The sequence below is a fragment of the Streptomyces sp. NPDC026500 genome (assembly GCF_055567635.1).
The window spans coordinates 440,756-497,925 of record NZ_JBVHQB010000002.1 but is presented as its reverse complement, the minus strand read 5'-3'; the positions used below and the strand labels follow the sequence as shown (position 1 = coordinate 497,925).

At 71.7% G+C, this 57,170-nt stretch carries 44 protein-coding genes and 2 pseudogenes (1 of these 46 cut by a window edge); 21 read left to right on the top strand and 25 right to left on the bottom strand.

Annotation, left to right across the window (positions count from 1 at the left end; translation table 11 throughout):
• Nucleotides 1-559: 559 nt before the first annotated feature.
• Nucleotides 560-1,675, bottom strand: a complete 1,116-nt coding sequence (gene ku, locus ACZ4N5_RS05300; protein WP_467755768.1) for a non-homologous end joining protein Ku — start codon at nt 1,673-1,675, stop codon at nt 560-562.
• Between the two features lie 61 nt (nt 1,676-1,736).
• Here ku and ligD point away from each other — a divergent pair, with 61 nt between their 5' ends.
• Nucleotides 1,737-2,618 (top strand): non-homologous end-joining DNA ligase, encoded by an 882-nt coding sequence (gene ligD / locus ACZ4N5_RS05295; RefSeq protein ID WP_467755767.1) that lies wholly within the window; start codon nt 1,737-1,739, stop codon nt 2,616-2,618.
• A gap of 103 nt (nt 2,619-2,721) precedes the next feature.
• Here ligD and ACZ4N5_RS05290 read toward each other — a convergent pair whose 3' ends face one another.
• Entirely contained in the window at nt 2,722-3,525 is an 804-nt protein-coding gene (locus ACZ4N5_RS05290; protein WP_467755766.1) for a nuclease-related domain-containing protein, read from the bottom strand.
• A 99-nt stretch (nt 3,526-3,624) separates the two neighbouring features.
• Between ACZ4N5_RS05290 and ACZ4N5_RS05285 the strand changes: the two genes are divergently transcribed.
• The 6 genes and pseudogenes from ACZ4N5_RS05285 (at nt 3,625) to ACZ4N5_RS05260 (ending at nt 8,687) form a co-directional block, all read left to right on the top strand.
• Nucleotides 3,625-4,131, top strand: coding sequence for a protein-tyrosine phosphatase family protein (locus tag ACZ4N5_RS05285; protein ID WP_467755765.1), 507 nt, complete (start codon nt 3,625-3,627; stop codon nt 4,129-4,131).
• Between the two features lie 6 nt (nt 4,132-4,137).
• Nucleotides 4,138-4,422: pseudogene (locus ACZ4N5_RS05280) on the top strand (ATP-binding protein); the annotation flags it as partial.
• 71 nt (nt 4,423-4,493) lie between these two features.
• Nucleotides 4,494-5,159, top strand: coding sequence for an SH3 domain-containing protein (locus tag ACZ4N5_RS05275; RefSeq protein WP_467755764.1), 666 nt, complete (start codon nt 4,494-4,496; stop codon nt 5,157-5,159).
• Nucleotides 5,160-5,244: 85 nt separating this feature from the next.
• Entirely contained in the window at nt 5,245-6,621 is a 1,377-nt protein-coding gene (locus ACZ4N5_RS05270; protein WP_467755763.1) for an FtsW/RodA/SpoVE family cell cycle protein, read from the top strand.
• Nucleotides 6,618-8,075 (top strand): penicillin-binding transpeptidase domain-containing protein, encoded by a 1,458-nt coding sequence (locus ACZ4N5_RS05265; protein WP_467755762.1) that lies wholly within the window; start codon nt 6,618-6,620, stop codon nt 8,073-8,075. The genes ACZ4N5_RS05270 and ACZ4N5_RS05265 overlap by 4 nt, the downstream gene beginning before the upstream one ends.
• Nucleotides 8,076-8,213: 138 nt before the next feature.
• Nucleotides 8,214-8,687, top strand: a complete 474-nt coding sequence (locus tag ACZ4N5_RS05260) for a DUF3291 domain-containing protein (protein WP_467755761.1) — start codon at nt 8,214-8,216, stop codon at nt 8,685-8,687.
• A 161-nt stretch (nt 8,688-8,848) separates the two neighbouring features.
• Here the strand turns inward: ACZ4N5_RS05260 and ACZ4N5_RS05255 are convergent, their stop codons facing one another.
• Complete coding sequence (locus ACZ4N5_RS05255; RefSeq protein WP_467755760.1) at nt 8,849-9,760, bottom strand: ADP-ribosylglycohydrolase family protein; 912 nt, start codon at nt 9,758-9,760, stop codon at nt 8,849-8,851.
• Nucleotides 9,761-9,881: 121 nt separating this feature from the next.
• On the bottom strand, nt 9,882-10,988 hold the full coding sequence (locus ACZ4N5_RS05250) for a ferritin-like domain-containing protein (RefSeq protein WP_467755759.1): 1,107 nt from the start codon (nt 10,986-10,988) through the stop codon (nt 9,882-9,884).
• 140 nt (nt 10,989-11,128) lie between these two features.
• On the opposite strand from ACZ4N5_RS05250, the gene ACZ4N5_RS05245 reads away from it, so the two are divergent.
• From ACZ4N5_RS05245 to ACZ4N5_RS05230, 4 genes are all read left to right on the top strand, one after another.
• Nucleotides 11,129-12,058, top strand: a complete 930-nt coding sequence (locus ACZ4N5_RS05245; protein WP_467755758.1) for an AurF N-oxygenase family protein — start codon at nt 11,129-11,131, stop codon at nt 12,056-12,058.
• A gap of 615 nt (nt 12,059-12,673) precedes the next feature.
• Nucleotides 12,674-13,399 carry a TetR/AcrR family transcriptional regulator gene (locus tag ACZ4N5_RS05240; protein WP_467755757.1) on the top strand — a complete coding sequence of 242 codons (726 nt, stop codon included), beginning with the start codon at nt 12,674-12,676 and terminating at the stop codon, nt 13,397-13,399.
• Nucleotides 13,400-13,409: 10 nt separating this feature from the next.
• Nucleotides 13,410-13,730: a hypothetical protein gene (locus tag ACZ4N5_RS05235; RefSeq protein WP_467755756.1), complete on the top strand. Its 321-nt coding sequence runs from the start codon at nt 13,410-13,412 to the stop codon at nt 13,728-13,730.
• 109 nt (nt 13,731-13,839) lie between these two features.
• On the top strand, nt 13,840-14,997 hold the full coding sequence (locus ACZ4N5_RS05230; protein ID WP_467755755.1) for a C40 family peptidase: 1,158 nt from the start codon (nt 13,840-13,842) through the stop codon (nt 14,995-14,997).
• Here the strand turns inward: ACZ4N5_RS05230 and ACZ4N5_RS05225 are convergent.
• The 5 genes and pseudogenes from ACZ4N5_RS05225 to ACZ4N5_RS05205 form a co-directional block, all read right to left on the bottom strand.
• The gene (locus ACZ4N5_RS05225) at nt 14,961-16,223 is read right to left on the bottom strand and encodes a styrene monooxygenase/indole monooxygenase family protein (protein ID WP_467755754.1); all 1,263 of its coding nucleotides are present in this window, start codon (nt 16,221-16,223) and stop codon (nt 14,961-14,963) included. The two genes, ACZ4N5_RS05230 and ACZ4N5_RS05225, sit on opposite strands and share 37 nt — an antisense overlap.
• Before the next feature lie 37 nt (nt 16,224-16,260).
• Nucleotides 16,261-16,899, bottom strand: coding sequence for a GTP-binding protein (locus tag ACZ4N5_RS05220; RefSeq protein ID WP_467755753.1), 639 nt, complete (start codon nt 16,897-16,899; stop codon nt 16,261-16,263).
• Nucleotides 16,880-17,290: a DUF742 domain-containing protein gene (locus ACZ4N5_RS05215; RefSeq protein WP_467755752.1), complete on the bottom strand. Its 411-nt coding sequence runs from the start codon at nt 17,288-17,290 to the stop codon at nt 16,880-16,882. The genes ACZ4N5_RS05220 and ACZ4N5_RS05215 overlap by 20 nt, the downstream gene beginning before the upstream one ends.
• Nucleotides 17,290-17,790: a roadblock/LC7 domain-containing protein gene (locus ACZ4N5_RS05210; protein WP_467755751.1), complete on the bottom strand. Its 501-nt coding sequence runs from the start codon at nt 17,788-17,790 to the stop codon at nt 17,290-17,292. Before ACZ4N5_RS05210 ends, ACZ4N5_RS05215 begins: the two co-directional genes overlap by 1 nt.
• 1,202 nt (nt 17,791-18,992) lie before the next feature.
• A pseudogene (locus ACZ4N5_RS05205) lies at nt 18,993-21,623 on the bottom strand (sensor histidine kinase); the annotation flags it as partial.
• 356 nt (nt 21,624-21,979) lie between these two features.
• Between ACZ4N5_RS05205 and ACZ4N5_RS05200 the strand changes: the two are divergent.
• On the top strand, nt 21,980-22,768 hold the full coding sequence (locus tag ACZ4N5_RS05200; protein ID WP_467755750.1) for a protein phosphatase 2C domain-containing protein: 789 nt from the start codon (nt 21,980-21,982) through the stop codon (nt 22,766-22,768).
• Nucleotides 22,769-22,814: 46 nt separating this feature from the next.
• On the opposite strand, the gene ACZ4N5_RS05195 is transcribed toward ACZ4N5_RS05200, so the two are convergent.
• Nucleotides 22,815-23,333: a MarR family winged helix-turn-helix transcriptional regulator gene (locus tag ACZ4N5_RS05195; RefSeq protein WP_467755749.1), complete on the bottom strand. Its 519-nt coding sequence runs from the start codon at nt 23,331-23,333 to the stop codon at nt 22,815-22,817.
• A 298-nt stretch (nt 23,334-23,631) separates the two neighbouring features.
• Here ACZ4N5_RS05195 and ACZ4N5_RS05190 point away from each other — a divergent pair, with 298 nt between their 5' ends.
• Entirely contained in the window at nt 23,632-24,450 is an 819-nt protein-coding gene (locus ACZ4N5_RS05190) for a lysozyme (protein WP_467755748.1), read from the top strand.
• A 157-nt stretch (nt 24,451-24,607) separates the two neighbouring features.
• On the opposite strand, the gene lon is transcribed toward ACZ4N5_RS05190, so the two are convergent.
• Complete coding sequence (lon, locus tag ACZ4N5_RS05185) at nt 24,608-27,022, bottom strand: endopeptidase La (protein WP_467755747.1); 2,415 nt, start codon at nt 27,020-27,022, stop codon at nt 24,608-24,610.
• A 309-nt stretch (nt 27,023-27,331) separates the two neighbouring features.
• Here lon and ACZ4N5_RS05180 point away from each other — a divergent pair, with 309 nt between their 5' ends.
• Complete coding sequence (locus ACZ4N5_RS05180; RefSeq protein ID WP_467755746.1) at nt 27,332-27,610, top strand: hypothetical protein; 279 nt, start codon at nt 27,332-27,334, stop codon at nt 27,608-27,610.
• A gap of 341 nt (nt 27,611-27,951) precedes the next feature.
• Here the strand turns inward: ACZ4N5_RS05180 and ACZ4N5_RS05175 are convergent, their stop codons facing one another.
• Nucleotides 27,952-28,878: a rhomboid-like protein gene (locus ACZ4N5_RS05175; protein WP_467755745.1), complete on the bottom strand. Its 927-nt coding sequence runs from the start codon at nt 28,876-28,878 to the stop codon at nt 27,952-27,954.
• Nucleotides 28,879-29,327: 449 nt separating this feature from the next.
• Between ACZ4N5_RS05175 and ACZ4N5_RS05170 the strand changes: the two genes are divergently transcribed.
• From ACZ4N5_RS05170 to ACZ4N5_RS05155, 4 genes are all read left to right on the top strand, one after another.
• Nucleotides 29,328-30,005 (top strand): spermine/spermidine synthase domain-containing protein, encoded by a 678-nt coding sequence (locus ACZ4N5_RS05170; protein ID WP_467755883.1) that lies wholly within the window; start codon nt 29,328-29,330, stop codon nt 30,003-30,005.
• Nucleotides 30,006-30,118: 113 nt separating this feature from the next.
• Nucleotides 30,119-30,856 (top strand): response regulator transcription factor, encoded by a 738-nt coding sequence (locus ACZ4N5_RS05165; RefSeq protein ID WP_467755744.1) that lies wholly within the window; start codon nt 30,119-30,121, stop codon nt 30,854-30,856.
• A 62-nt stretch (nt 30,857-30,918) separates the two neighbouring features.
• Nucleotides 30,919-32,079 carry a HAMP domain-containing sensor histidine kinase gene (locus ACZ4N5_RS05160; RefSeq protein WP_467755743.1) on the top strand — a complete coding sequence of 387 codons (1,161 nt, stop codon included), beginning with the start codon at nt 30,919-30,921 and terminating at the stop codon, nt 32,077-32,079.
• Nucleotides 32,080-32,360: 281 nt separating this feature from the next.
• Nucleotides 32,361-36,137 carry a multifunctional oxoglutarate decarboxylase/oxoglutarate dehydrogenase thiamine pyrophosphate-binding subunit/dihydrolipoyllysine-residue succinyltransferase subunit gene (locus tag ACZ4N5_RS05155; RefSeq protein WP_467755742.1) on the top strand — a complete coding sequence of 1,259 codons (3,777 nt, stop codon included), beginning with the start codon at nt 32,361-32,363 and terminating at the stop codon, nt 36,135-36,137.
• A gap of 108 nt (nt 36,138-36,245) precedes the next feature.
• Here the strand turns inward: ACZ4N5_RS05155 and fxsT are convergent, their stop codons facing one another.
• From fxsT to ACZ4N5_RS05115, 8 genes are all read right to left on the bottom strand, one after another.
• Complete coding sequence (fxsT, locus tag ACZ4N5_RS05150) at nt 36,246-39,257, bottom strand: FxSxx-COOH system tetratricopeptide repeat protein (protein ID WP_467755741.1); 3,012 nt, start codon at nt 39,255-39,257, stop codon at nt 36,246-36,248.
• A 273-nt stretch (nt 39,258-39,530) separates the two neighbouring features.
• The gene (locus ACZ4N5_RS05145) at nt 39,531-41,234 is read right to left on the bottom strand and encodes an aKG-HExxH-type peptide beta-hydroxylase (protein ID WP_467755740.1); all 1,704 of its coding nucleotides are present in this window, start codon (nt 41,232-41,234) and stop codon (nt 39,531-39,533) included.
• The gene (locus tag ACZ4N5_RS05140) at nt 41,231-42,355 is read right to left on the bottom strand and encodes an FxsB family cyclophane-forming radical SAM/SPASM peptide maturase (RefSeq protein ID WP_467755882.1); all 1,125 of its coding nucleotides are present in this window, start codon (nt 42,353-42,355) and stop codon (nt 41,231-41,233) included. The genes ACZ4N5_RS05145 and ACZ4N5_RS05140 overlap by 4 nt, the downstream gene beginning before the upstream one ends.
• 354 nt (nt 42,356-42,709) lie before the next feature.
• Entirely contained in the window at nt 42,710-43,099 is a 390-nt protein-coding gene (gene fxsA, locus ACZ4N5_RS05135; protein ID WP_467755739.1) for an FxSxx-COOH cyclophane-containing RiPP peptide, read from the bottom strand.
• A gap of 54 nt (nt 43,100-43,153) precedes the next feature.
• Nucleotides 43,154-46,456 carry an SAV_2336 N-terminal domain-related protein gene (locus tag ACZ4N5_RS05130; protein WP_467755738.1) on the bottom strand — a complete coding sequence of 1,101 codons (3,303 nt, stop codon included), beginning with the start codon at nt 46,454-46,456 and terminating at the stop codon, nt 43,154-43,156.
• Between the two features lie 7 nt (nt 46,457-46,463).
• Entirely contained in the window at nt 46,464-47,492 is a 1,029-nt protein-coding gene (locus ACZ4N5_RS05125) for an AAA family ATPase (protein ID WP_467755737.1), read from the bottom strand.
• A gap of 157 nt (nt 47,493-47,649) precedes the next feature.
• Nucleotides 47,650-49,770: a VMAP-C domain-containing protein gene (locus tag ACZ4N5_RS05120; protein WP_467755736.1), complete on the bottom strand. Its 2,121-nt coding sequence runs from the start codon at nt 49,768-49,770 to the stop codon at nt 47,650-47,652.
• On the bottom strand, nt 49,767-50,213 hold the full coding sequence (locus ACZ4N5_RS05115) for a CU044_2847 family protein (RefSeq protein ID WP_467755735.1): 447 nt from the start codon (nt 50,211-50,213) through the stop codon (nt 49,767-49,769). The genes ACZ4N5_RS05120 and ACZ4N5_RS05115 overlap by 4 nt, the downstream gene beginning before the upstream one ends.
• 153 nt (nt 50,214-50,366) lie before the next feature.
• Between ACZ4N5_RS05115 and ACZ4N5_RS05110 the strand changes: the two genes are divergently transcribed.
• The gene (locus ACZ4N5_RS05110) at nt 50,367-50,558 is read left to right on the top strand and encodes a DUF6104 family protein (protein WP_328309702.1); all 192 of its coding nucleotides are present in this window, start codon (nt 50,367-50,369) and stop codon (nt 50,556-50,558) included.
• 165 nt (nt 50,559-50,723) lie between these two features.
• Here ACZ4N5_RS05110 and ACZ4N5_RS05105 read toward each other — a convergent pair whose 3' ends face one another.
• On the bottom strand, nt 50,724-51,563 hold the full coding sequence (locus ACZ4N5_RS05105) for a hypothetical protein (protein ID WP_467755734.1): 840 nt from the start codon (nt 51,561-51,563) through the stop codon (nt 50,724-50,726).
• A 165-nt stretch (nt 51,564-51,728) separates the two neighbouring features.
• On the opposite strand from ACZ4N5_RS05105, the gene ACZ4N5_RS05100 reads away from it, so the two are divergent.
• Together ACZ4N5_RS05100 and ACZ4N5_RS05095 are read left to right on the top strand one after the other, a co-directional pair.
• Nucleotides 51,729-52,715, top strand: a complete 987-nt coding sequence (locus ACZ4N5_RS05100; protein WP_467755733.1) for a DUF4097 family beta strand repeat-containing protein — start codon at nt 51,729-51,731, stop codon at nt 52,713-52,715.
• A gap of 1 nt (nt 52,716) precedes the next feature.
• The gene (locus tag ACZ4N5_RS05095; RefSeq protein ID WP_467755732.1) at nt 52,717-53,796 is read left to right on the top strand and encodes a PadR family transcriptional regulator; all 1,080 of its coding nucleotides are present in this window, start codon (nt 52,717-52,719) and stop codon (nt 53,794-53,796) included.
• Between the two features lie 344 nt (nt 53,797-54,140).
• Here the strand turns inward: ACZ4N5_RS05095 and ACZ4N5_RS05090 are convergent, their stop codons facing one another.
• From ACZ4N5_RS05090 to ACZ4N5_RS05075, 4 genes are all read right to left on the bottom strand, one after another.
• The gene (locus ACZ4N5_RS05090) at nt 54,141-54,710 is read right to left on the bottom strand and encodes a Clp protease N-terminal domain-containing protein (protein WP_467755731.1); all 570 of its coding nucleotides are present in this window, start codon (nt 54,708-54,710) and stop codon (nt 54,141-54,143) included.
• Nucleotides 54,710-54,919, bottom strand: a complete 210-nt coding sequence (locus ACZ4N5_RS05085; RefSeq protein ID WP_010984411.1) for a helix-turn-helix domain-containing protein — start codon at nt 54,917-54,919, stop codon at nt 54,710-54,712. The genes ACZ4N5_RS05090 and ACZ4N5_RS05085 overlap by 1 nt, the downstream gene beginning before the upstream one ends.
• Nucleotides 54,920-55,046: 127 nt before the next feature.
• Nucleotides 55,047-56,012, bottom strand: a complete 966-nt coding sequence (locus ACZ4N5_RS05080) for a zinc-binding dehydrogenase (protein ID WP_467755730.1) — start codon at nt 56,010-56,012, stop codon at nt 55,047-55,049.
• A 340-nt stretch (nt 56,013-56,352) separates the two neighbouring features.
• Nucleotides 56,353-57,170, bottom strand: partial view of an NAD(P)-dependent malic enzyme gene (locus tag ACZ4N5_RS05075; RefSeq protein WP_467755729.1) — the 3' portion only. The gene runs 406 nt beyond the window's last position; 818 of the gene's 1,224 nt are visible here — the last part of the coding sequence; its start codon lies off the right edge, out of view — the gene reads right to left on this strand; its stop codon occupies nt 56,353-56,355.

The window sequence follows — 57,170 nt, the reverse complement described above, 5'->3', positions numbered from 1 at the left end:
CAACGGCCGGGGCGCTCGGGCAGTTCGGCGCGTCGTCCCGGCCTTCCCGGCCACTCGTATCGTCCTGACATGGGCAACTCCTCCCATCGCTCCGACCTCGGGCACCTCAGATCGCAACTCCTCCCATCGCAACTCCTCCCCTCGCTCCGACCCTCGGGCACCTCACATCGCCCCGGCCGCCCATCGGACTTCACCGGCGAAGTCCGCACACCGCAGTCACCGCCGGCTCCCCCGGCGTCTCCCGCCTCGGTCGCTTCTTGTCCTCCAGTGTGGCGTAGTCCTGCTTGTCCTCCGGTGTGGCGCAGTCCTGCCTCGCGTCCCGTACCGCGATGTGGGCGCCCTCTCCCCCGTCCTACCAACTACATTGCGCCTACGTCGAGTTCGGCTTTCAACCCGCCCGCATTGGGCTGTCCCGCCAGGGATCGGCACAGTGCCCGGACGCCGGGCGTGAGGGGCAGCGGCCGGCCCGTCGCCCGGTCCCCCGCGGGAAGGCCCGGGAGACCGGGGCGCAGCACCCTCCATCTCCCGGGCCGGCCGGCACACAGGTTCAGGACATCGGTCAGGCGGACGCCCGCTTGCGCGAGGCCGTCTTCTTCGCGGTCGTCTTCTTGGCGGCGGTCTTCTTGGCCGCCGCCGGGGAGGCGGCCGTGCCGCCGGCCGACTTCGCGGCGGTCCTGCCGGTCGTCTTCGCGGCCGTCTTCGCGGTCGACTTCCTCGCCGGCGACTTCTTCGCCGCGGTCTTCTTGGCCGCCGGCTTCTTCGCCGCGGACGTCGACTTCTTCCCGCCGACCTCCTTGGGCGCCGTACGGGCCGATCCACGGGTCGCGGTCTTGCCGGACGGCAGCCGGGTGACCTCGGCGTCCTCGCCGGTCCCGGTCTCCTCGTCGGCCTCCTCGCCCCGCGACTCCTTGGCCGCGCGCACGCTCTTCTCCAGGGCCGCCATCAGGTCCAGCACCTTGCCACCGGTCTTCTCCCCGGAGGGCGCGGCGGGTGCCTCGTGACCCTCGGCCTTGGCGGTGACGAGTTCCTCGACGGCCTCACGGTAGTCGTCGTGCAGGTCTTCGAGGTCGACCTCGCCGAGGGTGTCCATCAGGGCGTCGGCCAGGTCGAGCTCCTTGTCGCGGACCGTGACGGCGGCGTCCGGGGCGACCTCGTCGGTGGCGCGGATCTCGTCCGGCCAGAGCAGGCCGTGCATGGCGATGACGTCGTCGACGACGCGCAGCATGCCGAGCCGCTCCCGCCCGCGCAGCGCGAACTTCGCCACGGCGACCTTCTGGCTGCGTTTGAGGGCCTCGCGCAGCAGGACGTACGGCTTGGCGGCCGGGACGCCGTTCGCGGCCAGGTAGTACGCCGTGTCCATCTGGAGCGGGTCGATCCGGTCCGCCGGGACGAAGGCCACGATCTCGATGGTCCGGGCGGTCGGGATGGGCAGCGAGGCCAGATCCTCGTCCGTGATCGGGATCAGTGTGCCGTCCGCGTCCTCGTACGCCTTCCCGATCTCCGCGGTCGAGACCTCGCTGTCCTCCAGCTCGCAGACCTTGCGGTAGCGGATGCGGCCGCCGTCGTCGAGGTGGATCTGGCGGAAGGAGATCGCATGGCTCTCCGTGGCGTTCACGACCTTGATGGGGATGCTCACCAGGCCGAAGGATATGGCGCCGTTCCAGATGGATCGCACGTGCAGCACCCTTCCGATCACTTTTAGCGATTTTGTGCCGTTTTCGTGGGATTGTCATGGTATGACGCCGATCACGGAGGTGGAGGGCAGAAGGCTCGCGCTCACCAATCTCGACAAGGTCCTGCATCCGGCCACCGGCTTCACCAAGGGCGAGGTGCTGCACTACTACGCCACGGTCGCGGACGTGCTGCTCCCCCATCTGCGGGACCGGCCGGTCTCCTTCCTCCGCTATCCCGACGGGCCGGACGGGCAGCTCTTCTTCACCAAGAACGTGCCGCCCGGTACGCCCGCCTGGGTCACCACGGCCGAGGTTCCGCGCACGGAGGGGCCCGCGCGCATGGTCCTCGTCCAGGACCTGGCCTCACTCATGTGGGCGGCGAACCTGGTGACGGAGTTCCATACGCCGCAGTGGACGATCGGCACGCCCGGGATCGCCGACCGGATCGTCTTCGACCTCGATCCGGGGGCGCCGGCGACGGTCGTGGAGTGCTGCGAGGTGGCGTTGTGGCTGCGCGAGCGGCTGGCCGGCGACGGGATCGAGGCATACGCGAAGTCGTCCGGGTCGAAGGGGCTGCATCTGCTGGCCGCCGTCGCGCCGACGCCGTCCGCCGACGTCAGCGCGTACGCGAAGGAGCTGGCCGTGGAGGCGGAGAAGGCGCTGCCCCGGCAGGTCGTGCACCGGATGACGCGAAGCCTGCGGCCCGGAAAGGTGTTCGTCGACTGGAGCCAGAACGCCGGTCGCAAGACGACGGCCACTCCCTACACGCTACGGGCACAGGCGGGGCCGACGGTCTCGGCGCCCGTGACGTGGGAGGAGGTCGAGGGGTGCGGGTCGCCGGACCGGCTGGCCTTTCAGGCACCGGACATCGCGCCCCGCGTGCAGGACTTCGGCGACCTGCTGGCCCCGCTGTTCGACCCGGAGATCGCGAACCCGCTGCCATGAACAGCCCCGCGCGCGAACCCGCCGTCGTGAACAACCCCACGCGCGAACCCGCTGCCATGAACAGCCCCACGAAGGGCGCGGGCGGGCAGCGTCCGGTTCACCTTCACACCCGCAGCCAGGTGTGCCGGTCGCGGGCCATCGCGTGCAGGGCCTCGACGTCCGCCGGCTTGAGCACCCCGCCGAGCCGCGCGAGGCCCGCGAGGTCGGTGTCCTGCAGGACGCGGACCTCGCGCGGGGGCGCCGGTGTGTCGACGCGGGCGGGGCCGACCACGGCGAGGACGGCGTGGACCTCGGCCGTCAGGGCATGGGACGCGCGGCCGGCGTCGGCGCGGACCCGGCAGAGCAGCGGGCGCGGTTCGCGGCGGCCGACGGTGACCATCGGGTCGGCGATCAGGACGCGCTGCTTGCGGGCGTACAGGGCGTGTACGCAGAAGAGGCCGGCCGGGCCGATCACCAGGTGGTGGATGCGGTCGCCGCCAGGGAGCGCGACCGAGTGCAGGGTGTGCCAGCCGCCTCCCTCCAGCTGGTCGAGGGCCGCGCCGACGGCCTGCTCGGCGGCGAGCGCGCGGCGCCGCGGGTCGGGGCGCAGCCGGTGCGCCGGGCCCGGGTCACGGTCGAGGTCGATCACCAAGGCCTCGCCGGGCCGGTTCGGCGCGAGGTCGTCGTCCGGGTGAAGCGTCAGCCGGGCCAGTTCGGCCGGGGTGGGGACGGGCGGCGGCCCGACGGTCACCGGGCCTGTCAGGAACGGGCCCAGCACATCGAGCACGTCCTCGCGCCGGTCCTCGCTGAGCAGATTGACCCTGGCCGTCTCACGGTCGTACCAGGCGACGCTTCTCCCGTCGGTCAGGCACACGTACAGGCGCTCCTGTCCGTGCCGCCAGGCCGGTACGACGCGCAGTCCGTTCATGCACCATCACCCCACGACCATGGGAACAGGCGGGGTGCTCCAGGGGCAAGAACCCGGTTACCTTTGGCAGGAGTTGGGGGAGTTGGGTGGGAGGCCCCGTTGCGGACTCGTAGAAGGTATCCGGATGTTCCGGCCCCGGACAGCCCGTGGAGTGAGATCGTGCCCGGCCTGTGGATGGGCGGCCATGAGTTCGCGGGGCGCTCGGGACAGCCCGAATCCGCCGTCGTGCACGATGAGTTCGACCTGGTCCTGACCCTTCTGCGGCTGCCGGGGCACGGGCCCGACCCGGGGGTCGAGCACTATGTGTGGCCGATACCGGACGGGCCGTTGGACGGTACGCAGCTCACGGGGGTCATGCGGCTCGCGCGGGCCGCCGACGACGCGCTGGAGGACGGGCGCCGGGTGCTCGTCCGCTGCTATCACGGGTACAACCGCTCGGGGCTGGTCGTCGCGCACGCGCTCACGCTGGCGGGGCACACCGCCGAGGACGCGATACGGCTGATCAGGGCCCGGCGCTCGCCCTGGGCGCTGCACAACGAGCTGTTCGTGGAGTACCTGCGGACCGGGCTCACGACGGCGCGCCTTCTCGAAGAACTCGCCGAGTAGGGGAACAACGGCCGAGGGCCGGTGGTGCTGACCCTGGACGGCCCGGTCGTCACCGTCCGGGACCACGGAGACGGGTACCCCGACTACCTCGTGGAGCACGGGCCGCAGCGCTTCCGTACCGAGGGCGGTTCGAAGGGCCACGGACTCGGCCTGACCATCGCGCTCGGCCAGGCGGAGGTCCTGGGCGCGCGTCTGGCGTTCGCCAACGCCCCGGACGGCGGAGCGGTGGCGACGCTGACACTGGCTCAGCGCGGGCGGGAGGAGCCGGGCATCTCCGATGGCGGAGTGTGACCTGCGTTCCCCGGCTCCCGCTCCTAATCTGGCGATAAGTCAGGTTCGCCCCCTTTCCGGAGGAGCCCTCCATGTCCCTGCGGTCCACATACACCCGAATCGGTATGGCCCTCGCCGCCGGCAGCCTTGTCGCCCTCGCCGGTGCCACCCCCGCTCTCGCCGACGGCGAGGGCGGCACCGGAAGCAGCGACAATCACCAGTGGAGCAACGGTGGTGGCGACGACGGCCACCAGTGGAGCAATGGCGGCGGCGGTGGCGGCAGTGACGGCCGTGAGCAGGGCGGCGGCGGGGGCGGCGACGGCCAGACATGGACCAACGGTGGCGGCGGCGGTGACAACGGCCAGACATGGAACAACGGTGGGGGCGGTGGCAACGGCCAGACCTCGAACAGCGGTGGCGACGGCGGTGACAGTCACACGTGGAACAACGGTGGCGGAGGTGACGGCCGTGAGCCGGCGAACGGGAACGGCAGGGGCGACGGCGTCGGCCAGAACAACCCGCGCCTGTATCAGGGCAGGATCACCGCCCGCGGCGGGCTGGCCCTGCGCAGTGCCCCGACCCGCGGCAGCCAGCTGATCCGGGTCGCGCGGCAGGGCGAGATCGTCTCCATCTTCTGCAAGACCCCGGGCCAGACCGTCGAGGGCAACCCGCTCTGGTACCTCCTCACGGACGGCACCTGGGCCTGGGGCGCCGCGCGCTACATCGACAACATCGGCCCGTCCCCCCGCTGGTGCTGACACCCCCGAGGACGAACCGGACCGGACCGGCCTGTTCGTCCTCGCGCAACGGGACATCGGGTCGCCCGCTTGCTACGTTCCGGACATGATCCAGCCCGGAATGTCCGGAACGGCCGTGGCGGCGGACCCGGCCCCTCCCGCCGTACGCCTGCCCAGGCGCAGGGGCATCGAGCTCACCCTCATCGTCGTCGCCGTCCTGCTCTGCGTGTACGGCTACTGCGCTGTCGGTCTGGCCAGGAGCGGCACCGTCCCGCCCGGCGCCGCCGGTTACGGCGCCGGGCTCGGCGTGCTCGCCCTGCTCGCCCATGTCGCCGTACGCCTGAGGGCCCCGTACGCCGATCCCCTGCTGCTGCCCATCGCCGTCCTCCTCAACGGCCTGGGCCTGGTGCTGATCTACCGGCTCGACCTGGAGACCCCGGCCGACCAGGCGGCGCCCATCCAGCTCATCTGGTCGACACTCGGCGTCGCGTTCTTCATCGTCGTCGTGCTCTTCCTGCGCGACCACCGCGTCCTCCAGCGCTACACCTACGTCTCGGTGGTCGGCGCGCTCGCCCTGCTCGTCCTGCCGATCTTCTTCCCGGCGGTGAACGGCGCCCGCATCTGGATCCGGATCGCCGGATTCTCCATCCAGCCGGGCGAGTTCGCGAAGGTGCTGCTCGCGGTCTTCTTCGCCGGCTACCTCGCCGCCAACCGCAACGCGCTCGCCTACAGCGGCCGCCAGGTCTGGCGGTTCCGGTGGCTCCAGCTGCCCACCGGCCGCGTACTCGGCCCGATCGTGGCGATCTGGCTGCTGAGCGTCCTGGTCCTGGTCCTGGAGCGGGACCTCGGAACCTCTCTGCTCTTCTTCGGCCTGTTCGTGATCCTGCTCTACGTCGCGACCGGCCGCACCGGCTGGACCGCGGTCGGGCTGCTCCTGGCCTGCGTCGGCGCGGTCGCCGTCGGCCGTCTCGAACCGCATGTGCACAGCCGGGTACAGGACTGGCTGGCCCCCTTCGCGTCGATCAGCGCGGGCCAGGGCCCCAACCAACTCGCCCAGTCCCTCTTCGCGTTCGCCGCCGGCGGCATGCTCGGCACCGGCCTCGGGCTCGGGCACTCGATCCTGATCGGCTTCGCCGCCAAGTCCGACTTCATCCTGGCGACCGCGGGCGAGGAGCTCGGGCTGATCGGCCTGTCCGCGATCTTCCTGCTCTACGGCCTCCTCGTGGAACGCGGATACCGCGCGGGCCTGGCCCTGCGCGACCCCTTCGGCCGGCTGCTCGCGATCGGCCTCGCCTCGATCGTGGCCCTCCAGGTGTTCGTCATCGCGGGCGGCGTGACCGGCCTGATCCCGCTGACCGGCATGGCGATGCCCTTCCTCGCGCAGGGCGGCTCCTCGGTCGTCACCAACTGGATCATCGTGGCCCTGCTGATCCGGATCAGCGACTGCGCCCGCGGTCAGTACGACGGGACACCGGCGCCATGACCAAGTACATCCGCCGGGCCATCGGACTGTGCGCCGTGCTGCTGGTGGCCCTCCTGGTCAACGCCGCCCGCGTCCAGGTCGTCCAGGCTCCGTCGTACGACCATAACCCCGCCAACCGCCGTCTGGCCATCGCCCGTTACGGCCAGCCGCGCGGCGACATCGTCGTGGACGGCCGGACGGTCACCGGCTCCACGGACACCGGCGAGCAGCTCCGTTACGAACGGACGTACCGGGACGGCCCGTTGTACGCGCCCGTCACCGGCTTCGCCTCGCAGCTGTACGGGACGACGCTGCTGGAGGGCACCGAGGACGGAGTCCTCTCCGGTGTCGACCCGATGCTCGACCCGTTCCCCCTGCTGAACGGCCTCACCCGGGCCCGGAACCCCGGCGGAAAGGTCGTCACCACACTCAACGCGGCGGCGCAGCGCGCGGCTTATGAGGGACTCGGCCCCCGCCGGGGCGCGGTCGCCGCGATCGAGCCGTCCACCGGCCGGATCCTGGCGCTGGTCTCCACGCCGTCGTACGATCCCGCGCGGCTCTCCGGGACGGGACCGGCCGTTTCCGAGGCGTGGTCGCGGCTGAACGAGCAGGCCGACAAGCCGATGCTCAACCGGGCGATCCGGCAGACGTATCCGCCGGGGTCGACGTTCAAGGTGCTGACGGCCGCGGCGGCGCTGGACTCGGGCGTGGTGGACGATGTGGACGCGCCGACCACATCGCCGAACCCCTACCGGCTCCCCGGCACCACGACGAGGCTCACCAACGAGATCGAGGGCTGCGAGGACGCCTCCCTGCGCTACGCCTTCACCTGGTCCTGCAACACGGTCTTCGCGAAGCTGGGCGTGGACGTCGGGCTCGACGACATGACGCGGACGGCGGCGAACTTCGGCTTCAACGACCGCAAGCTGCGCATCCCCTTCTCGGTGGCACCCAGCAACTTCGATCTGCGGCTCGACAAGGCGCAGTTGGCGCTCTCCTCCATCGGTCAGTTCGACACCCGCGCGACTCCGCTGCAGATGGCGATGATCTCGGCGGCCGTCGCGGGCGACGGTTCGGTCAGGACGCCGTACCTGGTGGAGCGGACCACCGCACGAGGTGGCAGGACGCTGGCCACGACCGGCCCGCGGACCCTCCACCAGGCAATGAGCGCGTCGACGGCGGAGCGCATGCGCGAGCTGATGACCGACGTGGTGGAGAAGGGCACGGGAACCGTGGCCGCCATCCCCGGCGCCACCGTCGGCGGAAAAACCGGCACCGCCCAGCACGGCATCGGCAACTCCGGTACCCCGTACGCCTGGTTCATCTCCTGGGCCCGGGCCGACGACTCCATGCTGCCCGCGGTGGCCGTCGCGGTCGTCGTCGAGGACGCGGCGGCGGACCGGGGGGACATCACCGGCGGCGGGTTCGCGGGACCGATCGCGCGGGCGGTGATGGAGGCGGTCCTGGGGTCGTGAGGGGGGTGGGCCAGAAGTGGATGAGGGTGGAGGAGGTGAAGGAGGTGGATGAGGTGGATGAGGGGGCGCGCGAGGGGCGTTCTCTCACTGCGTGAGACGGGGGTGTGACCGTCGCCCCGGCCGACCTAGCGTTCGGCCATGACTGAGTCGACAGCCTCGTACGAGCTCGCACAGGTCAATATCGCCCGCCTCAAAGCACCTTTGGACTCACCCCGGTTGAAGGACTTCGTCGAAGCCCTCGACCCCGTGAACGCCGTCGCGGACGCGGCGGACGGATTCGTCTGGCGTCTGCAGAGCGACTCCGGCAACGCCACGGACGTTCCCGTCCTCGGCGACGACTGGCTGATCGTCAACATGTCCACGTGGCGCGACACCAACGCGCTGACGGCGTTCATGTACCAGGGCCGACACCGTGAGCTGATGGCGCGGCGCCGTGATTTCTTCGAGCGGCTGGAGGAGGCGGTGACCACGCTGTGGTGGGTCCCGGCCGGCCATCGCCCCACCGTCCCGGAGGCCGAGTCCCGACTGCTGCACCTGCGTGAACACGGGCCCACCCAGCAGGCGTTCACCTTGCGGACGTCGTTCCCTCCGGGGACGACGGAAGGGTCCTAGGGCCTGTTAGACCATTCGCGTCGGATCAGGCCGCGGCGTCCGGTGCCGTGCATCGCAAGGCGGAGGGTCGCCCTCGCACGGGGCGTACTCGGGCGTGCCCGACAACGCGGCGAGGTGCGGCCAGGCGCCGCCGGCCCGGCGGGAATCGTCGGACAGGCCCCCTAGGCGCTCCCGGGCACCGCTTCCCTACGGCGCAGCCAGTCGGCGGCGACCGCGTCGACGCCGGTGCGGGCGGCCACGATTCCGCCGGTGATCGCGCAGGTCGTGTCGACGTCGCCGAAGCCCTCGGCGGTGCTCCAGAGCGCCGCGGTCAGATCGTCGGGGTGACGGGCGGCGCACCAGACGGCGAAGGGAACGGTGTCGTCGGCCCGGATGCGCGAGCCATTGCCCAGGATGTCCGAGGCCTTCCACGGAGCGGTCGAGAAGGAGAGGTCGGCCGCCCTTTCGAGCCCGTCCCGGACGGCGCTCCGCGGGGTCGCCGACGCGACGGCCGCGAGGTCCTGCCCGCCCCGCGCGGACAACGCGGCTGCCGTCGCCACCGCGACGGCGCCCGCGATGCCCTCCGGATGCGCGTGCGTCACCTCGGCCGACAACGCGGCCTGCTCGGCGACGGCCGGCAGGCTCGCGTGGAACCACGCCCCGAGCGGAGCGACCCGCATCGCCGCGCCGTTGCCCAGGCTGCCCTCGCCGCCGAACAGTCCGCGCGCCAACTCCTGCCAGCGGTCCGGTTCCTGTAGCAGCCGGGGAAGGAGTTCGTGCATGCCGTAGCCGTATCCGCGAGCCGGGTCCGCGTCGTAGCCGAGCCCGAAGGTCTGGGCCAGCTCGGTCTGCCGGATCTCGCCGTGCTCGTCGAGGACCCGGATGATGCCGAGCGCCATCGCCGTGTCGTCGGTCCAGTGCCAGGTGGGCTCCTGCGGGGTGCACCGGGCGCGGATCTCCTCGTACGCCTGGAGCCGGTCCCTGAAGAGCGGGAACCAGCGCTCCCCGAAGGCGTCGCCGAGGGCCAGGCCTTCGAGGCTGCGCCGGGCGGCCGTGCGGTTCGGGGTGATCTGCGGGGTGATCGGCGGGGTCATGGGGTGATGATGGCGGGCGGGGTGCGGTACGGGCGAGGCGTTTTCGGCCGCGTTTCCGGGGGCCGAAAGGGCGCCCCCGGACCCCGTTGTCACGGGGTCCGGGGCTCACGGACCCCGGCGCCTACGGGATTGTGCCCTCTTCGATCACGTCCTCGATCTCCGCCACGCGTTCCCGCTCCTCGGTCGCGAACCGTTCCGCGTCCAGCTGTTCGGCGATCTCCTCGTCCTGGGCCATCAGGAGGTCCAGGTTGGAGTTGCCCATGTCGAAGACGCCCATGTCCACGTAGGCCCGCTGGAGGCGTTCGCCCCACAGGCCGATGTCCTTGACGCAGGGGACGATGCGGCTGAAGAGCAACTGTCGGAAGAGATGCAGGAATTCGGACTGCTCGCTGAACTGCTCGGCCTCCGCCTTCGGGATGCCGAAGTTCTCCAGGACCTCGACGCCGCGCAGCCTGTCCCGCATCAAATAGCAGCCCTCGATGACGAATTCCTCGCGCTCTCGGAGTTCGGCGTCGGAGAGCTGCTTGTAGTAGTCGCGCAGGGCCATGCGGCCGAAGGCGACATGGCGCGCCTCGTCCTGCATCACATAGGCCAGGATCTGCTTCGGCAGGGGCTTGTCGGTGGTGTCCCTGATCATCCCGAAGGCGGCCAGGGCCAGGCCCTCGATCAGCACCTGCATGCCCAGGTAGGGCATGTCCCAGCGGGAGTCGCGGAGGGTGTCGCCGAGAAGGGACTGAAGGTTGTCGTTGATCGGGTAGACCATGCCGATCTTCTCGTGCAGGAAGCGCGTGTAGACCTCCGCGTGCCGGGCCTCGTCCATGGTCTGGGTGGCCGAGTAGAACTTCGCGTCCAGGTCGGGGACCGATTCGACGATCCTCGCCGCGCAGATCATGGCGCCCTGTTCGCCGTGCAGGAACTGGCTGAACTGCCAGGAGGCGTAGTGCTTGCGCAGTTCGGCCCTGTCCCGGTCGGTCATCTTCGCCCAGTACGGGGTGCCGTACAGGGTCATCGCCTCGTCGGGGGTGCCGAGCGGATCGCCGGGGTCGACCTCCAGGCCCCAGTCGATGCGCTTCTGGCCGTCCCACTGTTTGTCCTTGCCCTTCTGGTAGAGGGCGAGGAGCCGGTCACGACCGTCGTCGTACTCCCAGTTGAAGCGGGCCGCCCCCGAGGCCGGTACCTGCCAGAGAGGATCTCCCGAATCCGCGGCGTACAGCTCATGCGTCGGCATACCTCGCAGGCTCACACGGGGTAGACGCGCCGTCAACAAGTCCGGCACAGGGGATTGACGAGCTTGCTGACAAGCAGTCTCATAAGTGGTGACCGCCGGTAACCCCTGAAGTGATCCCGTACGACGAGGTGGGAACAGCCATGACGACGGTGCCCGAGGCCGATGTGCTCCGTGACGCGCTCGGTCTGCTCAAGGACCGGGAGCAGGTGGCCGAGCGCCTCCTCGACTCCTCCGCCAAGCATTCCTTCGACCCCGACAAGGAGCTCGACTGGGACGCGCCCTTCGAGGAGGGCAAGTGGTTCTGGCCGCCCGAGCTGGTGTCCCTGTTCGACACCCCGCTGTGGCGGCGCATGAGCGAGGAGCAGCGGATCGCCCTCTCCCAGCACGAGGCGGCCGCGCTGGCCTCGCTGGGCATCTGGTTCGAGATCATCCTGATGCAGCTCCTGGTGCGGCACATCTACGACAAGGCGGCGACGAGCGCGCATGTGCGGTACGCGCTGACCGAGATCGAGGACGAGTGCCGGCACTCGAAGATGTTCGCCCGGCTGATCACGCGCGGGGGCACCCCGTACTACCCGGTGGGCCGGGCGCATCTCAATCTCGGACGGGTCTTCAAGACCATCTCGACCACGCCGGGTTCCTTCACGGCCACGCTGCTCGGCGAGGAGATCCTCGACTGGATGCAGCGGCTGACGTTCCCGGACGAGCGGGTGCAGACCCTCGTCCGGGGGGTCACGCGGATCCACGTGGTGGAGGAGGCGCGGCATGTCCGTTACGCCCGGGAGGAGTTGCGGCGGCAGATGACGACCGCGCCGCGGTGGTCGCAGGAGTTCACCCGGATCACCTCGGGCGAGTTCGCCCGCGTCTTCTCGGTGGCCTTCATCAACCCCGAGGTCTACACGAACGTCGGACTCGACAAGCGCGAGGCCCTGGCCCAGGTGAAGGCCAGCGGGCACCGGCGGGACGTGATGCAGACCGGGGCCAAGAAGCTGACGGACTTCCTGGACGACATCGGGGTGCTGCGGGGAGCCGGGCGGCGGCTGTGGAAGTCGTCGGGGCTGCTGGCCTGACGCGGGGCCTGCGTGGGCGGTTTCTGGCTCGGCTCGGACGCGGCTCGGAATCGGCTCGGCTCGGAATCGGCTCGGCTCGGAATCGGCTGAGGTTTCGGGGCGGGCCCGGCTCGGCTGGGGGCGCCGAGGTCCCGGGGCGGCGGGGCCGCGCCGGTACATCCGCCCGCAGCCGAACGGATCCGACCGGCGTGCCAAGTGGGCGCGCCTTGTGATCCGTCCGGCTGCGGGCATTCGATGTACCGGCACGTCCCCTCGCGTTGTTCGGCGGCTGCCGCGGGGTGGGGGCTCGTGTGCCGGCAGGCCCTTCCTCGTCCGCCCCTGGGTGGGGGTTTGGGGGCTCGCGTGCCGGGCCGGCCGTCGCTCGTCCGTCGTTGGGTGGGGGCTTGGGGCTCGCGTGCCGGGCGGGCCCGTCGCTCGTCCGTCGCTGGGTGGGGGCTTGGGGCTCGCGTGCCGGGCGGGCCCGTCGCTCGTCCGTCGCTGGGTGGGGGCTTGGGGCTCGCGTGCTGGGCGGGTCGTCGTGCGTCCGGGTTGTACGGGGATGGGTCCGGTGGGCGAGGCGGTGTCCGTCCTGCGGTGTACGAGGGGTCGTGCGGGTGGGCGGTTACGCTGCCCGTCATGACCTCGCAGGCTTCCACCCCCGCCTACCGTCGGCTCAGCGTCGAGGAGCGGCGCAGTCAGCTGCTCGAAGCCGCGCTGTCCCTGTTCGCCCAGCGGGTGCCCGAGGAGGTCTCGCTGGATGATGTGGCGGAGGCGGCCGGGGTGTCGCGGCCGCTCGTGTACCGGTATTTCCCGGGCGGCAAGCAGCAGTTGTACGAGGCTGCCCTGCGGTCCGCCGCCGAGGAGCTGGAGCACTGCTTCGCGGAGCCGCCGGAGGGGCCGCTCACCGAGCGGCTCTCCCGGGCCCTCGACCGGTATCTCGCGTTCGTGGACCAGCACGACGCCGGGTTCAGCGCGCTGCTGCAGGGCGGGAGCGTCATCGAGACCTCTCGGACCACGGCCATAGTCGACGGGGTCCGCAGGGCGGCGGCGGAGCACATTCTCGATCATCTGGCGGTGAAGGATCCCGGATCCCGGCTGCGGATGACCGTACGGATGTGGATCACGGCCGTGGAGGCCGCCTCGCTGATCTGGCTCGACGAGGACAAGGAACCGCCGCTGGACGAGCTGCGGGACTGGCTCGTCGAGCAGTTCGTGGCGGCGCTCGTGGCGAGCGCCGGGAGCGATCCGCAGACCGCGGCGGTGGTCCGGACCTCGCTGGCGATGGAGAGCCCCGACGGCATCGCGGGGGCGCTGGTCCGCCGGGTGCTGCCCGTTGTCGGGGATGCGGCCCACCTGCTGTGACACTGGTCCGGTGAAGAGCGAAGACACCCCCTTTTTCGGCGGCCCGCTGGACGGACGCGTGATGCCCGTTCTGCTCGGGATCACCGGTCACCCGCCGAAGACGTACCGGATTCCGGTGCCCGACCCGGACGGCGGCAAGCCCACCCTGCTGGTCTACCGGCGCGTCCAGGCGGCCACCAGCAAACGGCTCGGGCTCCACAAGGGGTGGAAGTACGAGTACGACCCCGAGGGCGACGCGTCGGGGCGCCGGTTCACGTTGCCCTGGTCCCCGGGCACGCACAAGCGCGGGGGCAGCGGCGGCGCCACGCCGGACGGCAACGCCGACGAGTGACCTTCTTGGGCCGAAGCGGTCACCCGGCGCGCGCGGGAGACGCCTTGGGCCGATCCTGCCGGTGCGAGACGGGTGGTCGACGGACCACCCCGGTACCGGAGGTGATGACGTGTCAGGAAGGCTTCTGCGTCTGCTGTGCACGGGAGCGGTGGCGGCCGGGGCGCTGCTCTCGCCCACACCCGCCGCGGCCGTCCCGGAGCCCGGGCAGGGTTCCGGGGCCGACGCCCAGCGGTCCGTGGCCTCGTTGCTGACGGATCTTCAGCGGCTCTACCGGGACGCGGAACGCGCCACCGAGACGTACAACGGCACCGCCGAGAAACTGAAGAAGCAGCGCGCCGAGGTCGCCAGGCTCGACGCCGGCCTCGCCAGGGCCCGTCTCTCGCTTCAGGACAGCCGCGGCGCCGCGGGGCGGCTGGCCCGGCAGCAGTACCAGAGCAGCGACGACCTCTCCACGTACGTGAAGCTGTTGCTCGCCAGGGATCCGCAGCACGCCCTCGACCAGGAACACCTGATCGGACAGTTGTCGCTGGAGCGGGCCGCGACCGTGCGGCGGGTCGCGGGCGGCGAGAAGCGCACAGGTGTGCTCGCGCGTGCGGCCCGCAAGGCGCTGGACGGTCAGCTCTCCCTCGCCGAACGGCAGAAGAAGGAGCGGGACGAGGTACGCGAGCGGCTCGACGACGTCCAGAAGCTGCTCGCCTCGCTGACCGCGGAACAGATCGCCGAACTGGACAGGTTCGAGAAGTCGGGAACGGCGACGGCGCAGAAGAAGTTCATGGCCTCTGGCGCGCTCAGCAGCGTGCGGCCGCCCACGCAGGAGGGCGAGGAGGCGCTGCGCTACGCCGTCGACCAGATCGGCAAGCCGTACGAGTGGGGCGCGCAGGGCCCGGCGGCCTACGACTGCTCGGGGCTGACGTCACAGGCCTGGGAGCGGGCCGGCCGGCCTGTCCCCCGCACCAGCCAGGAACAGTGGGCCCGGCTCCCGAGAATCCCGCTGAGCAAGCTGCGTCCCGGCGATCTGGTGATCTACTTCCCCGAAGCCACGCACGTCGCCATCTACCTGGGCGACGGGATGGTGGTGCAGGCGCCGCGGCCGGGCGCGAAGATCAAGGTGTCCCCCATCGCCGCGAACCCGCTCCTCGGCGCGGTGCGCCCGGATCCGGACGGGGAGCCCCTGCGGCACTACACGCCACCGAAGCTCCCCGAGCACGCCACCGAAGGAACCGACGAGGGCTACGCCTCCGTCGCGCCGGTGACCGACGCCAGATAGGCGGCCGTCTTCTCCGGCTCGAAGAAGAAGTTCTCGAAGTCGGCCGGGTTGTTGAAGCCGTTGGCGAACCGGTCGGCGACGGGCTGGAGTTGGCCCGCCGCGCCGATCAGGTTGAGCACGTGCTCCGGCGGGACGCCCAGCATCGCGTTGGTCCACTTGGTGACGTGCTGCGCGGTGTCCCAGTAGCGGTCGAACGTCGCCTGCATCCACTCCTCGTCGAAGGGCTTTTCGCCCTGCTCGACGATCGAGGCGAGGTAGGCGGCGGCGCACTTGGAGGCCGAGTTGGAGCCCTGACCGGTGATCGGATCGTTGGCCACGACGACGTCGGCGACGCCGAGGACCAGCCCGCCGCCGGGGAGACGGCCGATCGGGTTGCGGACGGTGGGGGCGTACCGCCCGGACAACGTGCCGCCCGCGTCGGTCAGTTCGACGTTGGTGGCCCGCGCGTACTCCCAGGGCGTGAACTTCTCCATGAGTTCCAGGGTCAGGGAGAGGTGCTCACCGGGGTCCTTGACGCCGTTGAAGACGTCGAGCGGGCCGCCGGGTACGCCCTCCCAGAAAAGGATGTCGGCGCGACCCGAGGTGGTGAGGGTCGGCATGATGAACAGCTCGCCGACGCCGGGGACCAGGTTGCAGCGGACCGCGTCGTAGTCCGGGTGCTCCGGGCGCGGGCCCAGACCGTGGACGTAGGACACCGCGAGGGCGCGCTGCGGCTCGGTGTACGGGGAACGGGCGGCGTCGCGGCCGAACATCGCGACGAGTTCGCCCTTGCCCGCCGAGACGAGGACCAGGTCGTACGCGCGGGAGAAGTAGTCGAGGTCGGAGACCGCCGCGCCGTGGATGACCAGTTGGCCGCCGCGCTGCGCGAACGTCTCCATCCAGCCCGCCATCTTGACCCGCTGGTCGACCGACTGGGCGTACCCGTCGAGCTTGCCGACCCAGTCGATGGCGCGCTGCGAGGGGCCGGGGTCGAAGGAGCCGGGGACCGCGACCGAGACGCCGAGCCCCTCGATCTTCGGGGCCTGGGACTCCCAGAAGTTCAGCTGGAGATCGCGCTCGTGCTGGAGCGCCGTGTCGAACATGCACTGCGTCGACATGACCCGGCCGGAACGGATCTCGTCCGCCGTCCGGTTCGACATCAGGGTGACCTCGTACCCCTGCGACTGGAGTCCGAGGGCGAGCTGGAGTCCGGACTGGCCGGCTCCGACGACGAGTATCTTCCGCATGCGGGTTGCTTCTCCTAGGCCTAGGACTCAGGCGTCCCTATTCGGGGCTGACTTCGAGCGCGTGGCCGACCAGAGCGAGGAGGGTCTCGACGACCGAGATCCGGCGACGCGCGTCCATGATCATGACAGGTATGTGTGAAGGCACCGTGAGGGCTTCGCGCACGTCGTCCGGCTCGAACTCGTCGCTGCCGTCGAAGTGGTTGACGGCGACGACGTACGGCAGTCCGCAGCTCTCGAAGTAGTCGAGCGCCGGGAAGCAGTCCGAGAGGCGGCGGGTGTCGGCGAGGACCACCGCGCCGATCGCGCCGCGCACCAGGTCGTCCCACATGAACCAGAACCGCTGCTGGCCCGGCGTACCGAAGAGGTAGAGCACCAGGTCGTCGTCGAGCGTGATGCGGCCGAAGTCCATGGCCACGGTGGTGGTCAGCTTGTCCGGCGTACCCGTGAGGTCGTCGGTGTCCTCGCTGGCCTGAGTCATCAGCGCCTCCGTCTGGAGGGGCGTGATCTCCGAGACGGATGTGACGAGGGTGGTCTTGCCGACGCCGAAGCCGCCCGCCACCACGATCTTCGTGGCTATCGGCGCGCGCGTGCGGTCCGTCTGCCAGGCCTGCAGATTCTCCTCTTCGTCGAGGAGGGGGGCGACGCCAGGTTCGGCGTCAGAGACGACGGAGTCCACTCAGCACCCTTTCCAGCAGAGCGCGGTCCGGCTGTCCCGGGCCGTGACCTGTTCCGTACACACGGATCTTTCCCTGGTCCGCCAGGTCGCTCAAGAGCACTCGGACCACTCCGAGCGGCATCCTGAGGAGGGCGGCGACCTCGGCCACCGTACGCATCCGGCGGCAGAGTTCGACGATGGCCCGCATCTCGGGCATGACCCGGTGGGTGAGCGAGCCGTTGGTCAGCTCCTTGCGCTCCTCCGGGGCCTCCAGCGCGGCCACGAAGGTCTCCACCAGCAGGACGTGGCCGAAGCGGGTACGTCCGCCGGTGAGCGAGTAGGGGCGTACGCGGGCGGGCTTGCGGTCGCCGCCCCGGACCGGGAGCTTCTGAACGCCGTTCGACACGGTCATCAGGCACTCCCGAGAGCGTCGGCCTCAAGTGATTTCCGTAGCTCGATGCGCAGTTCGGGGGTCAGGACGTGTCCTGCCCGGCCGACGAAGAGCGCCATGTGGTACGCCACCACGCTCATGTCGCAGTCCGGGGAGCCGTGCACTCCGAGCAGCGAACCGTCACTGATCGCCATGACGAAGAGGCTGCCCTCGTCCATCGCGACCATGGTCTGCTTGACGCCGCCGCCGTCCATCAGCTTGGCGGCACCGATGGTGAGGCTGCCGATGCCGGAGACGATCGTGGCGAGGTCCGCGGCGGAGCCCTTGGGGCCGGTCGGCTTGGTGCTGTCGGCCGTCCTCGCCTCGGCGTTGCGGCCGGGGTCGGAGGAGAGCAGCAGCAGGCCGTCGGAGGAGACGACCGCGACCGACAGGAGGCCTGGTACCTCCTCGACGAGATTGGTCAGCAGCCAGTGCAGGTTACGAGCTTCACTGCTCAGGCCGAAGGTACTGGTCGCGGTCAACTGCTTGCCTCCTCGACTGTGCCCCCCGATGCTTCTACGTCCTGTGCGTTGAGCTGGTGCGCTGTGGGCGCGGGTCCTGCGGGCGCGTGTGCGGGCGCGTGTGCGGGCGCGGGTGCCGACGGGGTCTGTCCTTCGGGCGTGGGGGTCTCCGCCATCCGGTCGGCGATTTCCGCCTCCACGTCGCGACGGCCTTCGACCGCGCCCCGGTGGAACCCGCCCAGCCTGCGGCGCAGGGCATCGGCGTCCACGCCGCCCACGCGGGGCCGCGGGGCGGCGGTGGGGGCGGAGATCTTCGGCGTCCGTTTGGGCAGGCCCTTGTCGGTGAGCCGGGGGTGCTCATCGGGGGCACGCTCGTGGCTGTCGGGGCCGATGGCGTAGGGGTCGGTGGCCGGACCTGCGGGCAGGTCGGCGGCCGAACCGGCGGACGGGTCCGCCGCCTGAGCGGGCTCCGTGGCCGACGAGAGCTCCGCGGCCGGAGCGGGCTCCGCGCTCGCCCCGCCGGGGTGGGAACCGGCCTCGGTGACACCGGGGGCCGTCCCGGCCGTGCGGGTGGTCGTCCCGTCTGCGCCGGGGATCACTCCGTCGGCGCGGGCCCTCGTGCCGTCTGCGCCGGGGATCACTCCGTCGGCGCGAGAGGTTGCCTCGTCTGCGACGGGGACCATCCCGTCGGCACGGGCCCTCGTGCCGTCTGCGCCGGGAACCACTCCGTCGGCGCGAGAGGTTGCCTCGTCTGCGACGGGGACCATCCCGTCGGCACGGGCCCTCGTGCCGTCTGCGCCGGGGGTTGATGGCCCGTCGAAGCCGGGGGCCGGCTCTGCGAGGGGTCCGGTCGCCTCGAGGGAAGCCGCAGCGGGCTCGGCGAAGTCGGAGCCGGGACCGGGGGCCGACTCGGGGGCACCGAAGGCGGGCGCCGACTCAGCAGACCCGAAGGCAGGGGCCGACTCGGGAGACGCGAAGCCGGACGTCGACTCCGGAGACCCGAAGGCAGGGGCCGACTCGGGAGACGCGATGGCGGGCTCCGACTCGCAAGACCCGAAGGCGGGCTCCGACTCGTGAGACCCAGAGCCAGGGGCCGACTCCGGGGACCCGAAGGCAGAAGCCGACTCGGCGGATCCGAAGCTGGGTTCGCCGGGCGTCCCCGTGGAGTCGGCCGGCGTCCCGGCGAAGTCCGGTGCGGGGGCCGCCAGTTCGAAGGATTCCGGTGCGGGGGCCGCCGGTCCGAAGGACTCCTGCGCGGGGGCCGCCGGTCCGAAGGACTCCTGCGCGGGGGCCGCCGGTCCGAAGGACTCCTGCGCGGGGGATCCCGGTGTAGCGACCGCCGGTGCGGGGGCCGCCAGTTCGAAGTCGTCCGAGGCGGGGGCGTCCGGTCCGGGAGCGGCGTCCGGAGCGAGCTCCGGGAGCAGCAGCTCCATCGTCGTCTCGGACGGGTGTTCCGGCTCCGGCTCGGGCCCGCGGGGGGCCGGGATGACCGGGGTCTGCGCGGCCGGCTCGGGCGCCGGGACCGGTGCCTGCTCGGGCGCCGCCTCCGGCTCGACAGCGGCGTCCCGTACGGCAGCCTTGGCCGCCGCGATCAGCGGATCCTCGTCGCCGGCCGAGGCCGATACCGAGGCCCTGAGGATCGAACGGCCGTGCAGGACATTGGAGTTGGCCTCGGCGTCGGCGCCGGGCAGGGCCACCGCGGGGGCTGCGCCGGCGAGCCGGGTGGCGGCGGGGACGGTGGACGAGGGTGCGGCGGCGAGCAGTGCCTTGGGGAGGACGACCACGGCGGCCACCCCGCCCTGCTTCTGCTCGCGCAGCTTCACCCGTACGCCGTGCCGGTGGGCGAGCCGGGCCACCACGTACAGGCCGAGCCCGAGCCCCTCACCGCTCTCCTGGTCGTACGTGTCCTCCGGGTCGAACTCGGCGAGGCGGGCGTTGAGATGACGCATCCGCTCGTCGGTCATGCCGATGCCCTCGTCCTGCACGGAGAGCATCACGTCACCGCTCTCCAGCAGCCAGCCGGAGACCTCGACGGGCACGTCGGGCGGCGAGAACGAGGTGGCGTTCTCCAGGAGTTCGGCCACCAGGTGGCTGATGTCGTCGGCGGCGAACCCGGCGATGTGCGCGTGCGGGGGCAGCGCCGCGATCCGCACCCGTTCGTACCGTTCGATCTCGCTGACCGAGGCGCGTACGACGTCGACGAGCGGGACCGGGCCGGCGTGGTGCTGGACGTGCTCGGCACCCGCGAGGACGAGGAGGTTCTCGCTGTGCCGCCGCATGACGGTGGCGAAGTGGTCGAGCTTGAAGAGGGTGGAGAGGCGGTCCGGGTCCTGCTCGCGCTCCTCCAGGCCCTCGATGACGCCGAGCTGGCGCTCGACGAGGCCGAGGGTGCGCAGCGCGAGGTTGACGAAGGTGCTGTGGATCGTGCCGCGCACCTGCTCCAAGTGGGCTACGGACTCGGCGAGTTCGCCGCGCAGCTTGTCGCGCTCGTCGGCCATCAGCTGGCGCTGGCCGATGAGGTGCTTGCGGTCGCCTTCGAGGGTGGCGATCCGCTCATGCAGCGTGGCGGCGTGCGCGTGCAGCGCGTTGACGGAGCGGACGACCTGGGCGAACTCGTCGTTGCGGCCGGTGAACTTGACCGGTTCCTGGGAGCCCGGGTCGGCGGCGAGCCGGGCCGAGCCGAGACGCAGGACGGCGAGCGGCCGGGTGAGAGTGCGGGCCATGGCCATCGTGACGCCGGCCGCGACGAGCAGCAGGACGCCGAGGAGGGTGACGCGGATCTCCAGCGCGGTGACGTCGTCGTCCCGCAGCTGTTCGAGGCTCTTGGTGCGGTGGTCGTTGAGGGAGGCCTCCGCGCCGCGCATCAGATCGATCCGGGCGGACAGGGCGGCGTCCAGCTTCTTGGCGCTGGTGCCGAGCGCGGAGTCGGAGAGCTTCGGCTGGCCGGTGAGGTTCGCCAGGTACCGGTCGGCGGAGCCGACGTCGGGGCCGGTGACCGTGGAGTCGTAGGACGCCACGGCCTGCTTGGGCGCGGTCTCGCGGAAGTCGGCGAGGAGCGCGTCGGAGCGGACGCGGGCCTGCTGGGCGGCGGCGCTCAGCGCGTCGCGCTGCTTGGTGTCGGCGTCCGACGAGATGCTCGTGGTGGTCATCAGACCCGTGACCGGGTTGTAGACCGTCTGAGTCGTGCGCGGGATGGCGAGGGCCGCCAGGAGCAGTCCGCGGGCGGCGGCGGACTGCTGGACGGCGGTGTCCAGCTCGGCGAGGGCGTGCGCGCCGGAGCCCGCGCGCGGCGGCATCCGGTCGGCCAGGTCCTCGGCGAGGGCGTGGAGTTCGGTGATGGCCCCGGAGTACGCCTGGTGCGCTTCGAAGGCGGAGCTCTTCCCGGTGAGCGCCGCTCGCCTGAGGGCCTCGATGCCGTCGAGGTCCTTGAGCAGCGCGGCGGGGGCGTCCGCGTCCGCGCGCAGCTCGTCGACCTGCCGGTCGACCAGGGCGCTGCGCTGCTCGGAGGGCGCCTTCGCCTTGGGCCTGCCCGCGGCGACGTACGAGGTGACCTCGTCGCGCTCGTCGGCCAGCGAGTGCGCGAGGGTCAGCGCCTGCTGGGTGCGCTGTGCGAGCGTCACCAGGTTCTGGGAATCGTTCAGTTGCTGCGAGGCGGACAGCACCGTGGGCGCCCCGGCTCCGGCGATGGCGGCCGCGACGACCGCCACGGCCACGATCAGCCGGTTGCGTACGTGGGCGGTCCTGCCCCGGCCTGTGGAGCCGGTGGCGTCGCCGACGGCGCCACCCTCTGTGGAGTTGGAGGCCGTCTTCTTGCCTGTGCGCCTCGGCCGCGTCTTCTGCACCGGTGCTCGCATTCCTGACTCGTGTACCCATTTGGGGCCCGGGTGACGTCCCGTCAATCGCGGCGTCCGCCCGGTACGGCTCCCGACCCTCCCAGTGCCGGTGGGCAGTGGTCCCGCATCATCCGACCCGCCACCCGAAGGAGTGAACATCGGAGGGGAGTTGGCGGGCAAGTCCCGGGCCGCTCGCGACGGGCGCCCGCGGCGGGCCGGTTGGACGTCCGGGACGTGCTTTGGCAGTATTCGCCGCCACGCGTTGCCGGAGTCGATCATTCCATGCCAAACCTGGCGCCTGAGCTGCCGGTCCGCGTGTCGAGGGTTCCCCGCCGACCTTTCGGGGACCTTGTGAAGGGCTCGTGCAGACTGGCGGAATGCGCACTGAACTCGTATCGGAGCCCGGGGACCCGGACCGCCCCAATGAGGACTTCGCATCGGTCGGACTTCCCGCCTCAGGACAGGGCGGTTCACTGATCGTGCTCGACGGGGTGACACCCCCTCAGGGCGACTACGGCTGCGTGCATTCGGTCCCCTGGTTCTCCGCGCGGCTCGGCGGGGCACTGACCGAACTGTCCGTTTCGCAGGGGGATTTACCCCTCCCCGAGGTCCTGTCGCAGGCGATTCGCCGCGTCGCCGACGCACACGCCACCACCTGTGACCTTTCTCACCCGCGCACACCCCAGGCAACCGTGGCCCTCGCGCGATGGTCCGCGTCGGAGGTCGAGTACCTGGTCCTCTCGGACTCGGTCCTGCTGGTGGAATCCCCCGCCGGCGAGGTCACCGCCCTGCTGGACGACCGCCTTTCCCGCCTCCCCCGCGGCACGCTCACCACGGACGCCGTCGCCGACACCGTCGCCCGCAACAAGGAGGGCGGCTTCTTCACGGCGGCCGCGGACCCCTCTGTGGCCTCGCGCGCGGTGACGGGCACGCTCCCTCGCTCCTCCGTCCGCGCGCTGACGGCCCTCACGGACGGCGCCGCCCGCTGGGTGGAGAGGTTCCACGCGGGCGACTGGGCCGAGCTGTTCGCCCTCGTGCGCAAAGAGGGCTCCCCGTCCCTCGTCGAGCGCGTACGGGCGCTGGAGCACGCGGACGCGCGGGAGCGGTCGCGTCCTCGGCGGGGCAAGGCGCACGACGACGCGACGGTGGTGTTCGTGGAGCTTTGAGGAGAGGTGGACGGCGGAGGAGACGCGGACGGCGGTCGGGCGGGGGCTACTTCTCCATGCCGCGGTTCAGCTGATGCAGCAGCCGGGCGAGTTCCGCGACCTCGTTCTGGTCCCAGTGGGCGAGCTGGCGGACATAGCGGGCGCGGCGGGCCTCGCGGACGCTGCTGACGCGGCCGCGCCCCTCCTCGGTGAGGTGGACGAGCCAGGCGCGGCCGTCGGCGGGGTCGGGTTCGCGCGCGACCAGGCCCAACTCCTCCAGGGCGCGCAGTTGCCGGGACATGGTGGCCTTGCCGACGCCGATGTAGGCGGCGAGTTCCGTGGCGCGCTGGCGCCCGCACTCCTCCAGACGGACGAGCAGTCCGTACGCGGCGGACTCCAGGTCCGGATGGACCTCGCGGGCCATCTCCCCCTGGCTGGCACGGGCGCGGCGCAGGAACACGGTCAACTCGCGCTCCAGGGAGAGGAACTCGCGCTCCACGCCGCCGTGCACCGCGGGCCGGTCCACACCATTTCCCGACACGCCGGATTCGACCGGACGTCCGCCGTCGTTTCCGCCCTCGTGCACGTCAGCACCCCTGACTCGGTTTCCCGATCCTGAAAGTTTCTGCCAGAACTCGCCGTTGCCGCAGCTCCGCCAGTATTTCGCAGGCGTAGACCAACGGCAGCCTCCGCCCCCTCTTCCCACCCACGGTCTACGTGCGTAGTTTCTTTATCAGTCACTTATCTCATGGCATGCGCACGCCACTTTCAGATCAAGGACGACCTGATCCCCCCATGGCACGCGTGCCCGCGCTTTCCCCCCACCGAGCTCCATCGGGCTCCCCCGAGCTCCCGGAGCTCCATCGCCCTTCGGAGGCACGCACATGCCCGTGCACAGATCCGGAACGGCCCACCGCCTGCGAGCGCTCGCGGTAGGAACCCTGCTCGCCGCCTTCTCCCTCCTCTCCACCCTCCCCTCCTCCGCCGCCGACACCCCCGCCCGGGGCGCCGCCCGGATGGGCATGGGGGTCATCGCCCACGACGGCCAGGACGGCACGCCGTCCACCGGTGACGCCACCCAGACGGAAGGCGTGGACGTCTCCGGCTACCAGGGCAACGTCCCCTGGTCGACGCTGTGGAGCAGCGGGGTCAGGTGGGCCTACACCAAGGCGACCGAGGGGACGTACTACACGAACCCGTACTTCGCCCAGCAGTACAACGGCGCGTACAACATCGGCATGATCCGCGGCTCGTACCACTTCGCGACCCCGGACACCACGACCGGCGCCACCCAGGCCAACTACTTCGTCGACCACGGCGGCGGCTGGTCCGGCGACGGCAAGACACTGCCCGGCGCCCTCGACATCGAGTGGAACCCGTACGGGGCCGCCTGCTACGGCAAGACGCAGAGCGCGATGGTCAGCTGGATCAGCAGCTTCCTCACCCAGTACAGGGCCCGTACCGGACGCGACGCGGTGATCTACACGGCCACCAGCTGGTGGACCCAGTGCACCGGCAACTACGGCGGCTTCGCCTCCGCCAACCCGCTGTGGATCGCGCGCTACGCCTCCGACCCCGGGACACTCCCGGCGGGCTGGGGGTACTACACGATGTGGCAGTACACGTCGTCCGGCCCGACGGTCGGGGACCACGACAAGTTCAACGGCGCCCTGGACCGCGTCCAGGCGCTCGCCAACGGCTGACGTCCGGCACCTCACTGACGTACGGCGGTGACGTACGGCGGTGACGTACGGCGGTGACGGGCACGACCTTTGTACGGCGGTGACGCGCACAACTGTCGTACGGCGAAGGCCCGGGCCTCCCTCACGGGACCCGGGCCTTCCCTTCCGGCAACCTCCGTCACGCGGCTACCGGAACCTCCGGCACGGCGCCGTTCGTCGCCGGCGACAGTGCCAGCTCCAGGACCTGGCGGACGTCCGTGACGGCGTGGACGTCGAGCTTCTCCAGGACCTCGGCCGGAACATCGTCCAGATCGGCCTCGTTGCGCTTCGGGATGATCACGGTGGTGACACCCGCCCGGTGCGCGGCGAGCAGCTTCTGCTTCACGCCGCCGATCGGCAGGACACGGCCGGTCAGCGACACCTCACCGGTCATGGCCACATCGGTGCGGACCAGCCGGCCGGACAGGAGCGATGCCAGGGCGGTCGTCATCGTGACGCCCGCGCTCGGACCGTCCTTGGGGACGGCGCCCGCCGGGAAGTGGATGTGCACACCCCGGTCCTTCAGGTCGCCGACGGGCAGTTCGAGCTCCGCGCCGTGCGAGCGCAGGAAGGAGAGCGCGATCTGCGCCGACTCCTTCATCACGTCGCCCAGCTGACCGGTGAGGGTCAGACCGGCAGCGCCCGTCTCCGGGTCGGCCAGCGACGCCTCCACGTAGAGGACGTCACCGCCCGCGCCGGTGACGGCCAGACCCGTGGCGACACCGGGCACCGCCGTGCGGCGCTCGGCCGGGTCCTGCGCCGACTCGGGCACATGGTGCGGGCGCCCGATGAGCTCGCGCAGATCGGTGTCGGCCACCGTGAACGGCAGCTCCCGGCGGCCCAGTTCGTGCTGGGCCGCGACCTTGCGCAGCAGCCGGGCGATGCCCCGCTCCAGGTTCCGCACACCCGCTTCCCGGGTGTACTCCCCGGCGAGCTTGCGCAGCGCGCTCTCGTCCAGGACGACCTCGTCCTTCTCCAGGCCCGCCCGCTCCAGCTGGCGCGGCAGCAGGTGGTCCCGGGCGATGACGACCTTCTCGTCCTCGGTGTAGCCGTCGAGGCGGACCAGCTCCATACGGTCGAGCAGGGCCTCCGGGATGGCTTCGAGGACATTGGCCGTGGCGAGGAACACGACGTCGGAGAGGTCGAGTTCGACCTCCAGGTAGTGGTCGCGGAAGGTGTGGTTCTGCGCCGGGTCGAGGACTTCGAGCAGCGCCGCCGCCGGGTCGCCCCGGTAGTCGGAGCCGACCTTGTCGATCTCGTCGAGCAGGACCACCGGGTTCATCGACCCGGCCTCCTTGATGGCGCGCACGATCCGGCCGGGCAGCGCGCCGACGTACGTACGGCGGTGTCCGCGGATCTCGGCCTCGTCCCGTACGCCGCCGAGGGCGACGCGGACGAACTTGCGGCCCATGGCGTGCGCGACGGACTCGCCGAGCGAGGTCTTGCCGACGCCGGGCGGGCCGACGAGCGCCAGCACGGCACCGCCGCGCCGGCCGCCGACGACTCCGAGACCGCGCTCGGCACGCCGCTTGCGCACGGCCAGGTACTCGGTGATGCGCTCCTTCACGTCCTCCAGACCGGCGTGCTCGGCGTCGAGCACGGACTGGGCGCCCCTGATGTCGTACTCGTCCTCGGTCCGCTCGTTCCACGGCAGCTCCAGGACGGTGTCGAGCCAGGTCCGGATCCAGCTGCCCTCGGGCGACTGGTCACTGGACCGCTCCAGCTTCTCGACCTCCTTGAGGGCGGCCTCGCGGACACTCTCGGGAAGGTCTGCGGCCTCGACACGGGCACGGTAGTCGTCGGACTCGTCCTCGCCGTCCTCTCCCTTGAGGTCGCGCAGCTCCTTGCGTACGGCTTCCAGCTGGCGCCGCAGCAGGAACTCGCGCTGCTGCTTGTCGACGCCCTCCTGGACGTCCTTGGCGATGGACTCGGCTACATCCTGCTCGGCGAGGTGCTCGCGGAGCTGCTCGGTGGCGAGCTTCAGCCGGGCCACCGGGTCGGCGGTCTCCAGCAGCTCGACCTTCTGTTCGACGGAAAGGAACGGTGAGTAACCGGAATTGTCGGCAAGAGCGGAAACATCGTCGATCTGCTGCACCCTGTCCACGACCTGCCAGGCGGCGCGCTTGCGCAGCCAGCTGGTGGCCAGGGCCTTGTATTCCTTCACCAGGTCGGCGACCCGTCCGGGCAGAGGATCCGGCACGGTCTCCTCGACCCGGGTGCCCTCGACCCAGAGTGCGGCACCGGGACCCGTGGTCCCCGCGCCCACCTTCACGCGCCCGCGCCCTCGAATCAGGGCGCCAGGGTCGCCGTCGGCCAGCCGGCCGACCTGTTCGACGGTGCCGAGCACTCCGGTGCTCGCGTAGGTCCCGTCGATGCGTGGCACCAGGAGTACCTGAGGCTTCCCCGGTGTTGAACGGCCGGCGGCCTGAGCGGCCTCCACCGCGGCACGCACATCGGTGTCGTTCAGATCCAGCGGAACCACCATTCCGGGCAGCACGACCTCGTCGTCGAGCGGCAGCACGGGCAGGGTGAGTGATGCGGACGTCGAAGCCATGATCTCCCCTTCGGCAGTCAAGTTGAGCTATGTCGACTCAATGCACGGGAGCCCCGCAATGTTCCCCGGGGGACGTTCGCTGTGAGCGATCACTTCTGATCTCCCTGACCTGTACGGATCGCCGCTGGTCATCGGCCATGCGCGGACCGGGTGCCGATCGAGCGGCTGTCGTCGCCGGAGCGTCCGGCTCGGTCGCGGATCGTCTCCTCGCCTGCCGCCAGGGCCGCACGTGCCACGGCTCGGGTGGCCCGGCTTCTCGCCCCGCCGCTCGGGATGCGGGGTGACCACTTGCCGTTGGATGGTGGAGTCATGAACCATCACCACTCCCAGCCCAAGCTCGACATCGACCGCCGGCTCGTCACTACCGGTGCCGTGCTCACCGCGGCCGGTGCCGTGGTGGCATTCAGCGGCATGGCCATCGCGGCCGTCGCCGTGTTCTCCGCAGGCCGGCGCATGATCCGCGCCATGGATGTGCCTCCGAGCCATCAGGCCGCCATGAAGTGGCGGCAGGCCAAGGAGGCGTCCCTGGCGGGCGTACAGGCATGGCAGTCCGCGTCCGACGCCCAGAACGGGTCCCTCTCCCGCTAGTCCCGATCCGGAAATCCTCCGGCCGTCGCTGTCGGGCGCCGTCGATGCGGACCGCGCCCGACGGCCGGGCGCGCCACCGGCACCGGTGGAACCGTCTCCGGACTCCGGGGCAGGACGCCGTCCTCGCCCCGAAAGGGCCCGGGGATCGGCCGTGCTGCCTGTGCCGGCGTGCGACCACCCCCGCGAGCACGCCGGCTGCGGTCGGGGCACGCTCGGCGTTCCCGGGCGAGGCGCGCGTCGGCCGTCACCCCGACGGCTCAACGGGTCGCGTCGCGTCCGCGGGATGAGGACGCGGCGCCCCTGAGCCGGTGGGAGCGCCGGCCGATCGGGGAGCCCGCGGCTCAGCGCCGCGCGACCGGCCCGGGGAACCGGTGCCGCTGCCGTACCAGTGGCCACGTCGCGACGCCGATCGCCAGCGCGATCAGGTGGCCGCCGTCCGTCACGGGGTCGGTCAGAAGGATCAGGTCCTGAACGAGGACCGAGCCGAAGCCGATCAGGAGCGGCCGGCCCAGCCAGGGAGAGAGGAGTCCCGCGAGCGAGCCGACGCTCGCGGCGACGCCGAAGCTGATGCCGTAGTCGAGCCGGTGCAGTGAGCCGACGGGCAGTACGCCCACCAGCACCGCCAGGCCGACCGGTACTTCGGTGGCCAGCGTGGCCGCCACATGCCCGAGCAGGAAGACGCCGGCCGCCCACGCCGTGCCCGTACGACGCTCCAGTGCGGTCAGCACGAGCAGAAAGCCGACCGCGTACGGCGAGGCGATCCCGCCGACGATCCACAGCGCGCTCGCGATCAGTACGAGTACCGGGTGGCGCGCGAGGTGCGCGACGTCCGTACTGGACGCCTGGTGCAGGGCGTGGACGAACGCGGGGTGCGCGTGGTCGGCGAGGTAGGAGGTGGCGGCGAGGACAGCCGCGTACCCGAAGGTGAAGGGCGTACCCAGCGGGGTGGGCAGAAGCCGCAGGACAGGGAGTGCGCCGAGCCGGCCGGGGACGGCGCGTGGAGCGGAACCGGAGTCGGACGCGAGTGCCTGCGCGGCCGTCGGGCCGGGCTCGGGCGTGCCCGCCGGTCCGGGCCGTCCCGGCGCTTCCAGTACATCCGCCGGCCCGGGAGTGCCCACCGGTACGAGCGTGGCCGCCGACCCGGGAGTGCCCGCCGGTCCGAGCGTGGGTGTGGGCGTCGACAGGGCCTGTTCTGTGACCTCTGCTGTGGCTGTGGGCGTGGCCCCCGGCGCCGGTGGCGGCTTGGAGCCGTCGCGCTGCTGCGGCATCCCGGGGAGACGGTTCGGGGGAGGTGTGCCCGGCGCCGGTCCGGTGGACGTACCGGCTCGGCCGGTGGGCGCATCGGCTCGCCCGGTGGTGCTCAGGTCCACAGTGCGGCGCTCCTTCCGTCGCATCCCACCCTTCGCGTCCCCCGTATCGCTGTCTATGACCGGCGCCACGTACAGAACGATTCTCAGCAACTCCTCAAGAAAGGGGCCGAGACGTCGGGGCCTCCACCTGAGATCCCCGGTCCACCACCGCGTCAACCTCGTACGGCCCGCCGTCACCCCCTGAATCGGAGAACCGGCCTGATCACGCCACGCGCGCCCCGCACCGTACGGCGCCGCACCGCCCGGCCTCGCGCCGCCCCGGGTCCGGGCCGCGGGGCCGGACCCAGGAGACCCGGCCCCCGAAAATTCCGGCCACCCGTGCTGGTGAAAATGCCAGGATGGCGGCCATGACTGCCTCGTACGACACTCCAGTGGTCATCGACCGCCGTCAGGGCCCGTACGGCGAGGTCGTGCTGCGGCGCCACGGCACTCTCCTGCAGATCATCGCCAACGGGTGCTTTCTGATGGACACCTCCGACGGGCGTTCCGAGCGGCTGCTCGTGGACGCGGCGTACGACGCCCTCGACGGGCGCCCGGAGCCGAGTGTGCTGATCGGGGGGCTCGGCGTCGGGTTCTCGCTCGCACACGCCGCCGCGGACCACCGCTGGGGGCGCATCACTGTTGTCGAGCGCGAACGGGCCATCATCGACTGGCACCGTGACGGCCCCCTCGCCGCGCTCTCGGCCCAGGCACTCGCCGACCCGCGTACCGACATCGTCGAGACCGACCTCGTCGGCTACGTCAATGAGATTTCCGACACGTTCGACGCGCTGTGCCTCGACATCGACAACGGACCCGACTGGACGGTCACCGAGGGCAACGCGGGACTGTACGGGAAGTCCGGACTGGCAAGCTGCGCAAGGGCGTTGAGACCGGGCGGCGTGCTCGCCGTCTGGTCGGCCCAACCCTCTCCGGAATTTGAAGAATCCTTGCGGAATGCCGGATTCCATCGGGTTCGTACCGAAGAGATCCCCGTTGCCCGGGGCGTTCCCGACCTCGTGTACCTCGCGGTAAGGCCTGGATAGCCGAGGCACGGTGACTGCCCGTACCCTGCTTGCCTGACGCGGATCATTCAAGCGTCAAGCGCAGTCATGGGATCACCCCACGGATTCCGGAAAGCACACTTCAGGGGCGGGCGATGGAGCAGACACACACCTCCCAGAACGGCACGGCGGCGACCCCCGGCGCTCAGCGCCGGGTTTTGGTCGTCGAGGACGACCCGACGATCGTCGACGCCATCGCGGCCCGCCTGCGAGCCGAGGGATTCCTCGTGCAAACCGCGGGCGACGGTCCGGCCGCCGTCGACACCGCCGAGGCCTGGCAGCCCGATCTGCTGATCCTCGACATCATGCTGCCCGGCTTCGACGGTCTGGAGGTCTGCCGTCGTGTGCAGGCCGCCCGCCCGGTGCCGGTGCTGATGCTCACCGCGCGCGACGACGAGACCGACATGCTGGTCGGACTCGGGGTCGGCGCCGACGACTACATGACCAAGCCGTTCTCGATGCGCGAGCTGGCCGCTCGGGTGCACGTCCTGCTCCGCAGAGTCGAGCGCGCGGTCGTCGCGGCCTCCGCTCCGCGCAGCGGCATCCTGCGCCTCGGCGAGCTGGAGATCGACCACGCGCAGCGCCGGGTGCGGGTCCGCAGCGAGGACGTGCATCTCACGCCCACCGAGTTCGACCTCCTCGTCTGCCTCGCGAACACCCCGCGTGCCGTACTCTCGCGCGAGCAGCTTCTCGCCGAGGTGTGGGACTGGGCGGACGCCTCCGGTACCCGGACCGTCGACAGCCACATCAAGGCGCTGCGCCGCAAGATCGGCGCCGAGCGGATCCGCACGGTGCACGGCGTCGGCTACGCACTGGAGAGCCCGACTCCCTGAGCCGGGCCTCCGTAGGAACGTCGGGACCCGCGTGATCGGGACCTGCGTGAGGGGCTGATGTGATGAGCGGACTCGGAGAACGGGGACGCGGGCTCGGCGAGCGCGGACGCGGACTCGGCGAGCGCGCGTCCGGCGAGCGCAGGGGCACGGGCTCCTGGGGTGACGTGCGGCCCTTCTCGATCAACACCAAGCTGGGCGCGCTGGTCGTCATCTCCGTGCTCATCACCACGGGTCTGTCGATGATCGCGGTGCACACCAAGACGGAGCTCCGCTTCATCACGGTCTTCTCGATGATCGCCACCCTGCTGATCACGCAGTTCGTGGCGCACTCGCTCACCGCGCCGCTGGACGAGATGAACGCGGTGGCCCGCTCCATCTCGCACGGCGACTACACCCGCCGGGTGCGTGACGACCGGCGGGACGAGCTGGGCGACCTGGCGCAGACGATCAACCTCATGGCCGACGAGCTGGAGGCCCAGGACCGTCAGCGCAAGGAGCTCGTGGCGAATGTCTCGCACGAGCTGCGTACCCCCATCGCGGGGCTGCGCGCGGTCCTGGAGAACGTCGTGGACGGCGTCTCGGCCGCCGATCCCGAGACCATGCGCACCGCGCTGAAACAGACGGAGCGCCTCGGGCGGCTGGTGGAGACCCTCCTCGACCTGTCCCGGCTGGACAACGGCGTCGTACCGCTGCGCAGACGGCGCTTCGAGGTGTGGCCGTATCTGTCCGGCGTACTGAAGGAGGCCAACATGGTCGCCTCGGCGCGCGCGGACCTCAGCTCGGGCTCCGGCGGCGGCCACACCCGCACGGACGTCCATCTGCACCTCGACGTGTCCCCGCCGGAGCTGACCGCGCACGCGGACCCGGAGCGGATCCACCAGGTCGTCGCGAATCTCATCGACAACGCGGTCAAGCACAGCCCGCCGCACGGCCGGGTGACGGTACGGGCACGGCGGGGCGACCATCCCGAGTCACTGGCCCTGGAGGTCCTGGACGAGGGACCCGGTATCCCGAAGTCGGAGTGGCACCGCGTCTTCGAGCGGTTCAACCGGGGCGGGGTGCCCTCGCCGCACGGCCCGGGCAGCGACGGCGGCACGGGCCTGGGCCTGGCCATCGCCCGCTGGGCGGTCGATCTGCACGGCGGACGGATCGGTGTGGCCGAATCTCAGCGGGGTTGCCGGATCCAGGTCATCCTTCCGGGACTCCCTTCTCTGCCAAGTTGACGTAAAGTTCGAACCGGAGCCGCAAGATCCATCACTGTCGCCGCCGGCGTACACGTGTGATCAGGCACAGGACCGTGTGAAGGGTGCCGCGGCCCTCGGTCGACGTACCCGATCCGAAGCGGAACCCCACTTGTTTCCCGCCATTTCCATGGGCGAAACACGGATTTCGATGTGACTTACACGACGTTGGACGGGCCCGGCCTGACCTTCTCGGCCAGGGAGGCGTAGCCTTTATTCCCGCTGTCCATCACCTTGTGAAGCGGAAGAGGGCGGTTGCCGCCGTGTCGCCACAGTCCCCCAGTAACTCGAGCATCTCGACCGATGACCAAGCCGTCGGGAAGAACCCCGCGGCCGCATTCGGTGCCAACGAGTGGCTCGTCGACGAGATCTATCAGCAGTACCTCCAGGACCCGAATTCGGTAGACCGAGCCTGGTGGGACTTCTTCGCCGATTACAAGCCCGGGGCGCCCGCCGCCTCGGCTCCGGCGGGTACTGCGGCCGCGGGGGCCGCAGGGACCACCACGGCCGCTCCGGCCGCCCCTGCGCCGCCCGCGGCGCGCCAGGCTCCCCCTCAGGCGCCCCCTGCCGCTCCGGCCGCCGCGCCCGCGGCTCCGAAGCCCGCTGCCGCCGCCCCGGCTCCCGCGAAGGCCGCTCCGGTCGCCGCGAAGCCGAAGGCCGCCGAGGCGCCCGAGGGCCCCGAGTACGTGACCCTGCGCGGTCCCGCCGGTGCCGTCGCGAAGAACATGAACGCCTCGTTGGAGCTGCCCACGGCCACATCCGTGCGCGCGCTCCCGGTGAAGCTGCTCTTCGACAACCGCATCGTCATCAACAACCACCTGAAGCGCGCCCGGGGCGGGAAGATCTCCTTCACCCACCTCATCGGGTACGCGATGGTGCAGGCCATCAAGGCCATGCCGTCGATGAACTGGCACTACGCGGAGAAGGACGGGAAGCCCACCCTCGTCAAGCCCGCGCACGTCAACTTCGGCCTCGCCATCGACCTGGTGAAGCCCAACGGCGACCGCCAGCTGGTCGTCGCGGGCATCAAGAAGGCCGAGACGCTGAACTTCTTCGAGTTCTGGCAGGCCTACGAGGACATCGTCCGCCGCGCCCGTGACGGCAAGCTGACGATGGACGACTTCACCGGTGTCACGGTCTCGCTGACCAACCCCGGTGGCCTCGGCACCGTCCACTCGGTCCCGCGTCTGATGCCCGGACAGTCGGTCATCATGGGCGTCGGCTCGATGGACTACCCGGCGGAGTTCCAGGGCACCTCCCAGGACACCCTGAACAAGCTCGGCATCTCGAAGGTCATGACGCTCACGTCGACCTACGACCACCGGGTCATCCAGGGCGCCGCCTCCGGCGAGTTCCTGCGCATCGTCGCGAACTACCTGCTCGGCGAGACCGGCTTCTACGACGAGATCTTCGAGTCGCTGCGGATCCCCTACGAGCCGGTCCGCTGGCTCAAGGACATCGACGCCAGCCACGACGACGACGTCACCAAGGCCGCCCGCGTCTTCGAGCTGATCCACTCCTACCGGGTCCGCGGCCACGTCATGGCCGACACCGACCCGCTGGAGTACAAGCAGCGCAAGCACCCCGACCTGGACATCACCGAGCACGGGCTCACCCTGTGGGACCTGGAGCGCGAGTTCGCGGTCGGCGGGTTCTCCGGCAAGTCGATGATGAAGCTGCGCGACATCCTCGGCGTCCTGCGCGACTCGTACTGCCGCACCACCGGCATCGAGTTCATGCACATCCAGGACCCGAAGCAGCGCAAGTGGATCCAGGACCGCGTCGAGCGCCCGCACTCCAAGCCGGAGCGCGAGGAGCAGCTGCGCATCCTGCGCCGCCTGAACGCGGCGGAGGCCTTCGAGACCTTCCTGCAGACGAAGTACGTCGGCCAGAAGCGCTTCTCCCTGGAGGGCGGCGAGTCCGTCATCCCGCTCCTCGACGCCGTCATCGACAGCGCCGCGGAGTCGCGCCTGGACGAGGTCGTCATCGGCATGGCCCACCGCGGCCGGCTGAACGTCCTCGCGAACATCGTCGGCAAGTCGTACGCGCAGATCTTCCGCGAGTTCGAGGGCAACCTCGACCCGAAGTCGATGCACGGCTCCGGCGACGTGAAGTACCACCTGGGCGCCCAGGGCACCTTCACCGGTCTGGACGGTGAGCAGATCAAGGTCTCGCTGGCCGCCAACCCCTCCCACCTGGAGACGGTCGACCCGGTCATCGAGGGCATCGTCCGCGCCAAGCAGGACATCATCAACAAGGGCGGCACGGACTTCACGGTCCTGCCCGTCGCCCTGCACGGTGACGCGGCCTTCGCCGGCCAGGGTGTGGTCGCCGAGACGCTCAACATGTCGCAGCTGCGCGGCTACCGCACGGGCGGCACGGTCCACATCGTCATCAACAACCAGGTCGGCTTCACCGCCGCCCCGGAGTCGTCGCGCTCCTCCATGTACGCCACCGACGTGGCCCGCATGATCGAGGCGCCGATCTTCCACGTGAACGGTGACGACCCCGAGGCCGTCGTCCGCGTCGCGCGTCTGGCGTTCGAGTTCCGCCAGGCGTTCAACAAGGACGTCGTGATCGACCTCATCTGCTACCGCCGCCGCGGACACAACGAGTCCGACAACCCGGCGTTCACGCAGCCGCTGATGTACGACCTGATCGACAAGAAGCGCTCGGTGCGCAAGCTCTACACCGAGTCCCTGATCGGTCGCGGCGACATCACCCTCGAAGAGGCCGAGCAGGCGCTGCAGGACTTCCAGGGCCAGCTGGAGAAGGTCTTCACCGAGGTCCGCGAGGCCGTCGCGCAGGTGCCCGAGGCTCACATCCCGGACGTCCAGGCCGAGTTCCCGGTCGCCGTGTCCACCGCGGTCTCCCAGGAGATCGTGAAGCGGATCGCCGAGTCCCAGGTCAACGTCCCCGACAACGTCACCGTGCACCCGCGGCTGCTCCCGCAGCTCCAGCGCCGTGCGGCGATGATCGAGGACGGCACGATCGACTGGGGCATGGGCGAGACCCTCGCCATCGGTTCGCTGCTCCTGGAGGGCACGCCGGTCCGGCTGTCCGGCCAGGACTCGCGCCGCGGCACCTTCGGTACGCGTCACGCGGTGCTGATCGACCGGGTCACGGGCGAGGACTACACCCCGCTCCAGTACCTCTCGGACGACCAGGCCCGCCTGAACGTCTACGACTCGCTGCTCTCCGAGTACGCGGTCATGGGCTTCGAGTACGGCTACTCGCTGGCCCGGCCGGACGCGCTGGTCATGTGGGAGGCGCAGTTCGGTGACTTCGTCAACGGCGCGCAGACGGTCGTCGACGAGTACATCTCGGCCGCCGAGCAGAAGTGGGGCCAGACGTCCGGCGTCACCCTGCTGCTCCCGCACGGCTACGAGGGCCAGGGCCCGGACCACTCCTCGGCCCGGATCGAGCGCTTCCTCCAGCTGTGCGCGCAGAACAACATGACGGTCGCCCAGCCGACGCTCCCGTCGAACTACTTCCACCTCCTGCGGTGGCAGGTGCACAACCCGCACCACAAGCCGCTGGTGGTCTTCACCCCGAAGTCGATGCTGCGCCTGAAGGCGGCGTCCTCGAAGGCGGAGGAGTTCACGTCGGGTCAGTTCCGCCCGGTCATCGGTGACGACTCGGTCGAGGCGTCCGCCGTGCGCAAGGTCGTCTTCTGCGCCGGCAAGCTGTACTACGACCTGGAGGCCGAGCGGAAGAAGCTCGGCAGCACGGACACGGCGATCATCCGTATCGAGCGCCTGTACCCGCTGCCGGGTGCCGAGCTCCAGGCGGAGATCGCCAAGTACCCGAACGCCGAGAAGTACCTGTGGGCGCAGGAGGAGCCGGCGAACCAGGGTGCCTGGCCGTTCATCGCGCTCAACCTGATCGACCACCTGGACCTGGCGGTCGGCGCCGACGTCCCGCACGGCGAGCGTCTGCGCCGCATCTCGCGTCCGCACTCCTCCTCCCCCGCCGTCGGTTCCGCGAAGCGGCACCAGGCGGAGCAGGAGCAGCTGGTGCGTGAGGTGTTCGAGGCGTAGGCCTCCGGCACGGCAGTACGAAGGGCCCGGCCCCGAGTTCATCCGAACTCGGGGCCGGGCCCTTCGGCGTGCTGGGCGGGCCGAAGCCGACGGCCCCAGGCGTGAACCTCACGTCTCCTGCGGTTCGAAGTCCCAGTAGGGCCGGTTGCGGGAGCGGGCCGAGATGGTGTGGACATGCCGGGGGCCCAGCGTGGCGTCCAGGTCGGCGAGGGCTTCCTGTTCCGTCTTCTCGGCCTGGCGGCCGTCCCGCAGAGCCCGTAGGTCGGCGGCGAGGGCGATACGGGCGGAGAGTGTCAGCGGGTGGGTACGGCCGAGGGTCTCGGTGGCCCGGGTGACCGCCTCCTGGCTGAGTTCGGCGGCCCGCTCCGGGTCGCCGACGAGGTTGCGCAGGGCGGAGGCGTTGATGGCGCAGCCCAGCGTCCAGGGATGGCGCTCCCCCACCGCCGCGGTCATGCCGGCCAGCGCCTGTTCGATGGCGATATGGGCCTGGTCCCGTTCGCCGACACTGCGCAGGACCAGGGCGTGGTTGGCGCGAACACCGGCGATGTAGGGGTGCCCCTCGGCGAGCATCACCTCGTACCGGGCGACGACGGACTCGCCGAGTTCCCGCGCCTGGTCGATGTCGCCGTGCTCACGCGTGAAACAGCTGGTGGAGGCGGCGAATCTCAGCGTCTGCGGATCGGTCTCGCCGAGGGCGCGCTCGCAGCGCTCCAGTACCCGGGTGAGCAGGGTCCCCGCCGCGGAGCGGTCCCCGGTGCGGTAGTGGCACAGGGCGAGGTTGTGCTCGGCCTCGAGGGTCTGCGGCGCGTCGGCCCCCATGACAAGTCGGTACTCGCGCACGTTCTTGGCCTGGATCGACTCGGCCTCCGTGTAACGGCCCAGCAGGCGAAGGTCCACGGCGTAGTGGAGTTCGGAGGACAGCGCCCATGGATGCCGTGCCCGCAGCAGCAGTCGACGTGCCTCCAGTGTCCTCCGGTCGATGTCCAGTGCCGCCTCGTAGTGGCCGAGCAGGCGCAGGGACACCGCCAGGTTGTTCTGGGCGCCGAGGGTCCGTGAGTCCTGTTCGCCCAGGAGCTCGCGGTAGGTCAGTACGAGTCTCTGCGAGAGTTGCAGCGACTCGTCGTAGCGGGCGAGGCCGCGCAGGTCCGCGCCGAGGCCGCTCACCGCTCGCAGGTGGTCGAGGTCCTGCTCGCCGCGCTGCTCGCGCAGATGGTTGACGGCGACGCGCTCGATCATCTCCGTGCGCTCGTAGTCGCCGACCGCCCGCAGCAGGTTGGCGTAGTGGTGGGTCAGCTCCCAGACCCTCGGGTGGTTCTCCCCGAGCAGCTCCTGCCAGGCCTCGAGGGCACGTTCGCCGAGCCTGATGCCCGACTGGTACTCGCCCGAAATGTACATGTAGCGAAGGCAGTTGAAGACCAGCGTCTGCACTGCCGAGTCCTTGCTCTGCAGCACGTCCGCGTACTTCAGATGCGGAACGATCTCCGCGTAGCCGCTCCAGAGCCGGGTGTCGGTGGGGCGCCGGGGGTCGGCGGCGGCGAGTGCGCGCCGGACCACGTCGATGAACTCGCGGCGGTCCTCGTCGGGCATGTCCTTGTGGACGATCTGGTGGACCATGCGGTGCAGGTACAGCGACTCGCCGGAGGACGCCGCCTCGTCACCGGCCGCCTCGTGGGACTCGAGCCGGACGACCGAGTACTGGCGGAGCTGGTTGATCGCCCTGTTCCACAGCAGCGGGTCGTTGAGCAGACCCGCGATCTGTTCGGGCAACTGGTCGTGCGGCATCTCCTTCAGAAGGCGTACGGGGATGAAACCCGGCGCGAAGAAGGTGCACAGGCGCAGCAGGTCGACGGACTCCGGGACGGTGTCGCGGAGTTTGTTCAGCAGTATCGACCAGGCGGTCTGGAAGGCGACCGGGAAGTCGGCGGAGATCTTGACGACGTCCTGGTCGATGCCGCCGTCCAGGAGGGCGATGTACTCCTGGACGGACAGGTCCGAGTCGTTGAGCCAGCCGGCCGTCTGGTCCAGCAGGAGCGGCAAGTCCTCCAGCGCGTCGGCGAGTTGGTCGGCCTCGGGTTCGGTGAGGCGGGGTGCGCGGCGGCGGATGAAGGCGACGGACTCGTCACGGGCGTAGACCGGCACCTCCAGCAGCTTGCTGTTGTGCTCGCTCCACTCGGGGTTGCGGGAGGTGATCAGGACATGGCCGGGCCCGGTGGGGACGAGGTCGTAGATCTGGTCGGGCTCGTCCGCGCCGTCCAGGATCAGCAGCCAGCGGGAGTACGGGTCACCCCGGCGCAGCGAGTCGCGTACGGCACGCAGCCGTTCGCCGTACTCGGCGCCGGTCGCGAGCCCCAACTGCGGTGCCAGTTCGGCCAGTCGGCGCCGGTAGGTGACCCGCTTCTCGGCGTTGACCCACCAGACCACGTCGTACTCGGAGCCGAACCGGTAGACGTACTCGGCGGCGAGCTGGGTCTTGCCGACGCCGGACATTCCGTGCAGGGTGACCACGCCCGCGCCCGCCTCGGCGCCCTGGAGCAGGTGGTAGGCGTCGTTCAGCAGCGGCTCGCGGCCGGTGAAGCGGGTGTTGCGGCGCGGGACGCCGCCCCAGACCTCGGGCATCGCGGCCGGGAAGCGGGGGCCGCGCCGTGCACCCTCGACGGACTGCGGGAGGGGTTCGGAGGCCAGGTCGAGGCGGTCGAGGAGGCGGCGCTCGGCCTCGTCGGCGCCCATGTTGTTCAGGTCGACCGCGCCGAGCACGGCGGTGGCCGTCGGCACCGGGCTGTTGGTGACGGAGACGGCCGCGAAGCGGGACGGGTCGGGCGCGACGACTTCGCGCAGCGCGGCGTTCCACTCCTCGTAGGTGCGCGGGCCCAGCTGGAAGTACCACTCACTGACGATGATCAGGATCCGGCCCCGGGCCAGTGTCAGGTCGCGCAGCAGGTCGACGAGGGGCACCTCGGCCGGGGCGTCCCAGCGCTGGTACACCACACGATGGCCACGCCGCTCCAGACGGTCCCCGATCCAGGCCGCCCAGGCCCGGTTGAAACCGGCGAAGCTGATGGTGACGGTCTGCTTGGCGGACCCCCTCTCGGCTGGCCCGACCGGCGTACGAGCTCCAGACATGCAGCGGCCTCCCCGCGCGTGATTTTAGAACCGCTGCGAGGGCCGGCGATAGGGCGCCGACGCACGCCAGTCGCTTGCTCCACGGTTCCTTTTCAAACGTGTTCAGCGACGATCTTGACGCACCGACCGTCCCGCGTCCGGGAACCCACGGCTTTCGGCGAGGATGGCTCAATCCAGACGTGGCATGGCGCGTTCGACGGGCGCGCGGAGCGCGTTCGGCGGGCCCGGTTCGACTCGATCGACCCGTGGCGCGCCCCCCGCGGAGTGCGCGGTTCATTCGCCCGGTGCGTGGCGCCGGGCCCACAGCGTACGGGCGGCCTGCACGTACGCGGTCGCGCGCGCCGCGTGTCCACGGGGCGGCGGCTGCTCGGCGAGCCGTTCGTACACCTCGACCATGCGGTCGACGAACTGGCGTCCCCGCACCGTGAGATCACCCGATCCGACGAGGGCCGGCAGAACGGCCCCGACCTGCTCCTGGTAGCGCGCGTGCTGCGCCCAGGCGGCGTCCCGGCGGGCGGGAAGCGTGGCGGCGAGGGCGCTGCGCTGGAAGAAGTCCGCCAGCGCGAGGTGGGAGTAGGCGCCCTGCAACAGGCCGTCGTACGGGCGTGGATCGGGGCGCCAGGGTGCGAAGTGGCGTGCTTCCGAGCCTGCGTGATGGAGCGTCACCATGTCGCCGAGCGCGGCGAGTTTGGTGTGCTGGATCTCGTGGACGAGGGTGGCCGCGAACGCGGTCGCCGTGGCCGGCGCGCTGCTGAGGACCGCGCCGAAGGCCTCGCGCCGGGTGCCGCTGCAACTGCCGCCCGCGCTGCCCGGCACCGAGCCGGGCGGCGCCGCGAGCGGAACCAGACAGCGCAGCAGGGCCACCGCTTCCGCGAGCCGCCGGTCGCCGCCGAGAGCGAGCACCGCCGCGGTGCCCGACCAGGTGTGCAGCCAGTGCTTGCGGTCGGCGTCGTCGAGTGCGACCGGGCCGCTCAGGGTGTCCGGGCGGGGTCCCCCGCGTGCGGTCCGATACGGGTCGAGGTCGTCCAGCGGTACGGCGGCGGAGCCCGGCACCAGACCGGGCAGCGTGTACGCCGACGTCCAGGCCGCGGCCTCCGACCAGGCGCCGGCACCGCTCTGCAGACGAACGACCACGTCCGCCTCGCCGGGCCGCCGGAGGGTCAGCCGCCCCCGCCGGTGCACGACGCCCACCTCCGTGTCCCCGGAACCGGAACCGCCTGTCCGCAGCGCGCCGAGCGAGGGCAGCGTCAGCACGCCGTCGTGGGCGGTCAGCCGCACCGCGTAGGACACCCCGGCACGGGCGGCGGCCACGGCGGCGAGCGACCCGAAGTGGGCTAGCGCGCGGGCCGGTTCACGGGTGTCCCGGTCGGTGCGCGGGCCCGTTCCGGACCCGAGCGCGCGCAGGGTGTCCCGGGCCCAGGGGCCGATGAACGGGTGCAGGAGGAGGGCCCGGACGGGGGACGCCGGAGGACGGTTCCCGGACGCCGCGTCCCCCTCGGACACCGGATCGGAACCACCTGGCCGGCCGGTCCCAGACACGGAACCGCCGGGCCCCGCGAACGCCGGCGCGGGACCACCCGGCCCCGGGAACGCGGCAGCGGAACCGGCCGGCCCCCCGGACACCGGCGAGGCAACACCTGACCGGACGGATCCCCGCGCGGAACCGTCCCACAGCGCGGATACCGGACCGACCGGCCGCCCCGCCCCCGGACCACCCCCGTGGGGCCGTCCCCGGCGGTGGGCGGACGGTTCCAGTCGTTCGGCCTCCTCCAGCAGGGCCCAGTCCTCGCGCAGCCGGGTCAGGGCGGCGGAGGGGCAGACGCCCGGGCCGGCCGCCTCGGCCGCGTCGAGGACCGCGCGGAGCAGGAGCAGCCGTCGGATGTGCTGGTCGCGGACGAGGAGCCCCAGGGTCTCGGGGCCGCCTTCGGTGCGGCCGAGTTCGGTCAGGGCCCGTTCCGGGACCACCGGCAGGATCACAGGACGCCTCCTTCGGAAGCGGCGGGGACGGCGGCGGGGGCGGCGGCCCCGGACAGCCTGCGAGCGACGTGGTGGATGAAGCGCTGGAGGTCGGCGCAGTACACGGAGGGGTTGGCGAAGCCGTGTCCGGCCCGGTATCGATGCGCGTAGTGTCCGCCGCCGCAGACGTGGAGCAGCGGGCAGGCCCGGCAGCGCGCGGCCAGCGAGGCGGCGCCCGCCTGCCGGGCCGCGACGCCGGGGTGGCGCAGCGCCTCGTCGAAACCGTTCCGGAAGATGTCGAGGCCGGTCCTGGCCGCCCCCTCGTAGCAGGACTTGAGGGAGTCGACCTGCTCGATGGAGCCGTCCGTCTCGATGACGAGGGCGTCGAAGGGCGCGAGGCCGAGCGACTCGGTGGCGGCGGGCAGCCCGAGGAGCAGCGCGACGCACTCCTCGAAGAGCCGCACCCGCGTCTCGCGGCGCCCGGCCTGCCACCAGCGGTCGAAGACGGCACACAGCCAGTCGCCGTAGGGGGTCCCCGGGCCGTCCCGGTGCGGTGGCCGCGCTGACCAGTTGCCGTGCGGGAGCAGCAGGTCGAGGGCCGGCGGTCGCAGCGCGAGCAGTGACTCGTACAGCTCGACGGGGTCCGTCGTGGGGTCCACGACGGTGAGGATCCCGGCGTACGCCTCCGGGCAGCGTTCGGCGATCAGGCGTGCGCCGCGCGCGGCGGCGGGCCAGGACGGGCGGCCGGCACGGTCGGTGCGCAGTGTGTTGTGCTCGGGCAGACCGCCGTCCAGGCTGATGCCGACGCGGATGGCGTGCCGGGCCAGGACGGCGAGCCGCCGTTCGGTGAGCAGGGTGGCGTTGGTCTGGACGGTGGCGTGCACGGTGCAGTCGTCCGGGACGCGGTCGCGTACGAGGCCGGTGAACCGGGCGAGGGTGTCCACGCCCGCCAGCAGCGGTTCGCCGCCGTGCAGGACCAGGGACAGGGCCGTCGTGCCGTGGGCGCGGGCGTGTTCGCCGATCCTGAGCGCGGTCCGTTCCAGGACGCCGGGCGGGGCGGCGGCGGGGCGGGTGCGCCAGGTGCGGTCGGGGCCCTCGTAGAGGTAGCAGTAGCGGCAGGCGAGGTTGCAGTGGCCGTGCATCTTGACGATGAACTGCCGGAAGGGGAACGGCGGTTCGGGCAAGGCGCTTTCGGACAAGGCCCGTTCTGACAAGGGCCGTTCGGACAAGGGCCGTTCGAGATGCGGCACGGAGGTCACGGGTATCGGGATCGGGGAGGTCACCTCTGCAGACACTCCGGCACCCCCATGATGTACGGCCGCGCGATCCCACGCCGCGAACCGCGCCACGGCCCCCTGCCCGTACCGGGCGACATTCCCGGACGCGGGCCGGACACAAACGCCGCCCCCTCGAAGTTGTCCGGTTCAATCACGAGGGTGGACCGGAACTGGCCGCTCGTGAGCGACGGTTGACCGAGCCATCGCTCACTTCGCCGCTCAGAAAGCGTTGTTGAAACCCCACAGAATCTCGCTCGGCTGTCCGGACCGCGCCCGAAGATCGGCCAGCACCTCTGCCAGCACCGGGTGTTGAACGGTCCGCAGCTCTGCCAGGTCCAGGTCCAGCAGATCGGGGAGCTCCGCGGGATCCGACGCCTCCGTCGGACCGTCCCACACTCCTTCAGGCGCCTGCGCCTGCGCCTGCGCCTGCGCCTGCGACGGACCTGCTACCGGTGCCCGGTCCAATGCGTGGTGCGGGTCTGGTGCCTGTGCCAGGCCAGATGCCTGCGACGGGTCCAGGTCCTTCGACGGGCCTGGTGACCACGGCTGCCGCTCCCCCGCGGCATCACAGTCCTGTGCGTCGTCCCGTGCGTCGTCCCGTACGCCCACGTCTTCACCCTCACCTTCGCTGACTCCGCCCCGGCGGCCGCCGAAAGGCGCTCCTCACTCCAGCTCGGCCAGCCGCTGCGCCGTCTGCCCGGCCGTCGGCTCGCCCGTGCTCACGACACCGTCCGGCAGCCTGGACCACTCGGTCCGGGCGGCCCGGTAGGCCTCGCGCGCGGCACGCGGACGCGCCGCCGCCTCGTAGGACATACCCCGCCAGTGCTGCGCCCGAGCACCCAGTTCCACGGCTTCCTGGCGCGCGCGCCCTGTTTCCGCCTCCTCCTCGGCCTCGCGCGCCGACTCGGCCGCGGCCCGGAAGGCGTCGATGGCCTCGTCGAGCCGCGCCTTGCGGCCGAGGCTCTGGTGCGCCTCGAACTGGGCCTGTCCGAGCTCCAGCCAGCAGCGCGCGGTGATCAGCGGTGGGCCCTCCTCCAGCGCCGCGAGCCCGAAGAGGTGCTCGGCCTCCCGCAGGTCCACCCGGTCGCCGCGGGCCCGGTAGCGGAGCATCAGCGCGCGGCCGAGCAGCAGCAGGCGGTGCGCCAGTTCGGCGCTGCCCGCCGGGGTCTCGGTACGGCAGTCCCGCAGCACCCGGATGGCCCGGGACAGCGACTCGCGCGGGGCGGGTCCGGTGTCCAGCACGGCGCGCCGCAGCAGGGCCTCGCCCCATTCGGCGAGGACGTCCGCGTGCGCGGGGGCGTCCCGGGGCACGCCGCGGGAGGCCTGCTCGAACCGCTCGGCGGCGTCCTGGAGTTCACGCGGGTCGCCCGAGTCGGCGTACCGGGCGACGTGGATGCGCCCGGCGCGCACCAACAGGGCGGAACGCAGCCCCTGTTCACGGGTCAGGCCCAGCGCTTCGTCGACATGGGCCTGGGCGTCGTCCAGCTCCCCGCCGGACCTCAGGAGCGCGTCGACGAGGTCGAGCAGGATGCGGACGCGTGAGGACTCCCCGGCGACGGTGGGCGCGTTCTCGGGGACGGATTCCAGGGCGGCACGCAGGGAGCGCGCGCCCTGCTCCGCGTACAGTCTGGCCTGTTCGTGGTCGGCCGTGGCGCCCGACAGACGCAGCAGGATACGGCCGTGGGCGAGCGGGAGTTCGGGCGGGCGGCTGCGCCGGTCGGGCCAGGCGTCGGCGAACGCCTCCAGCATGCCGACCGCGCCCTGGAGGAGCGCGCTGTCGCCGCCCAGGCGCCACTGTGCCTCCAGCGCCCGTACCCGCTCCAGGGTGAGCCGCAGGGCCCCGGTGGCGTCCAGATCGGGCGCGGCGCAGGCCACCGCGTACTCGCGGTCGGCGCGTTGCAGCAGGTCGAGGGCGCCGCGCCGGTCGCCGCGCCGCCTGCGGTCGGTGGCGGCGGCGTGCAACACGCGGGCCAGGACTGCCCGTTCGCGCAGGGCGCGGGGGTGCGCGACGGCCCGTTCGGCGGCGGCCTCCGCCTCGCGCAGCAGATCCGCGCCGCCCTGCACCTCCCACAGCAGCAGCACGCAGTTGGCGTACTCGGCCCAGAGTTCCGGGTCGGCGCCGGGGGGCAGCTCGTGTTCGGTGGCGCCGCGCAGCAGTTGTACGGCGTCGATGAGGTCCTGCACCATGCCGTCGCTGCCGAACTGGCCGGCCAGCGAGCGGGCCCGGATCACCGCGGTGTGGGTCGCCCGCTCGTCGGGCAGGTCGTCGCGGCCGCGGCCCCCGTAGAGCGCGAACTGTTCCGGCAGCGGCATGAAACGCTCCAGTACTCGCGCGGCGACCTCGGCGAAGGGCTGCGGGACGAGGGTGGCGCCGCCGTTGTCGCCCGGGTACCCGGCACCGGGCGTGTACGGCCGTCCGGAGCCGCCCTCGCCGAGCTGCGCGAGTGCCAGGGCCGGGAAGTTGGGGCCGCCCTTGCCGAAGCGGTACTCGATGTACTCGGAGCAGTGCTTGAGCACCAGCATGGCCTCGTCGAGGCCCAGCGGTGACAGCAGGGCTTCCTGCGCGCCGGGCGCGAACTCGTACCACTGGGTGCCGTCCGCGCCGTACTCCTCGGCCTTGGCGCGCGAGACCAGGCCGCTGAGCAGGACTTCGGCCAGTTCGGAGGGCCCGGAGTCGGGGAGCATGGTGCGCTGGACGAGTTGCATCACGGGAAGGCTGAGCGGGGCCGCGGCCAGATAGCCGGCGAGCCGCCCGGCGGCCTTGGAGGCGTTGGAGCGGAACCGGCTGACCACTTCGAGTCCGGACATCCGGCGTCCGGGGCGGGCGCTCCGGGCGGGCTCGTGGTGGTGGCGCACCCAGCCGACGGCTCCGGCCACGGGTCCCGCGCCGGCTCCGGACAGCAGCCGGGCCCAGGCGCCGAGCGCGGCGGGCTCGGGAGGCAGGACGGGCACCGGGAGCGCGCCGTCGCGTGCCTCCGGCGGGGTGCCGGAGGGCAGCCGGACCTTCAGCGTGGCGGCTCCCGCGAGGGCCTCGCCGCGCGTCAGTTCGCCGTACGACACCGGAAGCCGGGTGCGGCTCCACATGCGCTGCGGCAGCGGCTGGAGTACGGCGGCGGGGCCGAGCCGGGACAGGTGGTGCAACAGCCGGTGGGCGTGGCCGCTGTGCCACAGGGGGCCCGCGCAGTCGCTGACGAGGAGGGTGATGCGGCGGCCTGTCGGGTCGCTCAGCCGGTCGGCGGAGTGCAGGGGGGCCGCACCGGGCTCGGGGCTGCGGCTGACGGCGGGTTCTCCGTCCGGGGCCTGGTGGAGATAGCTGACCTGGATGTCCCGGAAGGCGCCCAACCGGCTGAAGACCTGCTCCAGTTCGGCGAACATGCGGTCCCACACGCGCATCGACGAGGAGGCGTCCATGACCAGCTGGAGTGCGGCGTCGGCCCGGGTCACGCCGCGGAACACCGGCAGGACCAATCCGCCCGCCCGGGCGCTCAGTTCGGCGGTCGCGGTCTCGTCGAGGACGGTGCGCAGGGGCGGCGCCGCGGTCCGGTAGCCCTGCAACGGGCGTAATGCGCGCTGGAGTTCGAGCGGGGCGGGGAACGCGGGCGCGGCCGGTACGCCGACCGGCAGCACCGCCGACCGGCCCTGCCCGTATCCGCGGGGCGCGCCGTCCCGCGGCACCGGGTAGAGCGCGACGCGCCGGTCCGCGTCCGTGTCCCGCCAGGCCGGCTCGGGCGGGTCGCCGGGCGGTGGCCGTTCGGTGTCCCGCTGGTCCGGACGCCCGGGAACGGCGTCCTCGCCGGCCGTCGTCCGGCCGGACGGCGGCGCGCTCTCCCGCTCGCTCCCGACCGCGTCCGTACGGCGCGACCAACGCGCCAGCCACAGCGCGTCGGCCAGCTGCCGGGCATCGGGATCCAGCCCGATCTGCCGCATCTGGGCGATGAGTTCGGCGATCGGGTCGCCGCCGGGCATCAGCGCGTCACCTCGGGCGGTCGAGTCGCTGGATGAGCAGGTCGGCGAGCCGGTCGCGGCTGGGCGGGGCGGCCGCGTCGGTGAGGTAGATGGCGTTCAACAGCTGGTCGGCTGCGACGAGTTCGCTGCGCGAACGCTCCAGGAAGTGGGTGATCAGATCGTCCCCGGCGCGCGCCGCCTCGTCGCCCAGGTGGGCGCGTACGAAGGTGGCGAGCCGCTTGTGGTCCGGGCGGCCCAGTTCGAGGTGGATGCAGCGGCGCATCAGCGGGGCGGGGAAGTCGCGCTCGCCGTTGCTGGTGAGCACCACGAAGGGGAAGGCTCGGCAGCGCACCCGGCCGTCGCGAACCCGCGCCTTGGTGCCGTCGGCGGTGAGCACCTCGGCCTCGCCGCCGGGCAGCCGGTCGGCGACGCGCTCCAGCTCGGGAATCGCGAACTCGCCCTCCTCCAGGACGTTCAGGAGGTCGTTGGGCAGGTCGATGTCGCTCTTGTCCAGCTCGTCGATGAGCAGCACGCGCGGGGTCTCGGAGGGCAGCAGCGCGGTGCCGAGCGGGCCGAGCCGGATATAGCTGCCGATGCCCTCGACGGAGCCGGGGGCGCCGGGCTCGGCCGGGTCGGCGCCCTGCGGCGCGGCGATCTGCACGTCCTGGAGCCGGGCGATCGCGTCGTAGTGGTAGAGCCCGTCCTGCAGTGTGGACCGGCTGACGATCGGCCAACGCAAGACGTTGCCCAGACCGAGTTCGTACGCCACCGAGTGCGCGAGCGTGCTCTTGCCCGCGCCGGGGCTGCCGGTGACCAGCAACGGGCGGCGCAGATAGAGCGCCGCGTTGATCATTTCGAGTTCCTCGGCGCCCGGCCTGTGCAGTTCGGCCAGATGCCGGTGCGCGCCCAGCCTGCGGTCCTCGGAGCCGTCGCCGCCGGTCCCGGCGGCCTCCCGGCTCGCGAAGTCGCGCCACGGCGGCGGGGCCGGAAGGCGGTTCAGGCCGTCGTGGGGTTCGCCTGCGCCTCGGTAGATGAGCCACTCGCTGGATTCGGTCATTGCCCAGTCCTCGTCGTCACTCGTCCACCACGGCAGCCGTCGATCGTTGCCTCACCGTATCGACCCCCGGAGGGCCCCGTAAGGTCCCAAGAGGGGCTCATAGCAGCCCACTTCGGCCTGGTTCGAGCATCGCGCGACGGCGGGTCCACGGATGCGGTCATGGCGCCTCCAGCAGGTCCCCGGTCCCGGGCAGGGGCCGGCGCGGGTCGTCGTAGAACAGGGCGATCCCGTCGGCCCAGTAGGTCTCCGGCCGGCCCGCGCGCAGCCCGGCCCGCAGGGCGTGCACCAGCTCGGGGAGCCGGTCCGCGCGGCCCGCGCCCGCCACCGTGTCGCCGGCTCTTCGGTGGAACTCTCCGCAGACCGCGTCCGACTGCCCGCGCCAGCGCCGCCACAACGCGACGCCGTATCCGCCGTGCACGATCCGTACGAGCGCCACCGGGTCGTCCTCGAAGCGGTGGTCGCCGTAGCGGCAGAGCACCGGAACGGTCTTGTGCGGCAGGCCGCGCAACGACTCCGCCGCCGGTACCGGTACCCGCAACCCGTCCTCGCAGTCGAGGACTTCGGCCTGTGCGCCGTGCGCGTGGATCCACCGCCAGCGGGCCTCGCGCTCGTGCTGTTCCTCGTCGGCGGGGAGCTGCTTCCCGGCCGGGGCGGCCGCGTCGGCCGGTTCGGGCAGTTGTTCCCGGTCGGCGCAGCGCACGACGACGGGCCGGTGCGCGCCGAGGGGCGGCTCGCCGGGCCCGAACTGCCAGGCGTCGACGTCGAGTCCGAGCAGCAGATGGGGCAGCGCGACCTGGAGGTCGGCGGGCCGCCCGGGTTCGTCGCACTGGCGGAAGGCCTCCGCGAGGGGTGGCGCGAGAACGGCCGGCAGCTCCTCCAGCGGGGTGCGCTCGCCGTCCCGCAGCCGCACCACCTCCCCGGTCGGCCGGCCCACCGAGACGTGCCAGTCGCAGCGGCCCGGCTCCCAGCCCAGCTGCTCCAGTTCGAGCAGTACGAAAAGTCGGGGCGCACGGTCGGCGCTGTGCGCCGTGGCGTGCGCCGCCTCTGCTTCCGCCGACGGACCGCGAGGCGCCAACTGGAGCCGCTCGATCCACTGTTGCCCGAGGCGCCGCCGGTACGCCGGGCCCGGCCTGCCCTCGGCGGTCTGCCGCACCCACTCCCACAGTGCCCGCTCGGCGGCCTGCGTGCCCGGCGTGACGAAGGGTCGTTCGGCGGACATGGCCCGCATCGCGTAGTCGAGGACGAGGTCGAGGGCTGCGTCCTGGCGCGAGTTCTCGTACAGCGCGCCGAGCCCGTCGCGCCATCCGCGCGGCGCCGGATGCGGGATCGCGGTCTGGTCGCCCACCAGGGATTCGAGCAGGCCGAGCAGGGCGCGGGTGCTGACCGGCGGCGGCAGATCGGCGAGCCTGCCGAGCAGCTGGGTCCGCTCCTCGGGGCTGAGCGCCCGGCCGGGCCGGGCGCCGAGCTGGTTCTGGACGTCGGCCCAGGTGCTGCGGTCGGTGTCCGGATGACGCTGCCGGTCCCGGTGGTAGCGGTCGTGGGCGTGGAAGACGGCCTGGTAGCTGTCGTCGTGCTCGGCCCGCATCTCCTCGGCGGGCACCGGCAGGGACCGCAGCTGCTCCACCCCGGTGCAGGTGCCGCCGAGCCCCCGGTCGGTGCGCGACTTCAGGACACCGACGACCTCACCGCGTACGGGGTCGACGACCGGCCCGCCCGAGACGCCGGGCGGCAGCACGTCGCCGCCGAGCCGGATCTGCTCGTCGTCCGACCAGCCGCCGAGCGTGCCCTGCACCGTGCAGGTGCCGCTCAGCCGGCGCAGCTCCCCGCCGACCACGGACCAGCCGGAGTAGAGGACGACCGCCTCCTCGTAGTAGGCGGCCGGGCGTTCGGTGACGTAGGCGCAGTCGTGGTCCACCGGCTCGCGCAGCCGCACCAGGGCGAGGTCGGGGGACGGCCAGGTGCCCCGCACCGGGAACCCGACACGGTCCGGCAGAGCCGTCGCGACCTCGCCGGCGACGGCGGACGTACCGCGGCCCGGCCCTGTCTCGTACACCACCGTCACCTCGTTCCCCTCCCCGCTCCGGACCACGTGCGCGCAGGTCAGAACCCAGTTCGGAGCGATGAAGAAGCCGCTCCCGAGGAACGTGCCGGGTTCGTCGAGGGCATACCCGGGGCCCGCGCGATGGATGCGCACGGTGGCGGCCATGACGAGATCACGCAGCGCACGGTGCGCGATCCCGGGGCCGCCCGGTGCGCCCGGGGCGTGCCCGTCCGTCATGCTCCGCCCCCGCCGGAGGTGTCGGTGGCGCCGCCGTGCGCCGGGGCGCCGGGAGACGCGCCCGCGTGCGGGGCGGCCCCGGGTTCGTCCAGGTCCGGCGGACCGCCGTTCCAGGTCAGCGTCACCGTGATGCCGGCCTTGGCCTCGCCGTCCGCGAGCAGCCCGACCACTTTGCCGGCCTTCGCCGTCAGCTCGATGCCGAACTCGACGCTGACCTCGTCGGGCCGCACCGCGCGCAGAGGCGCGGCGAGCGAGCGCGCGACACTGGTGATCACCGACTGCAGACTCTCGACCTGCGCCTCGACGCGCTCCCCGAAGCCGACGTCCGTCAGCGACAGCTCGCCGCCCGGCTCCTCCAGCTCGTCGGCCCCCGAGATCCGGGCCCACACCGGTGTTCCGTCCGGCATCTCGATCCGTGCGATGCGCGTCACCGCGTCACCCATGGCATCCCCCGTTCCCCCACGCCCCCGTGGTACAGCCGACCTTGCAGGCTAGCCGCAGGGGGTCGCGTACGACAGAGGCCCTCCATGGGCCCCGCGCCCCCGCCTATCCTTTTCCCAGCGTTCCACTTCCCTTTCACCCACGGAGCACCATCCATGTACTTCACCGACCGCGGCATCGAGGAACTTGAGAAGCGGCGCGGCGAGGAAGAAGTCACCTTCGAGTGGCTCGCCGAGCAGTTGCGTACGTTCGTCGACCTCAACCCGGACTTCGAGGTGCCGGTGGAACGGCTGGCGACCTGGCTGGCCCGGCTGGACGACGAGGACGAGGACGAGGACGAGGAGTAGCCCTTCCGGCGCTCTTCCTGTCCCGTGGGGCGGATCTCCTCCCGGCGGGATGACGGTCCTCTGCGCGCAAGGGCGTCCAGGTCTTCGCGGCAAGGCGACCGGGCCCCGGTTCAGGGCGGCTCGGCCCCGGAGAAGCGGGTCCGCTCCAGAAGAACGGCGAGTTCGTCAGTCGTAGGCGCGCAGGTGGTCGTACGCCAGGCCGAGGGCGCCGCGGAGCGTCAGGACCGCGCCGGCGACGATCCAGCCGCCGCTGTGGCGCCGTACCCCCCAGGCGGTGAGCGGGAGCCCGACGGCCAGCTGGGCCACGGCGAGGGTGCGCGCCCTCGGGCCGCGCAGCCAGGGCCCGAGACCACTGCTCTCCACGATGTCGAGTTCGGCGCCCACGGCGGCACGCCAGCCGGTCCACTCGATCTGCTCGGCATCCGGCCGGATCCGGACCGCGTCACGGAGCCGGTCCGCGGATTCCCCGGGCTCGAGCCCGGCCGGCAGCAGCATCCCCGCGCGCGTGAGGACGGCGAGCAGCCCCGTCACGCGCGCGTGGGCGTCGGCCGCCGGATCGGGCTGCGTCAGCGGTTCCAGGGCCTGCATGTCGAGCACCGGGTCGAGGCCGAGCCGTGCCGCGAAGGTGCGCATCGCCTCGTCCTCGCCGACCGGGGTGCCGTTCGCCAGCCATTCGTAGCCCACGGTGCGGCGGAAACCCGAGGCCAGGGTGAAGCCGCTGCGGTCGGTGTCCCACCACAGGGCGAGGACGGGCCAGGGGGCGCCGACGGCGAGCGCGGTGGCCCAGCCGGTGAGCACGCGGTCGACGTGTTCCGCGCCGTCCTGCCAGGGCCTGCCCTCGGGGACCAGCACGCTCCACTCGGATCCCGCCCCGGCGAGCAGCATCCGCTCGCGCAGCAACTGGGCGGCGGGACCGACCGCCTCGGGCCGGGCCCGGCACAGCAGGAGGGCACCGGGGGCCTGGACCGGGTGGTCGTCCCGGGACGCGCCGGAGGCAGTCGACATAGCCCCACTTTAGGGCGATTTGCACACTTCAACGCGTCGGCGATCCCCAGAACGGGTGTCTTGACTTTCCGTATCCGCGATATATCGTGAATAGCGGAAGACGCGATATGGCGCGTCGAGTTCGGACTCGTATGGGGGTCCGGTCCGGTCGAGGAGGTCAGCACCATGTCCGAGTGGTCCGTGACAGAGCCGAAGAAGCTCTCCTTCGACGGCCCCGTGCAGACGCTGCACGTACGCATCGTCAACGGAACAGTGAACGTCGTGGGGACCGACGAGGGTTCCGCCCGGCTGGAAGTGTCCGATCTGGACGGCCCCCCGCTCCAGGTGACCCAGGAGAACGGCACCCTCACGGTGGCCTACGAGGACCTTCCATGGAAGGGCTTCCTCAAGTGGCTCGACCGCAAGGGCTGGCGCCGTGCTGCGGTGGTCTCGCTGGCCGTCCCGACCGGCACGCACGTCGAGGTGGGCGTGGTCGGCGCCGCCGCCGTGGTCTCCGGGATGGACGGGCGGGTCCAGGTGAAGGGCGTCACCGGCGACACCACCCTCGTGCGCATCGCCGGCCCCGTACGCGTGGAGACCGTCTCCGGGAACCTGGAGGCCCAGGCCGTCACCGGCGACCTCCGCTTCAACTCGGTCTCCGGCGACCTGACCGTCGTCGAGGGCTCCGGATCCTCCGTCCGGGCCGAATCGGTGAGCGGCTCGATGATCGTGGACCTCGACGCCGCGGGCGCGCCCACCGACGTCCAGTTGTCGAACGTCTCGGGCGAGATCGCCATCCGGCTCCCCCACCCGGCGGACGCCGAGGTGGAGGCCAACACCGCGAGCGGCAACGTCTCCAGCGCGTTCGAGGACCTGCGGGTCAGCGGGCAGTGGGGCGCCAAGAAGATCACCGGCCGCCTCGGCGCGGGCAACGGCAGGCTGAAGGCGATGACGGTCTCGGGCTCCATCGCCCTGCTGCGCAGGCCCCCGACGGACGACGAGCCGTACGAGGACGCCCCGAAGCCGCCGGACGCGGCCACGTCGACCGGACCGGACGACAACGCGGTCGGCACCGCGGGCGACACTACGGACGGCACTGCGGGCGACACCGCAAGCGACGCTGCCGCCGAGGCCCGGCCGGCCGACAGCGCGACCGACAAGAAGGTGCTCTGAGATGGCTCCCGTCTTCGCCCACGGCCGACTGCGCCTGTACCTCCTCAAGCTGCTGGACGAGGCGCCGCGCCACGGGTACGAGGTGATCCGTCTCCTTGAGGAGCGTTTCCAGGGCCTGTACGCGCCCTCGGCGGGCACCGTCTACCCCCGGCTGGCGAAGCTGGAGGCCGAGGGACTCGTCACCCACACGTCCGAGGGCGGCCGCAAGGTGTACGCGATCACCGACGCGGGCCGCGCCGAACTGGCCGACCGCAGCGGCGAACTGGCCGATCTGGAGCTGGAGATCCGCGAGTCGGTCGCGGAGCTCGCGGCGGAGATCCGCGCGGATGTACGGGGCGCTGCCGGTGACCTGCGCCGCGAGATGCGGGCAGCGGCCACGGAAGCGCGCAACGGCTCCGCGGGCGGCACCCGGGCGAAGCAGCAGGACACCGCGACGGACGGGTCCGGCGGCCTCGACGACTTCCAGGACAAGGAGTCGTGGCGGGCGGCGAAGGAGGAGATGCGGCGCGTCCGGCAGGAGTGGAAGGAGCAGGCCCGCCGCGCGAAGGACGAGAGCCGCCGCGCCCGCGACGAGGCACAGCGTGCCCGCCGTCAGGCCAAGGAGGCGCAGGAGAAGGCCCGCGCGCAGGCTCAGGAGGAGATGCAGCGCTTGGCCAAGCACGTCCAGGACCAGGTCCAGGACCATTTCGCGCGCGGCGACTGGCCGACGGGCGTGCGCGAGGGACTGACCGAACTGGCCAAGGAGTTCGGCGACTTCGGAAAGAACTTCGGCAAGGACCTGGGGAAGGACCTCGGCAAGGAGTTCGGCTTCGGCCGCCCGCCCTCCGGAGCGCCCGCGGAGCCGGAGTACTCGACCACCCCGGAGGACTTCCCCGCCGAGTACGAACCCGCCTGGGCCCACGAGGACTCGACCGGCAACCCCGGCCGCGACCTGGACCGCCTGCTGGACCGCTTCCGCGACGACATCCGTGACGCCTCCCGCGACCACGGCGTCACGGAGGATCAACTCCGGGACATCCGCCGCCACTTGTCGGAGGCGGCGGCCCACATCGGATCGACGCTGCGGAGCAAGCGGCTCTAACTCCCCCGGCGCTCCCCGCCCAGGGACCGCCCAAGCCGGCGGGGCCTGTCCAAACGGCCCCGTCGGCCACGCCGGTCCTGTCCGGCCGCGCTGGCCGCGCCGGTCCCGTCCGGCCGCACCGGCGCTCACCAGCTCCCGCCGAGCCTCGCTAGCTCCCTCCGAGCCTCGCTCGCCTCCCCCGGCTCTCGCCGAGCTCCGCCGACCTACACAGCCACCACGGCCTACACGGCCCTGACCGGCCCACACGGGCCGCGAAGGCGTGCGCTCGGCCCTTACCGGCCCGCGCGAATCGCTCCGGCCCGCTTCCGGCCGTCGCCCCACCCGGCCCGGTCCGGACCCTCGCTTCACCCCGTCTCGGCCACGCCGCCCTCCCCGTACAGCACCCGTGTCACCGACTGGTACGTGACTCCGTGATCGGCCAGCGCCTCTCCGGCGACCCCGCCTTGCAGGGTGATCGCCAGCAGCAGGTGTTCGTCCCCGATGTGGCGGTCCCGTCGGGCGACAGCGACCCGCAGGGATCGCGTCAGCGTTTCCTTCGCGCTCTGCCCGAAGGGCCGACGCCAGGTCCGCCTGCCGTTCCCGCCGCGCCTGCCCGACTCCAACGCCCCCTCTCCGTGCGCCTCCTCGATCCGGGAAACGATCTCGGAGAGGTCGATTCCGAGCCCGGAGAGGGCGTCCGCGTCGGCGCGCGACAGCCCGCCCCGGCGGCGCGCCTCGGCGAGGTCCCGCTCCAGCGACTCCCGGAACCCGGCGGCCCCGAGCGACGTCAGGGCGAAGGAACCCCGGCTGCCCTCCCGGTCGAGCAGGGCCAGCAGCATGTGCTCCTCCTCGACGGTCCCGGCCCCCACCCGCTCGGAGTGCGACACCGCGCCCTCGACGACGGCACGCGCATCCTTCGTGAAGCGTTCGAACATCACTGCCTCCCGTACTTCTTGTGCACGGCCTGCCTGCTCACTCCGAGTTCCGCGGCGATCTCCTGCCACGACCAGCCCTGATTGCGCGCACTGCGCACCTGTACCGCTTCCAACTGCTCCAGCAGTCTCCGCAGCGCGGAGACCGCCCGCAGCCCGATCCGCGGATCGCGATCACCCGCGCGCTCGGCAAGATCCGTTGCTTCGGTCATGGTGTCAACTTACGTTGACACGCCTCCCGTGTCAACCAAAATTGACACCCTTGCCCGCCCTGGCACACGAAACGGCGGGCCCGGAAACCCGGACTCGCCGTTTCGTGTGTCCCCGCGACCCCGGGGATCAGCCCGTGGTCAGTACGATCTTGCCGAACTGGTCGCCGGACTCCAGCCGTTCGAACCCCTCACGGGCCCGGTCGAGCGGCAGCACCTCGTCGACGACGGGCCGCACACCGGTGGCCGCGCAGAAGGCCAGCAGGTCCTCCAACTCGTCCTTCGTTCCCATGGTGGAGCCGACCACCTTGAGTTCGAGGAAGAAGATCCGCGTCAGTTCGGCGTGCGAGGGCCGGTCGCCGCTGGTGGCACCCGAGATGACGACGGTGCCGCCGGGACGCAGCGACTTGACCGAGTGCGACCAGGTGGCGGCGCCGACCGTCTCGATGACGGCGTCCACCCGCTGCGGCAGCCGCGCCCCGGACTCCAGCGCCTCGACGGCGCCGAGTTCGAGCGCCCGCTTCCGCTTGGCCTCGTCCCGGCTGGTGGCGAAGACCCGCAGCCCGGCGGCCTTCCCGAGCACGATCGCGGCGGTGGCCACGCCCCCGCCCGCGCCCTGCACGAGCACGGAGTCACCGGGCCGCACCCCGGCGTTGGTGAACAGCATGCGGTACGCCGTCAGCCAGGCGGTCGGCAGACAGGCGGCCTCCTCGAAGGACAGTTCCCTCGGCTTCGGCAGTACGTTCCACGCCGGTACGGAGACCTGCTCGGCGAAGGTGCCCTGGTAGCGCTCGGTGAGGATGGACCGGGGCTCCTTGGGGCCGACCCCGTGCCCGCTCTGGCCGATCACGGAGTGCAGGACGACCTCGTTGCCGTCCTCGTCGATTCCGGCGGCGTCGCAGCCGAGGATCATCGGCAGTTTGTCCTCGGCCAGGCCGACCCCGCGCAGCGACCACAGATCGTGGTGGTTGAGGGAGGCGGCCCGTACGTTCACGGTCGTCCAGCCCGGCCTCTGTTCGGGGGCCGGACGCTCCCCCAACTCCAGGCCGTTCAGCGGCTGGTCACGGTCGATTCGGGCGGCATAGGCAGCGAACATGACCTTGACGATAGGCTCCGCCCCCGGCCGGGGGAACCGCCTCCCCGTGTGACACGCGTCCCGCAGCACCCACAGGGGGGTTCCCGCCGGGCAACAGCCTCTTCCTGCCCCTCCGCGCCTGCCCTTCCCGTACCTGCGGGCTACCGCCTCCCGACCTCCGCGCCGGGAAGAGTTCAGCGCCTCCGGCCATTGAGGAGCGGGGTCCGGGACGGAGCCCCGGTCCGGGACGGACAGCGGCCCAGGGGGCGAGAACCACCCGCCCGGACGCTCCCGCGGGTAAAAAAAACCGGCCCCGCCGAGAGGGAAACCATCCCGGCGGGGCCGAACAGGGTACACCACGTCAGCGGCGGGCGACGCCCTCCGCACGGGCGGCCGCGGCCACCGCGGCCGTCACCGCCGGAGCCACCCGCTCGTCGAACGGCGAGGGGATGACGTAGTCCGCGGCGAGGTCGTCCCCGACGACCGCGGCCAGCGCGTCGGCGGCGGCGATCTTCATGCCCTCGGTGATCCGGGAGGCCCGGACCTGGAGTGCACCGGCGAAGATCCCCGGGAAGGCCAGCACGTTGTTGATCTGGTTCGGGAAGTCCGACCGCCCGGTCGCGACGACGGCCGCGTACTTGTGGGCGATGTCGGGGTGCACCTCGGGGGTCGGGTTGGCCATCGCGAAGACGAAGGCACCCTCCGCCATGGAGGCGACCGCCGGCTCCGGCACCGTACCGCCGGAGACCCCGATGAAGACGTCGGCGCCCGAGAGCGCCGCCTCCAGCGAACCGGAGAGTCCCGCCTTGTTGGTGATCTCCGCCAGCTCCCGCTTGACGTCCGTCAGATCGTCCCGGTCCCGCGACACGACACCCTTGCGGTCGGTGACCGCGACATCGCCGAGGCCCGCTTCCAGCAGGAACTTGGCGATGGCGATGCCTGCCGCGCCCGCGCCGGAGATCACCGCGCGCAGGTCGCCGAGCGAGCGCCCGGTGAGCTTGGCGGCGTTCCGCAGGGCCGCGAGGGTGACGACCGCTGTCCCGTGCTGGTCGTCGTGGAAGACGGGAATGTCCAGCCGCTCCTGGAGCTTGCGCTCGATCTCGAAGCACCGCGGTGCCGAGATGTCCTCCAGATTGACGCCGCCGAAGGAGGGAGCGAGCCGGACCACCGTCTCGACGA

Excerpts from the sequence above, each read along its gene's own strand:
- ACZ4N5_RS05245 (WP_467755758.1), top strand. The coding sequence starts at position 11,129 with ATGACGACGGTGCCCGAGGCCGATGTGCTCCGTGACGCGCTCGGTCTG.
- ACZ4N5_RS05090 (WP_467755731.1), bottom strand. The coding sequence starts at position 54,710 with ATGTTCGAACGCTTCACGAAGGATGCGCGTGCCGTCGTCGAGGGCGCG.
- ACZ4N5_RS05130 (WP_467755738.1), bottom strand. The coding sequence starts at position 46,456 with ATGCCCGGCGGCGACCCGATCGCCGAACTCATCGCCCAGATGCGGCAG.
- fxsT (WP_467755741.1), bottom strand. The coding sequence starts at position 39,257 with ATGTCTGGAGCTCGTACGCCGGTCGGGCCAGCCGAGAGGGGGTCCGCC.
- ACZ4N5_RS05275 (WP_467755764.1), top strand. The coding sequence starts at position 4,494 with ATGTCCCTGCGGTCCACATACACCCGAATCGGTATGGCCCTCGCCGCC.
- ACZ4N5_RS05105 (WP_467755734.1), bottom strand. The coding sequence starts at position 51,563 with ATGTCGACTGCCTCCGGCGCGTCCCGGGACGACCACCCGGTCCAGGCC.
- ACZ4N5_RS05190 (WP_467755748.1), top strand. The coding sequence starts at position 23,632 with ATGCCCGTGCACAGATCCGGAACGGCCCACCGCCTGCGAGCGCTCGCG.
- ACZ4N5_RS05175 (WP_467755745.1), bottom strand. The coding sequence starts at position 28,878 with ATGCCGCAGCAGCGCGACGGCTCCAAGCCGCCACCGGCGCCGGGGGCC.
- ACZ4N5_RS05095 (WP_467755732.1), top strand. The coding sequence starts at position 52,717 with ATGGCTCCCGTCTTCGCCCACGGCCGACTGCGCCTGTACCTCCTCAAG.
- ACZ4N5_RS05085 (WP_010984411.1), bottom strand. The coding sequence starts at position 54,919 with ATGACCGAAGCAACGGATCTTGCCGAGCGCGCGGGTGATCGCGATCCG.
- ACZ4N5_RS05260 (WP_467755761.1), top strand. The coding sequence starts at position 8,214 with ATGACTGAGTCGACAGCCTCGTACGAGCTCGCACAGGTCAATATCGCC.
- ACZ4N5_RS05180 (WP_467755746.1), top strand. The coding sequence starts at position 27,332 with ATGAACCATCACCACTCCCAGCCCAAGCTCGACATCGACCGCCGGCTC.
- ACZ4N5_RS05270 (WP_467755763.1), top strand. The coding sequence starts at position 5,245 with ATGATCCAGCCCGGAATGTCCGGAACGGCCGTGGCGGCGGACCCGGCC.
- lon (WP_467755747.1), bottom strand. The coding sequence starts at position 27,022 with ATGGCTTCGACGTCCGCATCACTCACCCTGCCCGTGCTGCCGCTCGAC.
- ACZ4N5_RS05265 (WP_467755762.1), top strand. The coding sequence starts at position 6,618 with ATGACCAAGTACATCCGCCGGGCCATCGGACTGTGCGCCGTGCTGCTG.
- ACZ4N5_RS05165 (WP_467755744.1), top strand. The coding sequence starts at position 30,119 with ATGGAGCAGACACACACCTCCCAGAACGGCACGGCGGCGACCCCCGGC.
- ACZ4N5_RS05100 (WP_467755733.1), top strand. The coding sequence starts at position 51,729 with ATGTCCGAGTGGTCCGTGACAGAGCCGAAGAAGCTCTCCTTCGACGGC.
- ACZ4N5_RS05140 (WP_467755882.1), bottom strand. The coding sequence starts at position 42,355 with ATGCACGGCCACTGCAACCTCGCCTGCCGCTACTGCTACCTCTACGAG.
- ACZ4N5_RS05125 (WP_467755737.1), bottom strand. The coding sequence starts at position 47,492 with ATGACCGAATCCAGCGAGTGGCTCATCTACCGAGGCGCAGGCGAACCC.
- ACZ4N5_RS05160 (WP_467755743.1), top strand. The coding sequence starts at position 30,919 with ATGAGCGGACTCGGAGAACGGGGACGCGGGCTCGGCGAGCGCGGACGC.
- ACZ4N5_RS05250 (WP_467755759.1), bottom strand. The coding sequence starts at position 10,988 with ATGCCGACGCATGAGCTGTACGCCGCGGATTCGGGAGATCCTCTCTGG.
- ACZ4N5_RS05225 (WP_467755754.1), bottom strand. The coding sequence starts at position 16,223 with ATGCGGAAGATACTCGTCGTCGGAGCCGGCCAGTCCGGACTCCAGCTC.
- ACZ4N5_RS05255 (WP_467755760.1), bottom strand. The coding sequence starts at position 9,760 with ATGACCCCGCCGATCACCCCGCAGATCACCCCGAACCGCACGGCCGCC.
- ACZ4N5_RS05115 (WP_467755735.1), bottom strand. The coding sequence starts at position 50,213 with ATGGGTGACGCGGTGACGCGCATCGCACGGATCGAGATGCCGGACGGA.
- ACZ4N5_RS05120 (WP_467755736.1), bottom strand. The coding sequence starts at position 49,770 with ATGACGGACGGGCACGCCCCGGGCGCACCGGGCGGCCCCGGGATCGCG.
- ACZ4N5_RS05200 (WP_467755750.1), top strand. The coding sequence starts at position 21,980 with ATGCGCACTGAACTCGTATCGGAGCCCGGGGACCCGGACCGCCCCAAT.
- ligD (WP_467755767.1), top strand. The coding sequence starts at position 1,737 with ATGACGCCGATCACGGAGGTGGAGGGCAGAAGGCTCGCGCTCACCAAT.
- ACZ4N5_RS05240 (WP_467755757.1), top strand. The coding sequence starts at position 12,674 with ATGACCTCGCAGGCTTCCACCCCCGCCTACCGTCGGCTCAGCGTCGAG.
- ACZ4N5_RS05080 (WP_467755730.1), bottom strand. The coding sequence starts at position 56,012 with ATGTTCGCTGCCTATGCCGCCCGAATCGACCGTGACCAGCCGCTGAAC.
- ACZ4N5_RS05170 (WP_467755883.1), top strand. The coding sequence starts at position 29,328 with ATGACTGCCTCGTACGACACTCCAGTGGTCATCGACCGCCGTCAGGGC.
- ACZ4N5_RS05215 (WP_467755752.1), bottom strand. The coding sequence starts at position 17,290 with ATGACCGTGTCGAACGGCGTTCAGAAGCTCCCGGTCCGGGGCGGCGAC.
- ACZ4N5_RS05290 (WP_467755766.1), bottom strand. The coding sequence starts at position 3,525 with ATGAACGGACTGCGCGTCGTACCGGCCTGGCGGCACGGACAGGAGCGC.
- ACZ4N5_RS05110 (WP_328309702.1), top strand. The coding sequence starts at position 50,367 with ATGTACTTCACCGACCGCGGCATCGAGGAACTTGAGAAGCGGCGCGGC.